General features: G+C 61.8%; 48 protein-coding genes. 27 read left to right on the forward strand and 21 right to left on the reverse strand.

Annotation, left to right across the window (positions count from 1 at the left end; translation table 11 throughout):
• Window positions 1–588 precede the first annotated feature (588 nt).
• Window positions 589–2,082: a CoA-acylating methylmalonate-semialdehyde dehydrogenase gene (locus tag HBO09_RS26635; protein ID WP_169999250.1), complete on the reverse strand. Its 1,494-nt coding sequence runs from the start codon at window positions 2,080–2,082 to the stop codon at window positions 589–591.
• Window positions 2,083–2,156: 74 nt separating this feature from the next.
• Window positions 2,157–3,506 (reverse strand): aspartate aminotransferase family protein, encoded by a 1,350-nt coding sequence (locus tag HBO09_RS26640; RefSeq protein WP_029297539.1) that lies wholly within the window; start codon window positions 3,504–3,506, stop codon window positions 2,157–2,159.
• Window positions 3,507–3,631: 125 nt separating this feature from the next.
• Here HBO09_RS26640 and HBO09_RS26645 point away from each other — a divergent pair, with 125 nt between their 5' ends.
• From HBO09_RS26645 to HBO09_RS26670, 6 genes are all read left to right on the forward strand, one after another.
• Entirely contained in the window at window positions 3,632–4,552 is a 921-nt protein-coding gene (locus HBO09_RS26645) for a LysR family transcriptional regulator (protein ID WP_169999251.1), read from the forward strand.
• Between the two features lie 86 nt (window positions 4,553–4,638).
• Window positions 4,639–6,033, forward strand: coding sequence for a nucleobase:cation symporter-2 family protein (locus HBO09_RS26650; protein WP_169999252.1), 1,395 nt, complete (start codon window positions 4,639–4,641; stop codon window positions 6,031–6,033).
• An 87-nt stretch (window positions 6,034–6,120) separates the two neighbouring features.
• Entirely contained in the window at window positions 6,121–6,780 is a 660-nt protein-coding gene (locus tag HBO09_RS26655; protein ID WP_169999253.1) for a TetR/AcrR family transcriptional regulator, read from the forward strand.
• A gap of 13 nt (window positions 6,781–6,793) precedes the next feature.
• A complete protein-coding gene (locus HBO09_RS26660; protein WP_169999254.1) occupies window positions 6,794–7,375 on the forward strand; it encodes a YigZ family protein in 582 nt (193 codons plus the stop codon).
• Window positions 7,376–7,421: 46 nt separating this feature from the next.
• Complete coding sequence (locus HBO09_RS26665; protein WP_169999255.1) at window positions 7,422–8,108, forward strand: SDR family oxidoreductase; 687 nt, start codon at window positions 7,422–7,424, stop codon at window positions 8,106–8,108.
• Between the two features lie 326 nt (window positions 8,109–8,434).
• Window positions 8,435–9,790, forward strand: a complete 1,356-nt coding sequence (locus HBO09_RS26670) for an 8-oxoguanine deaminase (protein WP_169999256.1) — start codon at window positions 8,435–8,437, stop codon at window positions 9,788–9,790.
• Here HBO09_RS26670 and HBO09_RS26675 read toward each other — a convergent pair whose 3' ends face one another.
• A complete protein-coding gene (locus HBO09_RS26675) occupies window positions 9,791–10,879 on the reverse strand; it encodes a calcium:proton antiporter (protein ID WP_169999257.1) in 1,089 nt (362 codons plus the stop codon).
• 194 nt (window positions 10,880–11,073) lie between these two features.
• Between HBO09_RS26675 and HBO09_RS26680 the strand changes: the two genes are divergently transcribed.
• Window positions 11,074–12,027, forward strand: coding sequence for an adenosine deaminase (locus HBO09_RS26680; protein WP_169999258.1), 954 nt, complete (start codon window positions 11,074–11,076; stop codon window positions 12,025–12,027).
• Between the two features lie 103 nt (window positions 12,028–12,130).
• Here HBO09_RS26680 and HBO09_RS26685 read toward each other — a convergent pair whose 3' ends face one another.
• Both HBO09_RS26685 and HBO09_RS26690 read right to left on the reverse strand, forming a co-directional pair.
• Complete coding sequence (locus HBO09_RS26685; RefSeq protein ID WP_169999259.1) at window positions 12,131–12,826, reverse strand: helix-turn-helix transcriptional regulator; 696 nt, start codon at window positions 12,824–12,826, stop codon at window positions 12,131–12,133.
• 134 nt (window positions 12,827–12,960) lie between these two features.
• Entirely contained in the window at window positions 12,961–13,890 is a 930-nt protein-coding gene (locus HBO09_RS26690; RefSeq protein WP_169999260.1) for a LysR family transcriptional regulator, read from the reverse strand.
• A gap of 122 nt (window positions 13,891–14,012) precedes the next feature.
• Between HBO09_RS26690 and HBO09_RS26695 the strand changes: the two genes are divergently transcribed.
• A complete protein-coding gene (locus HBO09_RS26695; RefSeq protein ID WP_169999261.1) occupies window positions 14,013–15,026 on the forward strand; it encodes a zinc-binding alcohol dehydrogenase family protein in 1,014 nt (337 codons plus the stop codon).
• Between the two features lie 149 nt (window positions 15,027–15,175).
• Window positions 15,176–15,355 (forward strand): hypothetical protein, encoded by a 180-nt coding sequence (locus tag HBO09_RS26700; RefSeq protein ID WP_029297561.1) that lies wholly within the window; start codon window positions 15,176–15,178, stop codon window positions 15,353–15,355.
• A gap of 7 nt (window positions 15,356–15,362) precedes the next feature.
• Here HBO09_RS26700 and HBO09_RS26705 read toward each other — a convergent pair whose 3' ends face one another.
• Together HBO09_RS26705 and HBO09_RS26710 are read right to left on the reverse strand one after the other, a co-directional pair.
• Window positions 15,363–16,556, reverse strand: coding sequence for a multidrug effflux MFS transporter (locus HBO09_RS26705; RefSeq protein WP_169999262.1), 1,194 nt, complete (start codon window positions 16,554–16,556; stop codon window positions 15,363–15,365).
• 86 nt (window positions 16,557–16,642) lie between these two features.
• Complete coding sequence (locus HBO09_RS26710; protein ID WP_169999263.1) at window positions 16,643–16,840, reverse strand: cation transporter; 198 nt, start codon at window positions 16,838–16,840, stop codon at window positions 16,643–16,645.
• A 146-nt stretch (window positions 16,841–16,986) separates the two neighbouring features.
• Between HBO09_RS26710 and HBO09_RS26715 the strand changes: the two genes are divergently transcribed.
• The 3 genes from HBO09_RS26715 (at window position 16,987) to cueR (ending at window position 20,176) form a co-directional block, all read left to right on the forward strand.
• A complete protein-coding gene (locus tag HBO09_RS26715; RefSeq protein WP_169999264.1) occupies window positions 16,987–17,367 on the forward strand; it encodes a hypothetical protein in 381 nt (126 codons plus the stop codon).
• 203 nt (window positions 17,368–17,570) lie between these two features.
• Entirely contained in the window at window positions 17,571–19,772 is a 2,202-nt protein-coding gene (locus tag HBO09_RS26720; RefSeq protein ID WP_169999265.1) for a heavy metal translocating P-type ATPase, read from the forward strand.
• A complete protein-coding gene (gene cueR, locus HBO09_RS26725) occupies window positions 19,769–20,176 on the forward strand; it encodes a Cu(I)-responsive transcriptional regulator (RefSeq protein WP_029297571.1) in 408 nt (135 codons plus the stop codon). The genes HBO09_RS26720 and cueR overlap by 4 nt, the downstream gene beginning before the upstream one ends.
• Before the next feature lie 164 nt (window positions 20,177–20,340).
• On the opposite strand, the gene HBO09_RS26730 is transcribed toward cueR, so the two are convergent.
• Window positions 20,341–21,237: a PA4780 family RIO1-like protein kinase gene (locus HBO09_RS26730; protein WP_029297573.1), complete on the reverse strand. Its 897-nt coding sequence runs from the start codon at window positions 21,235–21,237 to the stop codon at window positions 20,341–20,343.
• Between the two features lie 174 nt (window positions 21,238–21,411).
• Entirely contained in the window at window positions 21,412–22,689 is a 1,278-nt protein-coding gene (locus HBO09_RS26735) for an acetyl-CoA C-acetyltransferase (RefSeq protein ID WP_169999266.1), read from the reverse strand.
• Window positions 22,690–22,794: 105 nt separating this feature from the next.
• On the opposite strand from HBO09_RS26735, the gene HBO09_RS26740 reads away from it, so the two are divergent.
• The 4 genes from HBO09_RS26740 to HBO09_RS26755 all read left to right on the forward strand — a co-directional run bounded on the left by HBO09_RS26740 (window position 22,795) and on the right by HBO09_RS26755 (window position 28,832).
• On the forward strand, window positions 22,795–24,147 hold the full coding sequence (locus HBO09_RS26740) for a 3-oxoacyl-ACP reductase (protein ID WP_169999267.1): 1,353 nt from the start codon (window positions 22,795–22,797) through the stop codon (window positions 24,145–24,147).
• 2 nt (window positions 24,148–24,149) lie between these two features.
• Entirely contained in the window at window positions 24,150–24,998 is an 849-nt protein-coding gene (locus tag HBO09_RS26745) for a MaoC/PaaZ C-terminal domain-containing protein (RefSeq protein WP_169999268.1), read from the forward strand.
• 312 nt (window positions 24,999–25,310) lie between these two features.
• Window positions 25,311–26,981, forward strand: coding sequence for a collagen-like triple helix repeat-containing protein (locus tag HBO09_RS26750; protein ID WP_169999269.1), 1,671 nt, complete (start codon window positions 25,311–25,313; stop codon window positions 26,979–26,981).
• 168 nt (window positions 26,982–27,149) lie between these two features.
• A complete protein-coding gene (locus HBO09_RS26755) occupies window positions 27,150–28,832 on the forward strand; it encodes a ShlB/FhaC/HecB family hemolysin secretion/activation protein (RefSeq protein WP_169999270.1) in 1,683 nt (560 codons plus the stop codon).
• A 200-nt stretch (window positions 28,833–29,032) separates the two neighbouring features.
• Here the strand turns inward: HBO09_RS26755 and HBO09_RS26760 are convergent, their stop codons facing one another.
• The 3 genes from HBO09_RS26760 to HBO09_RS26770 are packed head-to-tail and all read right to left on the reverse strand — an operon-like array spanning window position 29,033 to window position 29,902.
• Window positions 29,033–29,221, reverse strand: a complete 189-nt coding sequence (locus HBO09_RS26760) for a Flp family type IVb pilin (RefSeq protein ID WP_169999271.1) — start codon at window positions 29,219–29,221, stop codon at window positions 29,033–29,035.
• Window positions 29,222–29,253: 32 nt separating this feature from the next.
• On the reverse strand, window positions 29,254–29,658 hold the full coding sequence (locus HBO09_RS26765) for a response regulator (RefSeq protein ID WP_169999272.1): 405 nt from the start codon (window positions 29,656–29,658) through the stop codon (window positions 29,254–29,256).
• A 55-nt stretch (window positions 29,659–29,713) separates the two neighbouring features.
• Window positions 29,714–29,902 (reverse strand): Flp family type IVb pilin, encoded by a 189-nt coding sequence (locus HBO09_RS26770; protein ID WP_029297589.1) that lies wholly within the window; start codon window positions 29,900–29,902, stop codon window positions 29,714–29,716.
• A gap of 327 nt (window positions 29,903–30,229) precedes the next feature.
• On the opposite strand from HBO09_RS26770, the gene cpaB reads away from it, so the two are divergent.
• From cpaB to HBO09_RS26810, 8 genes are read left to right on the forward strand one after another with little or no spacing between them, the layout of a single operon-like run.
• Complete coding sequence (cpaB, locus tag HBO09_RS26775; RefSeq protein ID WP_104911508.1) at window positions 30,230–31,177, forward strand: Flp pilus assembly protein CpaB; 948 nt, start codon at window positions 30,230–30,232, stop codon at window positions 31,175–31,177.
• 19 nt (window positions 31,178–31,196) lie between these two features.
• The gene (locus tag HBO09_RS26780) at window positions 31,197–32,399 is read left to right on the forward strand and encodes a type II and III secretion system protein family protein (RefSeq protein WP_169999273.1); all 1,203 of its coding nucleotides are present in this window, start codon (window positions 31,197–31,199) and stop codon (window positions 32,397–32,399) included.
• The gene (locus HBO09_RS26785; protein WP_169999274.1) at window positions 32,396–33,589 is read left to right on the forward strand and encodes a pilus assembly protein; all 1,194 of its coding nucleotides are present in this window, start codon (window positions 32,396–32,398) and stop codon (window positions 33,587–33,589) included. The genes HBO09_RS26780 and HBO09_RS26785 overlap by 4 nt, the downstream gene beginning before the upstream one ends.
• Window positions 33,586–34,857 carry a CpaF family protein gene (locus HBO09_RS26790; RefSeq protein ID WP_169999275.1) on the forward strand — a complete coding sequence of 424 codons (1,272 nt, stop codon included), beginning with the start codon at window positions 33,586–33,588 and terminating at the stop codon, window positions 34,855–34,857. The genes HBO09_RS26785 and HBO09_RS26790 overlap by 4 nt, the downstream gene beginning before the upstream one ends.
• Window positions 34,858–34,867: 10 nt before the next feature.
• Window positions 34,868–35,749, forward strand: a complete 882-nt coding sequence (locus HBO09_RS26795) for a type II secretion system F family protein (RefSeq protein WP_169999276.1) — start codon at window positions 34,868–34,870, stop codon at window positions 35,747–35,749.
• 1 nt (window position 35,750) lies between these two features.
• Window positions 35,751–36,638 (forward strand): type II secretion system F family protein, encoded by an 888-nt coding sequence (locus tag HBO09_RS26800; RefSeq protein WP_169999277.1) that lies wholly within the window; start codon window positions 35,751–35,753, stop codon window positions 36,636–36,638.
• Between the two features lie 10 nt (window positions 36,639–36,648).
• Window positions 36,649–37,377: a tetratricopeptide repeat protein gene (locus tag HBO09_RS26805; RefSeq protein WP_169999278.1), complete on the forward strand. Its 729-nt coding sequence runs from the start codon at window positions 36,649–36,651 to the stop codon at window positions 37,375–37,377.
• A gap of 19 nt (window positions 37,378–37,396) precedes the next feature.
• Window positions 37,397–37,663 carry a DUF3613 domain-containing protein gene (locus tag HBO09_RS26810; RefSeq protein WP_169999279.1) on the forward strand — a complete coding sequence of 89 codons (267 nt, stop codon included), beginning with the start codon at window positions 37,397–37,399 and terminating at the stop codon, window positions 37,661–37,663.
• Between the two features lie 158 nt (window positions 37,664–37,821).
• Here HBO09_RS26810 and HBO09_RS26815 read toward each other — a convergent pair whose 3' ends face one another.
• Both HBO09_RS26815 and HBO09_RS26820 read right to left on the reverse strand, forming a co-directional pair.
• On the reverse strand, window positions 37,822–38,604 hold the full coding sequence (locus HBO09_RS26815; RefSeq protein ID WP_169999280.1) for a response regulator transcription factor: 783 nt from the start codon (window positions 38,602–38,604) through the stop codon (window positions 37,822–37,824).
• 126 nt (window positions 38,605–38,730) lie between these two features.
• Window positions 38,731–39,204, reverse strand: a complete 474-nt coding sequence (locus HBO09_RS26820; RefSeq protein WP_169999281.1) for a prepilin peptidase — start codon at window positions 39,202–39,204, stop codon at window positions 38,731–38,733.
• Between the two features lie 72 nt (window positions 39,205–39,276).
• Between HBO09_RS26820 and HBO09_RS26825 the strand changes: the two genes are divergently transcribed.
• Both HBO09_RS26825 and HBO09_RS26830 read left to right on the forward strand, forming a co-directional pair.
• Window positions 39,277–39,714: a TadE/TadG family type IV pilus assembly protein gene (locus HBO09_RS26825; protein WP_169999282.1), complete on the forward strand. Its 438-nt coding sequence runs from the start codon at window positions 39,277–39,279 to the stop codon at window positions 39,712–39,714.
• Window positions 39,711–42,455: a PAS domain-containing sensor histidine kinase gene (locus HBO09_RS26830; RefSeq protein ID WP_169999283.1), complete on the forward strand. Its 2,745-nt coding sequence runs from the start codon at window positions 39,711–39,713 to the stop codon at window positions 42,453–42,455. The genes HBO09_RS26825 and HBO09_RS26830 overlap by 4 nt, the downstream gene beginning before the upstream one ends.
• Here HBO09_RS26830 and HBO09_RS26835 read toward each other — a convergent pair.
• The 6 genes from HBO09_RS26835 to pbpC form a co-directional block, all read right to left on the reverse strand.
• Window positions 42,452–44,389 carry a pilus assembly protein TadG-related protein gene (locus HBO09_RS26835; RefSeq protein ID WP_169999290.1) on the reverse strand — a complete coding sequence of 646 codons (1,938 nt, stop codon included), beginning with the start codon at window positions 44,387–44,389 and terminating at the stop codon, window positions 42,452–42,454. The genes HBO09_RS26830 and HBO09_RS26835 overlap by 4 nt on opposite strands.
• Before the next feature lie 302 nt (window positions 44,390–44,691).
• Complete coding sequence (locus HBO09_RS26840) at window positions 44,692–45,249, reverse strand: DUF4136 domain-containing protein (RefSeq protein ID WP_169999284.1); 558 nt, start codon at window positions 45,247–45,249, stop codon at window positions 44,692–44,694.
• A 45-nt stretch (window positions 45,250–45,294) separates the two neighbouring features.
• Window positions 45,295–45,897 carry a DUF4136 domain-containing protein gene (locus tag HBO09_RS26845; RefSeq protein ID WP_169999285.1) on the reverse strand — a complete coding sequence of 201 codons (603 nt, stop codon included), beginning with the start codon at window positions 45,895–45,897 and terminating at the stop codon, window positions 45,295–45,297.
• Window positions 45,898–45,921: 24 nt separating this feature from the next.
• Complete coding sequence (locus tag HBO09_RS26850) at window positions 45,922–46,671, reverse strand: methyltransferase (RefSeq protein WP_169999286.1); 750 nt, start codon at window positions 46,669–46,671, stop codon at window positions 45,922–45,924.
• Window positions 46,664–46,972: a MazG-like family protein gene (locus HBO09_RS26855; RefSeq protein ID WP_169999287.1), complete on the reverse strand. Its 309-nt coding sequence runs from the start codon at window positions 46,970–46,972 to the stop codon at window positions 46,664–46,666. The genes HBO09_RS26850 and HBO09_RS26855 overlap by 8 nt, the downstream gene beginning before the upstream one ends.
• A gap of 156 nt (window positions 46,973–47,128) precedes the next feature.
• Window positions 47,129–49,459 (reverse strand): peptidoglycan glycosyltransferase PbpC, encoded by a 2,331-nt coding sequence (gene pbpC, locus HBO09_RS26860; RefSeq protein WP_169999288.1) that lies wholly within the window; start codon window positions 49,457–49,459, stop codon window positions 47,129–47,131.
• Window positions 49,460–49,558: 99 nt separating this feature from the next.
• Here pbpC and HBO09_RS26865 point away from each other — a divergent pair, with 99 nt between their 5' ends.
• The gene (locus HBO09_RS26865; RefSeq protein WP_057437585.1) at window positions 49,559–49,852 is read left to right on the forward strand and encodes a hypothetical protein; all 294 of its coding nucleotides are present in this window, start codon (window positions 49,559–49,561) and stop codon (window positions 49,850–49,852) included.
• A 164-nt stretch (window positions 49,853–50,016) separates the two neighbouring features.
• On the opposite strand, the gene HBO09_RS26870 is transcribed toward HBO09_RS26865, so the two are convergent.
• Window positions 50,017–54,918: an alpha-2-macroglobulin gene (locus tag HBO09_RS26870; RefSeq protein ID WP_169999289.1), complete on the reverse strand. Its 4,902-nt coding sequence runs from the start codon at window positions 54,916–54,918 to the stop codon at window positions 50,017–50,019.
• Window positions 54,919–55,289 lie beyond the last annotated feature (371 nt).

Here is a 55,289-nt window from a genome sequence, read left to right on the forward strand (position 1 = left end):
ATCAAACTCTTCAGTTCAAACATCTTTGGGTTTTTAAGAAACCCTAAACTTGGCTCAGCAATCGTTGGTTACATCTTTGATTTCTCGCGGAGTAACTTGTGATGCTGATAATCTTGTTGACTATCAGCCTGACTCCACAAGCACCCACACGAATTGCTTGATTCAGTTGTTAAAGAGCGGTTGGTTAAGATCTTTCGTCTCAACCGAGGCGCGCATTCTACAGCAGCCTCATTTGCTGTCAAGTGGTTATTTTCAGAAGCTTTCGAGGTTTTCCTCAACAACTTCAACCACTTGCGCTTTCGATCTCTCGTCAGCGGGAGGCGAATTCTACAGCGTTACACGCTGCTGTCAACACCTCTTTTTCAACTTCCTTTTGGCTTCGATGAACTGAAGCAACCTGCTGCCGAAAACTTCGTAACTCATTGTTTACCAAGGAGTTTTCCGTTTCGACTGCGCCGGAAGTGGGGCGAATTATAGACAGATATAATTCGCCGTCAACCGTTACTTTCACATTTCTGTCATATCAGTCAAAAAGCCCCAGAAACACAAAGGCCGGCCCCAAGGGGCCGGCCTTCTGCTCACCCGACCTTACAGGCTAGGAAAGGCGAACTGCGACGCTTCATGGCTTGCACGCTGCGGCCAGCGCTGGGTAATCGCCTTGCGACGGGTATAAAAACGCACCCCGTCCGGCCCATAGGCATGCAAGTCGCCAAACAGCGAACGCTTCCAGCCGCCAAAGCTGTGATAAGCCACCGGCACCGGCAATGGCACGTTAACCCCCACCATGCCCACTTCAATCTCATCGCAGAACAGGCGCGCCGCTTCACCGTCACGGGTGAAGATGCAGGTACCGTTGCCATATTCATGATCGTTGATCAGTTGCATCGCCGCTTCCAGGCTGTTCACCCGGACGACGCACAGCACTGGGCCAAAGATCTCTTCTTTATAGATACGCATCTGGGGCGTCACGCGATCAAACAGGCAGCCACCCAGGAAGAACCCGTCTTCATTCCCGGCAACGCTCAGGCCACGCCCATCGACCACCAGCTCAGCGCCCGAAGACACACCATCTTCTATATAGCCGCTGACCTTGTCCCGCGCCTGCGCAGAAACCAGCGGCCCCATGTCCAGGCCACAGGAAGTACCCGCACCAATCTTCAGCGCCTTGATCTGCGGCACCAGCTTGGCAATCAATGCATCCGCCACCTGATCACCCACACAGACCGCAACCGAGATCGCCATGCAACGCTCGCCGCAGGAACCATAGGCTGCGCCCATCAAGGCACTCACGGCGTTATCCAGGTCCGCATCCGGCATCAGCACCGCGTGGTTCTTCGCCCCGCCCAGCGCCTGTACACGCTTGCCGCGCTTGGTCGCTTCAGAATAGATGTACTCGGCAATAGGCGTAGAGCCGACAAAACTCAAGGCCTTGACCTCAGGCGCTTCGATCAGCGCATCCACCGCGCCCTTGTCACCGTGCACCACACTCAACACGCCCTTAGGCAGGCCGGCTTCCTGGAGCAACTGAGCAATCAGCAGCGTCGAGCTTGGATCGCGTTCCGATGGCTTGAGAATGAAGCAGTTGCCGCAGACGATGGCCAGCGGATACATCCACAGCGGCACCATGGCCGGGAAGTTAAACGGTGTAATCCCCGCCACCACGCCCAGCGGCTGGAAATCAGACCAGGCATCAATGTTCGGGCCGACGTTACGGCTGTACTCGCCCTTGAGAATCTCCGGCGCCGAGCACGCGTACTCGACGTTCTCGATCCCGCGCTTGAGCTCACCGGCAGCATCTTCCAGGGTCTTGCCATGTTCTTCGCTGATCAACTGCGAGATACGGGCTTCGTTCTGCTCCAGCAATTGCTTGAAACGAAACATCACCTGGGCACGCTTGGCCGGCGGCGTATTGCGCCAGGCCGGGAATGCGGCCTTGGCCGAGTCGATGGCCTGTTGAATGGTTTCACGGCTGGCCAATGGCACCTGGTGAATCACCTGGCCGGTAGACGGGTTGTAAACGTCGGCACTGCGACCGCTGTCGTTGACCAGTTCGCCGTTGATCAAATGCTGGATAAGGCTCATGCAAGGCTCCTGAAAAGTTGTCCACAGGCGCGACACGCGTCGCGCCAGGCTGTTGTTCTATATAGAAGGAGAAATCAGTCGATCTTGTTCAGTACTTCGCCGACCGCATCGAACAAGCGATCCAGGTCCTGCGGCTTGCTGTTGAAGGTTGGGCCGAACTGCAAGGTATCGCCGCCAAAGCGCACGTAGAACCCGGCCTTCCACAACGCCATGCCCGCTTCGAATGGGCGCACGATGGCATCCCCATCACGCGGGGCGATCTGGATCGCACCGGCCAGGCCGTAGTTACGGATGTCGATCACGTTCTTGCTGCCCTTGAGACCATGCAGCGCATTCTCAAAGTGCGGCGCGACTTCGGCCACGCTCTGCACCAGGTTTTCTTTCTGCAACAGATCCAAGGCCGCCAGCCCGGCCGCGCAGGCTACCGGGTGAGCCGAGTAGGTGTAGCCGTGTGGGAATTCCACCGCGTACTCAGGCGTCGCCTGGTTCATGAAGGTCTGATAGATCTCGCTGCTGGCAATCACTGCGCCCATCGGAATCGCACCGTTGGTGACCTGCTTGGCGATGCACATCAGGTCCGGCGTCACACCGAAGCTATCCGCACCGAACATCGAGCCGGTACGACCAAAGCCGGTAATCACTTCATCGAACACCAGCAGGATATTGTGCTGGTCACAAATCTCGCGCAGCCGCTTGAGGTAACCCTGCGGCGGTACGAGCACCCCGGCCGAGCCTGCCATCGGCTCAACGAACACCGCCGCGATGTTCGACGCATCATGCAACTCGATCAGCTTGAGCAACTCGTCAGCCAGGGCAATGCCACCCAGCTCCGGCATACCGCGGGAGAAGGCATTGCTCGCCAGCAGCGTGTGAGGCAGGTGATCGACATCCATCATCGCCTGGCCAAAAATCTTACGGTTGCCGTTGACGCCACCCAGGCTGGTACCGGCGATGTTCACCCCGTGATAACCCCGGGCACGCCCGATCATCTTGGTCTTGGTCGCCTGGCCCTTTAGGCGCCAGTACGCACGCACCATCTTCACCGCCGTATCGGCGCACTCGGAACCGGAGTCAGTGAAGAACACATGGTTCAGATTGCCGGGAGTCAGGTCGGTGATCTTTTCTGCCAACTGGAAGGACAGCGGATGGCCGTATTGGAAGCCCGGCGAGTAATCCAGGGTGCCAAGTTGTTTGGCGACGGCTTCCTGGATTTCCTTGCGCGTGTGCCCCGCGCCGCAGGTCCACAGGCCCGATAGCGAGTCATAGACTCGACGCCCCTTGTCATCGATCAACCAACTGCCTTCGGCCCCCACGATCAGGCGCGGGTCGCGCTGGAAGTTACGGTTGGCGGTGTAAGGCATCCAGTGGGCATCCAGCTTCAGCTGGCTGGCCAGGGTGGATGGGGCGTTTTCGGGCATGTTCATCAGCAAAACCTCGCAGGGCAAAAGGCAGCGTCGGGATTGAAAAGCGTTGTTGCAGCTAAATTGCCACGGGGATAAAGTCTAGGAAATGCAACTTTTCTAACCTTCAGTCAGGCCTTTACTAAACTATGAGCAGCCGTCGACCCGACCCGCTGGCCCAAGTGAGCGACTTCGATATCCGCCTGTTGCGCATCTTCCGCAGCGTGGTGGAGTGCGGAGGCTTCTCGGCGGCGGAAACTGTGCTGGGCATTGGTCGTTCTGCCATCAGCCAGCAAATGAGCGATCTCGAACAGCGCCTGGGCCTGCGCCTGTGCCAACGCGGGCGCGCCGGTTTCTCCCTGACGGAAGAAGGCCGGGAGGTCTACCAATCGGCCCTGCAACTATTAAGTGCGCTGGAAAGTTTCCGCACAGAGGTCAACGGCCTGCACCAACACCTGCGCGGCGAACTGATCATCGGCCTGACCGATAACCTGGTGACCCTGCCCCATATGCGCATCACCCATGCATTGGCGCAGTTGAAAGAACGCGGCCCCGACGTGCAAATCCAGATCCGCATGATCGCCCCCAACGAAGTTGAGCAAGGCGTGCTCGACGGGCGCCTGCACGTTGGCGTGGTACCCCAGGCCAGCGCACTATCGGGCCTGGAATACCAACCCCTGTACAGCGAACGTTCGCTGCTCTACTGCGCGGTGGGCCATCCGCTGTTTTACGCCGACGACAAGCAGCTGAACGACCAACGCATCAATAGCCAAGACGCCATCGCGCCAACCTTCCGCCTGCCCGCCGATATCCAGGCCCATTATCAGGCGCTCAACTGCACCGCCAGCGCGTCCGACCGCGAAGGCATGGCCTTCCTGATCCTTACCGGGCGCTATATCGGCTACCTGCCCGATCACTACGCCAGTCTGTGGGTACAACAAGGCCGACTGCGCGCGCTGAAACCGCCTACACGCTTTTACGATTTAAGCCTGGCTTCGGTCACGCGCAAAGGCCGCCGCCCTCATTTGGTGCTGGAAAGCTTCCTCGAAAGCCTGGCCGCGACCCGCTGATACGGGCCCCACACAAAACCTGAGCAAGTGGACAGCTTTTTGCAAGGCACAGGGACCATGAACCGTCAGCCCTGAGTCCACATGCCATGCCACCAGAATCCTCCAGCGCCAGCGACCTGATCTACGGTCTCAACGACCGCCCCAAACCACTGCCCGCCTTGCTCGCGGCGCTGCAACATGTGCTTGCCAGCTTCGTCGGCATTATCACCCCGCCCTTAATCATCGGTTCGACCCTGGGCCTGGCCGCACACCTGCCTTACCTGATCAGCATGGCGTTGATGGTCTCCGGCGTCGGCACCTTCATCCAGGCGCGCAGGCCGTTTGGAATTGGCGCGGGGATGATCTGCCTGCAAGGCACCAGCTTTGCCTTTCTCGGCGCAGTCTTGTCCGCGGGTTTCCTGGTCAAGCAGCGCGGCGGCAGCCCGGAAGACATCCTGGCGATGATTTTCGGCGTGTGCTTTTTCGGCGCGCTGGTGCAGATTGTGCTGAGCCGTTTTATCGGCCAGTTGCGCCGGGTCATCACGCCGCTGGTGACCGGCATTGTGATTACCCTGATTGGCATCAGCCTGATCAAAGTGGGCATCACCGACCTGGGCGGCGGCTTCAATGCCCCGGACTTTGGCGCGCCGACCAACCTGGCCCTGGGCCTGTTCGTGGTGCTGACGATTATCCTGCTCAACCGTTCGGATACGCCCTGGGTACGCCTTAGCGCGATCATCATCGGCCTGCTGCTGGGCAGCCTCGCTGCATGGTTCAGCGGCAAACTGGTACCCCAGCCCCTGCCCGACCTGCCCTTGATCAGCCTGCCGACGCCGTTCCGTTTTGGTTTCAACTTCGACTGGAGCGCCTTCCTGCCGGTCGCGCTGATTTATCTGATCAGTAGCATCGAAACCGTCGGCGACCTCACCGCCAACTGCATGATCGCCCGCCAGCCCATCAGCGGCCCCTCCTATATAAGCCGGCTCAAGGGCGGCGTGCTCGGGGATGGCGTCAGCTGCATGATCGCCGCCACCTTCAGCGCCTTTCCCAACACCACCTTCGCCCAGAACAACGGGGTGATTCAGTTGACCGGCGTCGCCAGCCGCTATGTGGGGCTGTACATCGGCGTGGTACTGTTTTGTCTCGGGCTGTTTCCGCTGATTGGCGCGGTACTGCAGCAAATCCCCAAGCCGGTGCTCGGCGGCGCGACCCTGGTGATGTTCGGCAGTGTGGCCGCCGCCGGCGTGCGCATCCTGGCCCAGGCCCCGCTGGACCGACGCAGCATGCTGATCATCGCCACCTCGTTTGGGGTCGGCCTGGGCATCGCCGCGCAACCGAATTTGTTGCACCTGATGCCAACCCTGGTGCAAAACCTGTTCGACTCGGCCATCACCAGCGGCGGGCTGACCGCAATCGTGCTGTGCCTGATCCTGCCGGAATCCAAGGCCGAAACGCGCGCCGTAAATCCACTCGTGGAAAACGACACACTGGAACCGCTTTGACGCTTTTATCGTATCGGGACTTGTCTGAGGCTTGAGGGTGGGTTATCTGTGCAGCAATCGCATTCATCGATCTGCACGGAAACCTCCATGAGCCTCGAAGTTCCTGCCCACAACAGCCACGCCGGAAAACCCGCCAGCCGCATTCGACAAAAGAACGAACAAGCGATCATCCAGGCCGCCGAAGACGAATTCGCCCGGCACGGCTACAAAGGCACCAGCATGAACACCATCGCTGCGAGTGCCGGGCTGCCGAAGGCCAACCTGCATTATTACTTCACCAATAAGCTGGGGCTGTACATCGCGGTACTGAGCAACATCCTCGAATTGTGGGACAGCACCTTCAACACCCTGACCGCCGAGGATGATCCCGCCGAGGCGCTGACCCGCTATATCCGCACCAAGATGGAGTACTCGCGACGCCAACCACAGGCCTCGCGGATCTTTGCCATGGAGATCATTAGCGGCGGCGAATGCCTTACCGAATATTTCAGCCAGGACTACCGCACCTGGTTCAGCGGCCGGGCCGCGGTATTCCAGGCCTGGATCGATGCCGGCAAGATGGACCCCGTGGATCCGGTACACTTGATCTTCCTGCTGTGGGGCAGCACCCAGCATTACGCCGACTTTGCCACCCAGATCTGCCGTGTGACCGGTCGCACCAAGCTGACCAAACAGGACATGGACGACGCCGGCAGCAACCTTATCCACATTATTCTCAAGGGCTGTGGCATCAAGCCAGCCCTCTGAACGAAGCGATCCAATGCCTTTCACCCTTACGGGCTTTTGCGAATTTCGCGAAGAAATCCGCAAAAGCCGCTTCATCACCTACGCCGCGCCAATTACCAGCCCGCAAGACGCCCAGGCGTTTATCGAGCAGCACAGCGATCTCAACGCCACGCACAATTGCTGGGCCTGGAAACTGGGCGCCCAATACCGCAGCAACGACGACGGCGAACCCGGCGGCACTGCCGGGCGGCCGATCCTGGCCGCCATCGAGGCCCAGGGTTTTGACCAGGTCGTGGTGCTGGTGGTGCGCTGGTATGGCGGCATCCAACTGGGCACCGGTGGCCTGGCCCGCGCGTATGGCGGCGGCGCGAACAAATGCCTGCAAAACGCCGAGCGGGTCGAACTGATCAGCCGCGTGGCCTTGAGCTGTGCCTGTGGTTTCGCTGAGTTGCCGCTGGTAAAGCTGCGTGTCGCCGAATTGGACGGCCTGGTACTGGAAGAAACCTTCACCGCCAACGGCGTGGAACTGCAACTGGCACTCGGCGAAGCCCATATCGACACCCTGCAATCGCAGTTGGCCGACCTGAGCCGTGGGCGAATCCTGCTGCAACGTTGAACCTGATAATGTTGCTCACTGAACCTCGACGCCAAAGGAAGCCTTCATGTCTACGCCAAAAACCGCATTGATCATCGGCGCCTCGCGCGGGCTGGGCCTTGGCCTGGTCAAGCAATTGCTCCTGGACGGCTGGGATGTGACCGCCACCGTGCGCGATCCGAGCAAGGCCGATGCCCTGAAAGCCGTGGGCCCGGTCCAGATCGAGAAACTCGACATGGACGACCAGCAGGCCGTGATCACTCTGAGCCAACGCCTCAAGGACCGCACCTTCGACCTGCTGTTCGTCAACGCCGGCGTCAAGGGCCCGGCCATCCAGACCCCAGGCCACGCGACCCAGGCCGAAGTCGGCCAACTGTTTTTCACCAACGCCGTGGCGCCCATCAACCTGGCCCAACGCTTTGCCCCGCAGATTCGCCAGGGCAGCGGCGTACTGGCATTCATGAGTTCGGTACTGGGCAGCGTAACCATGCCCGATGCGCCAGACCTTGCGCTGTACAAGGCCAGCAAGGCCGCACTGAACTCCATGACCAACAGCTTCGTGACGCAACTGGGCGAGCAGAAACTGACGGTGTTGTCGCTGCACCCGGGCTGGGTCAAGACCGATATGGGCGGCGAAGGCGCCGACCTGGACGTGGAGACCAGCGTGCGCGGCCTGATTGCCCAAGTGAACGCCTACACCGGCAAGGGCGGCCATCACTTCGTCAACTACAAGGGCCAGACCATTCCCTGGTAAGACTGTATCGATGTTGTGGCGAGCGGGCTTGCCCCGCGCTGGGCTGCGTAGCAGCCCTGAAACCTGGCGCCGAGGTGTGTCTGAAAAAATACGGTGAGCTTATTGGGGCTGCTGCGCAGCCCAGCGCGGGCGATGCGGCGTTCCGACAAGCCCGCTCGCCACGACAAACTCCCTCGCCACAGCCACCACCACCGATGAGCGGTGGATAGACCCCACCGCTCACTCCACGTAGACTTCCCACCTCGCCCTTACCGGCGACCCTGGATCAGCAGACAGGGCAACACTGAGCTGGCAAACCTGAACCCATCATTCAGAGGAGCCGGCCAATGCCTGCGACCCGTATCTGGTTAAAAAACCCTCTCGCGATCTTCACCGCCAATGCCCTCGATGCCCGTGGCGGCCTGGTGCTGCAAGACGGTGTGATCGTCGAAGTGCTCGCCCTTGGCCAACAACCGAGCATGGCCTGCGAACAAACCTTCGACGCCCGCGAGCATGTGATCCTTCCCGGCCTGATCAACACCCACCATCACTTCTACCAAACCCTGACCCGCGCCTGGGGGCCGGTGGTCAACCAACCGTTGTTCCCCTGGCTGAAAACCCTGTACCCGGTGTGGGCGCGCCTGACCCCGGAAAAACTCGCGCTGGCCAGCAAGGTCGCCCTGGCAGAATTACTGCTCTCGGGCTGCACCACCGCCGCCGACCATCACTACCTGTTCCCCGACGGCCTGGAAAATGCGATCGACGTGCAAGTCGATAGCGTGCGCGAACTGGGCATGCGCGCCATGCTCACGCGCGGTTCCATGAGCCTGGGCGAAGCCGACGGCGGGCTGCCGCCGCAGCAGACCGTGCAGCAGGGTGAAGTGATCCTCGAAGACAGCCAGCGCCTGATCAAGCGCTACCACGAGCGCGGCGACGGCGCGCAAATCCAGATCGCCCTGGCGCCCTGCTCACCGTTCTCGGTCACCCCCGAAATCATGAGCGCCAGCGCCGAACTGGCCAACCAGCTCGACGTGCGCCTGCACACCCACCTGGCCGAAACCCTCGACGAAGAAGACTTCTGCCTGCAACGTTTCGGGCTGCGCACCGTGGACTACCTCGACAGCGTCGGCTGGCTCGGCCCACGTACCTGGCTGGCCCATGGCATTCACTTCAACCCCGATGAAATTGCGCGCCTGGGCGCGGCCGGCACCGGGATTTGCCACTGCCCAAGCTCCAACATGCGCCTGGCCTCCGGCATCTGCCCGACCCTGGACCTGATCGCCGCCGGCGCGCCGATTGGCCTGGGCGTGGACGGTTCGGCCTCCAACGATGCGTCCAATATGATTCTCGAAGCCCGCCAGGCCCTGTATATCCAGCGCCTGCGCTACGGTGCAGAAAAAATCACCCCTGAAGGCGTGCTGGGCTGGGCCACCAAAGGCTCTGCGCAACTGCTCGGCCGTAGCGATATCGGCGAGTTGGCCGTAGGTAAACAGGCCGACCTGGCGCTGTTCAAGCTCGATGAGCTGCGCTTCTCCGGCAGCCACGACCCGATTTCGGCGCTGCTGTTGTGCGGCGCCGACCGCGCGGATCGAGTGATGGTGGGCGGCAAGTGGCGGGTGATCGACGGGCAAATCGAGGGCATGGACCTCAAGGGCCTGATCGCCGATCACAGCCAGGCGGCGCGGCAGTTGATCGCCGGCTAACTACACACCCAGCAGCGACAACATGATAAACGTCGCAAACAGCACAAAATGGGTCATCCCTTCGATGGCGTTGGTTTCGCCATCGTTGAGGTTGATCGCGCTGACAATCAGCGTGATAAACACCATCACTGTTTGTACCGGCGTCATCGCCATCTGAAACGGCTGGCCGGTGTACAACGCCATGGCTTCCATCACCGGCACAGTCAGAATCACCGTCGACAACGAAGCCCCCAGCGCGATGTTGACCACCGACTGCATGCGGTTGGCCAACGCTGCGCGCAAGGCGGTCAGAATTTCCGGCGCAGCAGAAATCGCCGCCACCAGGATCGCCGTGATCACCGGCGGCGCACCCGTGCCCTCCAGGCCGAGGTCCAGGGTCTTGGACATCACCTCGGCCAATGCGCCAATCACCACCACGCCAAACACCAGGGTTGCGATGGAAAATGTCAGGTTGACCGGCGAAGCCTGTTCTTGCGGCAGCGTCTTGCGACGTTTTTCCGGATAGCTGTAGCTGAAGAAGTAACTGTGCGGCCCGACCTGCATACGCAGGAACAGGGCATACAGCACCACCATCGCGCCGATGGTGAAGGCCGAGTAGATTTTCCAGTCAGCCTCGGGGATAAATTCCGGTACCACCATGGAAACGCCCATGGCCGTGAGGATCATCACGCTGTAGGTCCGAGCCGAATCATCGTTGTAGGACTGCTCGCCATGCTTGATGCCGCCCATCAGCGCGGCCAGGCCGAGGATGCCGTTGATATCCAGCATCACCGCTGAGTAAATCGTGTCGCGCACCAGGGTCGGCGATGCCTCGTTGCTCATCATGATCGCCAGGATCACCACTTCCACTAGCACCGCCGCGAGGGTCAGGATCATGGTGCCGTAGGGGTCGCCAACTTTTTCGGCGAGCAGTTCGGCGTGATGGGCCACGCGCATCGAAGCCATGACAATAAAGCCGATCAGCACCAGGCCACCGAGCAGCGCCATGGCCTGCCCACTGTGCAGCAGCCAGTGTTCCAGCGGGTAGGCCGCGATGGCGGCGATCAGCGCCAGCCACATGAATTTTTCTTGCTTGAGGGATGTGAGCATTGCAGGCCTTTTCGAGCGGCGATTCAGTCGTTGATGGGGTACAGACTGCAGCGAATCGCTAACGTTTCGTTACACCTTAGTTCATTCACCCATTGCCGCAGGCACGAAGAATGCTTACCGCTCAGTCAGGTTTTACCGATTATTTGCGCCCTGGCCTGTAGAATGCCGCCATTGCACCTGATGAGAACGCACACATGTACGACTGGCTCAATGCCCTGCCCAAGGCCGAACTGCACCTGCACCTGGAGGGTTCGCTAGAGCCCGAGCTGCTGTTCAGCCTGGCCGAACGCAACAAGATCGCGCTGCCGTGGAACGACGTCGAGGCCCTGCGCAAGGCCTACGCCTTCAACAACCTGCAGGAGTTTCTCGACCTTTATTACAAGGGTGCCGATGTATTGCGCACGTCCCAGGACTTCTACGACCTGACCTGGGCCTACCTGCTGCGTTGCAAGGCGCAGAACGTGATTCATACCGAGCCGTTCTTCGACCCGCAGACCCACACCGACCGTGGTATTCCTTTTGAAGTGGTACTCAACGGCATCGCCAGCGCGCTCAAAGATGGCGAGCAGCAACTGGGTATCACCAGCGGCCTGATCCTCAGCTTCCTGCGTCACCTGAGCGAAGAACAAGCGCAAAAAACCCTCGACCAGGCGCTGCCGTTCCGTGATGCGTTTGTCGCCGTTGGCCTGGACAGCTCGGAAATGGGCCACCCACCGAGCAAGTTCCAGCGCGTGTTCGATCGCGCCCGTGACGAAGGTTTCCTGACCGTCGCCCATGCTGGCGAAGAAGGCCCACCGGAATACATCTGGGAAGCCCTCGACCTGCTGAAAATCCAGCGTATCGACCATGGCGTGCGCGCCATCGAAGACGAGCGCCTGATGCAGCGGATCATCGACGAGCAAATCCCCCTGACCGTGTGCCCGCTGTCCAATACCAAGCTGTGTGTGTTCGACGACATGGCCCAGCACAACATCCTCGAGATGCTGGAGCGTGGAGTGAAGGTCACAGTGAACTCGGATGACCCGGCTTACTTTGGCGGTTATGTCACCGAAAACTTCCACGCGCTGCACACCTCCCTGGGCATGACCCAGGACCAGGCTCGCCGCCTGGCGCAAAACAGTCTGGATGCACGCCTGGTCAAGCCCTGACCACTCCCTGTAGGAGCGAGCTTGCTCGCGAAGGACGCCAACGATAAAGCGTGCATCCTGGATGAACGCGGCGCCTTTGTGTTGTTCGTGGGCAAGCCGGCGCCTACACAGCCGCCATCCGGGCAATTTCCAGGCGCCCGGTCTCGGTGACCTGCAGTGCGCTCGACTCATGGTTGGTCTTCAACCAGCGCGACTGCATGAACAACTGCAACAAGCCCGCCCCCAACGCTCCACCCAGGTGCGGCTGCTGCTCGCTCCAGTCATGACAATCGCAAGCCATCGTCGAGTAACCCTGATGGGCCAGGGCTTGGGTAAAGATGCCATGCTCGGCCAAATGGCGTGCGCCCAAGGGTGTCACGTGGATCCGCTGTTCGACGCGTTCAATCCACTTCGCCAACACCATGCGTTGATAGAGTGCCGCCGCCATTTGCCCGCCCAGATGGTCATGGCAGAGCCGTGCCTGACGCAACAACGCCGGCGCCAGCAATGCCGCGGGCCGGCTGGGTGCACTGCGCGCCATACTGGCCATTGTGGTACTGGCCAACGCATCGACTGCCGCGCCCACATCCGCCGCTGCCATACGGAAGAAGCGCTTGCGCCCACGGGCTTCAATGCGCAGCAATCCACCCGCCGCCAACCGCGCCAAATGCGCATTGGCCGATGACGCTGACAACCCGGCCAGCATCGCCAGTTCCTCGGACGGCTTGGCCGAACCGTCCATCAACGCCCAGATCATTGCCGTGCGTTTGGGGTCTGCCAGCAAGGTGGCGATCTGGCTAATGCAAGGTGCCTGTTCCATGTACTCACTCCCTGTTGAATCGTTGGTTTGCTCCATTTCGCGCAAAAGTATAAGTGTGTGGGCAGCAGATTCCGTGGCGCCTTACCGTCAAATCAGCGACAGCAACTGCCTGAAATTTCCTGAAATCCCTGAGGTTATTGTGTAGTCCCCATGCGTTCGGGCAGTTGCGCGCTCAACTTCCCACAACGTGCCACGAGCATTTCACGCAAGAGGTTGACCGGTTTGCTCAATTGCGCGCGATGGGCGCACAGCAGATTGAGCGGTGTGCGTTCACCCTGCAGCTCGGGCAAGAGCAACTGCAGGCGGCCAGCCAGCACATCGGCGCTGACATCCAGCCAGGATTTGTAGGCAATGCCCACCCCGGCCACGGCCCAGCGCCGCACCACATCGGCATCGTCACTGAAACGGTCACCGCTGACGGTCAGGCTGATTTCCCGTTTGGCATCCTGAAAGCGCCAATGGTCGTGCACCCGGCTGCCGAGCATATACAGCAGGCAATTGTGCTGGGCCAACTCCTCCAGATGGCGCGGCTCGCCATGCCGGGCCAGGTAGCTGGGAGCTGCGCACAACACCCGGCGATTGTCCGGCGCCACCGGCAAGGCCACCAGGCTCGAATCCTCGGGTTCACCGTAGCGCAGGGCTATGTCCACCGGTTGGCGGAACAGATCGGCGATCCGGTCGCCCAGCAGCAGGCGCACGCTCAATTGCGGGTGCTCGCGCTGAAACTCGTCCAGCCACGGCAGCAACAGGTTACGTCCGAAGTCCGAAGGCGCCGACAGCTGCAGGACGCCGCTGACATGATCCTGGCCGCTAGCCAGCAGGCGCCGGCCTTCATCCAGTTGGCTCAAGGCACCCCGGGCGTACTGCAAAAAGCCTTCGCCCTCGGCGGTCAGGCGCAGGCTGCGAGTGGAACGAGCCAGCAAGCGTGCTCCCAACTGTTGCTCAATGCGTTTCAACGCAGCACTGGCCACCGCCGCCGACATATCCATGACCCGTGCGGCAGCCGACAAGCTCCCCAAATCCGCCGCACGCACGAACAACTGCAAATCATCAAAACGCAGCATGAGCACCGCCCCGCGCAATTATCAAAAATATATTGAAAGAGACTGCTCTTTTAGCGGGTTTTATCTGCAAGAGAAATAGCCAATGATCTGCCTATCTCATTCCGTACCCTCTGGAACTCGCCATGAAAGCCATCGCCTACTACGCCGCATTGCCGATCAACGACCCCAAGTCCCTGCAAGATGTGCAACTGCCTGAGCCGGTGGCCGGCCCGCGCGACCTCCTGGTGGAGGTCAAAGCTATCTCGGTCAACCCGGTCGATACCAAGATTCGCCAGAACGTCGCTCCGGAAAACGGCGCGGCCAAGGTGTTGGGCTGGGACGTGGCTGGCGTGGTCAAGGCCGTGGGCAGTGACGTCACCTTATTCAAGGCTGGCGACAAGGTGTTTTACGCAGGTTCCCTGACACGCCCGGGCGGCAACAGCGAGCTGCACACCGTGGATGAGCGCATCGTCGGCCATATGCCCAAGAGCCTGGGTTTTGCCGAAGCGGCCGCCCTGCCGTTGACCGCCATTACCGCCTGGGAGCTGCTGTTCGAGCGCCTGCAAATAGCTGAAGGCCAGACCGATCAAGGCCAGAGCCTGTTGATCGTCGGCGCGGCCGGTGGCGTAGGGTCGATCCTTACCCAACTGGCTGCGCAACTCACCGCGCTCAAGGTGATCGGCAGCGCCTCGCGCCCGCAAACCCAGGCCTGGGCCAAAGACCTGGGGGCTGATCTGGTGGTCGACCACAGCCAGCCACTGAGCGAAGAGCTCAAGCGCGTGGGCCACCCACAGGTGACCCATGTCGCCAGCCTGACCCAGACCGACCAGCATCTGGACCAGTTGGTCGAAGCCCTCGTGCCCCAAGGCAAACTGGCCTTGATCGATGATCCCAAGTCGCTGGACGTGCTCAAGCTCAAGCGCAAGAGCCTGTCGCTGCACTGGGAGTTCATGTACACCCGCTCGATGTTCGAGACCGCCGACATGATCGAGCAGCACAACCTGCTCAATCGTGTGGCCGAGCTGATCGACGCCGGCACTCTGAAAACCACGGTGGGCGAACACTTCGGCGTGATCAACGCAGAGAACCTGCGCCGGGCCCATGCCTTGCTGGAAAGCGGCAAGGCCAAGGGCAAGATCGTGCTGGAAGGCTTCTAAGCCCAAGGCTCTGTCAGTGTCGTCTGTTATCACTGTAGGTAACAGACGGCACCGCTAGTCAGAGACTTGATCCTTGTCATATTTGTGAGCGTATTCGGGTTTATATTGGCCGCCTTTGCCACGCAATCTTTTACGTGAGGAAGTCAGCAATGAAGATCCTGATAAAAGCGTTAGCAAAATCCCAAGGCAACAAATGGCAGGTCCGCCTGGACCACGACGCCTTTACCTTCCGCACTGAAGCCGAGGCCCGCGCCTTCGCCAACACTCTGCAAAACCGCATCCAGGCGCCCCACCGCTTTCCCGAAAGCCAGCAGCGCGCTACTGGCTGAAACGCCGTCAGACCTGCGCTTGCAAGGCTCGCTGTCGTTGCAGGCGCTGGGTCAACATGGCCACCACTACCGCCAACACCCCGCACAAGCTGATGACGATCGACATCGGCATGGCCGTGCCGTCATGCAATGCACCAACCAACGATGCCGCACCCGCGGCCACACCAAACTGGATGCAGCCCAGCAGTGCCGACGCGCTACCGGCCCGTGCGCCCTGGCCGTTCATGGCGCAAGCCGAGGTATTGGGCATGATGCAGCCCAGGCTGGCGATACACAGGAACAGCGGCACCAGCAGCGGCCACAACGCTTCGGTATGCAAGGCACTGACCGCCAGCAACGCCAGCGCCGCCGCGAGGTAGACCCATACCGTGCGGGTCAGCAGAAACGCCGGGCCGCGCTTGGACAGCAGCCGCGCGTTGACCTGAGCCACAAGGATAAAGCCCGCGGCATTGGTGCCGAACAGCCAACCATAGTGCTCGGCCGGCACGCCGTAGAGCTTGATAAACACGAAAGGTGAACCGGCGATGTAGGCAAACATCCCGCCAATCGCGATGCCGCCGGTCACGGCATACCCCAGGTATACCCGGTCAGCCAGCAGACGCCCGTATTGGCGCAACGCCCCGGACAATGGCTGCCGAGGCTGATGGGCCGGGAAACTCTCCGGCAACCCGACCGCCACCGCCACTGCGGCGCCGACGCTGAATACGGTCAACGCGAGGAAAATCGACTGCCAGCCCCACAGGCTGACCATCACCCCACCGAGCATCGGCGCCAGGATCGGTGCCAGCCCGACCACCAGCATCAATTGCGAAAAGACCTTGGCCGAGCCCACCGCATCGCATTTGTCGCTGACCACCGCCCGGGAAATCACCATGCCCGCACACCCGCCCAGGGCCTGGACGAAACGCGCACCGATCAGCCATTCCAGGGACGGCGCATAGGCGCACGCCAGGGAAGCCACGGTGAACAGGGTGACACCGCTCAACAGCGGGATGCGCCGGCCAAAACGATCCGCCAGCGGCCCATAGATCAACTGGCCGATCGCAAGGCCGGTGAAGTACACCGCCAGGGTCAGTTGGATATGTTTTTCGTCAGTGCCGAATGCTACGGCCATGGCCGGGAAGCCCGGCAGGTAAAAGTCGATGGCCAGCGGCGCAAATGCGCTCAAGGCCCCCAGAATAAGGATTATGCGAAGGTTCATCAGGCACCCGGAAGAGTCGGCAGCCCGACAGTCTAGCCGCGCTTGGGTGCCTTGAACATTACGTTAGCTCGCTACCTATTAAATAATCAGGCGAGCTTGGCGCTGTAGCCTTCTTCGCTGATCAGGCTGATCACTTCGTCCGGCGATAAACGACTTTCAACGCCGACTTCCTTGGCGGCCAGATTCACATTCACACTGGCCGCCGGGTCCTTGGCTTGTACCGCTTGGGTCACGGCCCGAACACAGTGGCCGCAGGTCATTCCTTCAACGCTGAATACTTGCATGACATGACTCCTTGAGTGAGGTTGTGCTCAGTCTCATCCTTGCCACGATGGCAAGGTCAAGCGCTGAAAACAAGCGCCGGGCTGGTATTCCCTGGCGACGTCCGCCAAGCTGCAAGCATTCACGATTTGAAACCGGAGACTTCACCATGCGCTGGTCGTTTTTTGGCCTTGTCAGCCTGCTGAGCCTATTCGCCGCCGTCCCCCAGGCCAGCGCCGCCGAGGACTATGCGGTGCTGATCATTTCCAGGGAGCGCCTGGAAGTACCTACCAATTGCGAGATTGGCCTGTACATCAATGACCAGTTGGCCGGGCGGCTGTTCCAGGAGCAGTCCACCTCGTTCAACTTCCCCGAAGGCCGGGTCTCGCTGCGTCTCAAGCTGCTGCCGGGCCAGGCTGCAGGCTGCCTGCCGGGGCTGCTGGCGCCCAAGGCCCAAGAGATCACGCTGAAAAACGGCGACGTGCGCAAGTTGCGCATTGCCCAGGGCGCGGACGGCATGTACCTCAAGGCCGCCAAGCTCGGCTACTGACCGTTTTTGTAGGAGCGAGCTTGCTCGCGAAGAACGTCAACGATAATGCGTGCTTCCTGGATGAACGCGGCGCTCTCCAGTTCTTCGCGAGCAAGCTCGCTCCTACAGGAAGACGGCATCAGGGCTTGCCGTGAATTAAGGGCTTGACCTTCCCATCAGGTCAAGCTTGATCCTACAGGCAACTTTTCCTGGAGGAACGCCCCATGAATGGATCTACCACCTTCGACCTGCCGATCAGCGGCATGACCTGCGCCAGTTGCGTCGGGCGGGTCGAGCGCGCCCTGAACAAGGTGCCCGGCGTACAAAGCGTCAGCGTCAACCTGGCCAATGAACGGGCCCATGTCGAGGTGGCGGGCCAGATGGACCCTGCCGTGCTGATCGCCGCTGTGGAAAAAGCCGGCTACACCGCCACCCTGCCGCAAAGCGAAACCGCCACCCAAGCCAGCCAGGAACAGCGTCTGAAAGGCGAACGCTGGTCGCTGGTGATGGCCATTGCGTTGGCGTTGCCGCTGGTCTTGCCAATGCTGGTGCAGCCCTTCGGCCTGCACTGGATGCTGCCGGCCTGGGTGCAGTTCCTCCTCGCCACACCGGTGCAGTTCATCTTCGGTGCGCGCTTCTATGTCGCCGCCTGGAAAGCCGTGCGCGCCGGCGCGGGCAATATGGACCTGCTGGTGGCCATCGGCACCAGCGCAGGCTATGGCTTGAGTCTCTACCAGTGGTTTATCGCCCCGGCCGGGGTTGAACCCCACCTGTACTTCGAAGCTTCGGCGGTGGTGATTGCCCTGGTGCTGCTCGGCAAATACCTGGAAAGCCGCGCCAAACGCCAGACCGCCAGCGCCATCCGTGCCCTGGAGGCCTTACGGCCGGAGCGGGCGATTCAGGTGATCGATGGCCGTGAGCAAGAGGTTGCCATCAGCGCCCTGCGCCTCAACGACCTGGTACTGGTCAAGCCCGGCGAGCGCTTTCCGGTGGACGGCGAAGTGGTCGAAGGCCAAAGCCACGCCGATGAAGCCTTGATCACCGGTGAAAGCCTTCCGGTGCCGAAACAGCCTGGGGATAAAGTCACTGGCGGCGCGATCAACGGTGAAGGCCGTTTGCTGGTACGCACCCTGGCCCTCGGTGCCGAAAGCGTTCTGGCGCGGATCATTCGCCTGGTCGAAGACGCCCAGGCGGCCAAGGCGCCGATCCAGAAACTGGTGGATAAAGTCAGCCAAGTGTTTGTGCCAACCGTGTTGGTGATCGCCCTCGCCACCCTGATTGGCTGGTGGTTGTACGGTGCACCGCTGGAAACGGCATTGATCAACGCGGTGGCAGTGCTGGTCATTGCCTGCCCTTGCGCATTGGGGCTCGCCACGCCGACGGCGATTATGGCCGGCACTGGCGTCGCGGCCCGCCACGGGATTCTGATCAAGGACGCCGAAGCCCTGGAACGCGCCCACGAAGTCAGCGCGGTGGTGTTCGACAAGACCGGCACCCTCACCTCCGGCGCACCGAAAATCGCCCATCTGAGCGCCGTGGATGGCAACGAAGCTTTGTTGCTGCAACAGGCCGGTGCCCTGCAACGCGGTAGCGAACACCCCTTGGCCAAGGCGGTGCTGGACGCCTGTCATGATCAAGGTCTGCCAGTTGCCGATGTCAGCGCCAGCCAATCCCTGACCGGGCGCGGCATTGCCGGCACCCTGGACGGTCGGCAACTGGCCCTGGGCAATCGGCGCATGCTCGATGAAACAGGCTTGAAGCCGGGTGACCTGGCCGCCAACGCCAGCGCCTGGGAAGCCGAAGGCCGTACCTTGTCCTGGCTGATCGAACAAAGCCCACAGCCTCGGGTGCTGGGCTTGTTCGCCTTTGGCGACACCCTCAAGGACGGTGCCCTGCAAGCCGTGCAACAGCTCAAGGCGCGGCATATCAGCAGCCACTTGCTGACCGGCGACAACCGCGGCAGTGCCCGCGTAGTGGCACAAGCGCTGGGCATCGACGATGTGCACGCCGAAGTGTTGCCAGCCGATAAAGCCGCGACCGTCGCCGAGCTGAAAAAGACCGGCGTGGTGGCCATGGTCGGCGACGGCATCAACGATGCTCCGGCCCTGGCCGCTGCGGATATCGGCATTGCCATGGGCGGCGGCACCGACGTCGCCATGCACGCGGCCGGCATCACCTTGATGCGCGGCGATCCACGCCTGGTACCCGCAGCCCTGGAAATCAGCCGCAAGACCTACGCGAAAATTCGACAGAATCTGTTCTGGGCCTTTGTGTATAACTTGATCGGCATTCCGCTGGCCGTGTTCGGCCTGCTCAACCCGGTATTGGCCGGCGCCGCCATGGCCCTGTCCAGCGTGAGCGTGGTCAGCAATGCGCTACTGTTGAAAACCTGGAAACCCAAGGATCTGGAGGATCACCGCCAATGAACATCGGCCAGGCAGCCCGGCAAAGCGGCTTGAGCGCCAAGATGATTCGCTATTACGAGTCCATCAACCTGCTCAAGCCGGCCCATCGCAGCGACAGCGGCTATCGCCTGTATAACGACGACGACCTGCACACCCTGGGGTTTATCAAGCGCTCGCGAGACCTGGGGTTTTCCCTGGAAGAAGTCGGCAAGTTGCTGGAGCTGTGGCAGGACCGGCAACGGGCCAGTGCCGACGTGAAAGCCTTGGCTCGCCAGCATATCGAGGAGCTGGATCACAAGATCCGCGAGTTGGGGCAGTTGCGCGACACCTTGCAGGACCTGGTGGAGCACTGCCAGGGCGATCACCGGCCCGATTGTCCGATTCTCAAGGAGTTGGCGTCGGGCAGCTGTTGCGGATCTAACTGACCGAACGCAAAACCTAATGTGGGAGCAGGGCTTGTGTAGGAGCTGGGCTTGCCCGCGATGCAAGCACCTCGGTACATCAGTTGCACCGAGGTGATGCTATCGCAGGCAAGCCAGCTCCCACACAAGCCCGCTCCCACATTTTTAACCCCCAGTATGCCGGGCGATCACTGCATCCAAGGCGGCGGCGGTTCTTCTGCCGGTTTGCCCGGTGGCGCATCGTCCGCTGCCCGGATCGCCTGGCGCCGCTCTTCGTCGAGCCGCGCCGCTTCGATCTCACGCATCACGCCGCCCACATCCGCCAGCTCTTCCGGCTCGTCGAACTCGCCGGTCAGCACGCTGGCCGGGTGCAAGGTGCCGGCTTCGTACAGCGCCCACATTTCCTTGGCGTACTTGGTGGTCTTCAATTCCGGGGCAAATCGCCCGAAATACGAAGCCATGTTGCCCACGTCCCGCTCCAGCATGGTGAATGCATGGTTGTTACCCGCCGCGTCCACCGCTTGCGGCAAGTCGATGATCACCGGCCCCGTCGGCGTCAACAGTACGTTGAACTCCGACAGGTCACCGTGCACCAGGCCGGTACACAGCATCAGCACGATCTGCGAGATCAGGAACGCGTGATACTCGCGGGCCTGATCCGGTTCCAGCACCACATCATTGAGCCTTGGCGCCGCATCACCGTATTCATCGGCCACCAGTTCCATCAGCAAGACGCCTTCTAGGAAGTCGTAGGGCTGGGGCACGCGCACACCGGCGCCCGCCAGACGAAACAGAGCCGCAACCTCGGCGTTCTGCCACGCGTCTTCGGTTTCTTTTTTACCGAACTTGGAACCCTTGGCCATGGCCCGGGCCTGCCGGCTGTTGCGGACCTTGCGGCCTTCCTGGTATTCGGCCGCCTGACGAAAACTTCGTTTATTCGCCTCCTTGTAGACCTTGGCGCAACGTAACTCGTTGCCGCAGCGCACCACATAAACAGCTGCTTCTTTACCACTCATGAGTGGGCGCAGCACTTCGTCGACCAGACCGTCCTCGATCAGGGGTTCAATGCGTTTAGGAGTCTTCATCAGCTTTTATTGTGGGTCCTTTATTACCAAACACGCGTATGGCACTCGTTATACGGCAATCCTCGCACAGCGGGGAGAGGGTAACGAGCTTTGATCTGCTAAAGAATGCATCCAATATGCCAGATTAATCCGACAAAGCCGCTATTGCTCAAGGCGTTCGGATAATAGCCGAGATCAGCGCTCAATGATCGCCGTCACGCCTTGCCCACCTGCCGCGCAGATCGAGATCAGCCCGCGCCCCTTGCCCGCCGCATCCAGCAGCTTGGCCAGGTTGGCGACAATACGCCCACCGGTGGCCGCAAACGGGTGCCCGGCGGCCAGGGAACTGCCCTTGACGTTCAGGCGGTTGCGGTCGATAGAGCCTAGCGGCGCGTCCAGGCCCAGGCGCGTCTTGCAGTAATCGGCATCTTCCCAGGCCTTGAGTGTGCACAGCACTTGGGCGGCGAAGGCTTCGTGAATTTCGTAGTAGTCAAAATCCTGCAAGGTCAGGCCATTTCTCGCCAGCAAGCGTGGGACGGCATACACCGGCGCCATCAACAGCCCTTCGGCACCGTTGACGAAATCCACCGCCGCCGCTTCGCCATCACGCAGGTAGGCGAGGATCGGCAGGCCACGTTCCTTGGCCCAGGCCTCGCTGCCCAACAACACCAGGGAAGCGCCATCGGTCAGTGGCGTTGAGTTGCCAGCGGTGAGGGTGCCCTTTTCGCTGCGCTCAAAAGCCGGTTTGAGGCTGGCGAGTTTCTCCAGGGTCAGGTCCGGGCGCAGGTTGTTGTCACGGGTCAGGCCCAGGAACGGCGTGAGCAAATCGTTATGCCAGCCCTCGGCGTAGGACGCGGCCATCTTCTGATGGCTTTCCAGGGCCAGTTGATCCTGCTCGGCGCGGGGGATCTGCCAGGTCTGGGCCATCAACTCGCAATGCTGACCCATGGATAGGCCGGTGCGCGGCTCGCCATTGCGCGGCAACTCCGGCTTGAGGTGCTGGGGACGAAGTTGTAACAGGACTTTTAATTTATCCGCCATGGATTTGCTGCGATTGGCTTGCAGCAGGATTTTGCGCAGCCCCTCGTTCACTCCGATGGGCGCGTCGGAGGTGGTGTCGACACCGCCAGCGATCCCGCATTCGATCTGCCCCAGGGCAATCTTGTTGGCCACCAGCAACGCCGCTTCCAGCCCGGTGCCACAGGCCTGTTGAATGTCGTAGGCAGGGGTTTGCGGCGACAGGCGCGAGCCCAGCACGCATTCGCGGGTCAGGTTGAAGTCCCGCGAATGCTTGAGCACCGCGCCTGCCGCCACTTCGCCCAAGCGCAGGCCGTGCAGGTTATAGCGCTCGATCAAACCTTCCAGGGCAGCCGTCAGCATCGCCTGGTTACTCGCCGTGGCGTAGGGGCCATTGGAACGGGCGAAGGGGATACGATTACCGCCAATGATCGCGACACGGCGCAGCTGAGTCATGTAAAGCTCCCTGAAGGTTGTAGGTGCATTCCTGAGCCTAGACTAGGAACGACTGTTACCTATTGATGGTCCACCCTTTGAACCCCAGCAGCCGGAGAGCGTTCCATGTCTGACCGTTATATCGACTTCGCCAACTCAAGCCTTGGCCACCGCGTGGTCTCGGCCATTGGCCTGCCGTCCCCGGTACGCCTGGAGCGCTGGCAAGCCGGACGCCTGCGCCCGGTGGAGGGCGCCCTGCTGTTGGGTGGCGGCCCACTGGCGGCCCAGGTGTTGGGGTTTGCCAATAAACTTACCGAGGCCATCTACAGCTACGGGCCCGAGCCGCTCAAGGCCACGCCGTGGATCCCCGGGCATGGCCCCAAGCTCAAGGCAGTGCTCTTCGATGCCAGCCATTTGCAGCACACCGACCAACTCAAGCAACTGCGCGAATTCTTCCAGCCGTTGCTGAAAAATCTCGATCACAGCGCGCACCTGGTGATTCTCGGCCGCGCCCCGGAAAGCCTCAGCGAACCGTTCGCCGCCAGCGCCCAGCGCGCCCTCGAAGGCTTCAGCCGATCGCTGGCCAAGGAGCTGCGCAACGGCGGCACCTTGCAGTTGCTGTATGTCGGTGAAGGCGCCGAGGATCAGTTGGAAGGCGCGCTGCGGTTTTTCCTCTCGCCCAAAAGCGCCTATATCTCCGGCCAGGTGCTACGCCTGAGTGCCTGTACGACGCAAGTGCATGACTGGACGCGTCCGCTGGCCGGGCTAAAGGCATTGGTGACTGGCGCTGCCCGCGGGATCGGCGCCTCGATCGCCGAAACCCTGGCCCGGGACGGTGCCGAAATTGTGTTGCTGGATGTGCCGCAGGCCAAGGCCGACCTCGATGCCCTCGCCGCACGCTTGGGCGGGCGTGGCATTGCCCTGGATATCTGCGCCGATGACGCTGCCACCCAGTTGATCGAGCAATTGCCAGACGGCATCGACATCGTGGTGCACAACGCCGGGATCACCCGCGACAAGACCCTGGCCAATATGACCCCGGAATACTGGGACGCCGTATTGGCGGTCAACCTCAACGCCCCACAAGTGTTGACCAAGGCCCTGCTCGACAGCGGCACCCTGCACGACAACGGCCGTGTGGTGTTGCTCGCCTCCATCAGCGGCATCGCCGGCAATCGTGGGCAAACCAACTACGCCGCGAGCAAGTCCGGGCTCATCGGCCTGGCCCAGGCCTGGGCGCCGCTGCTGGCGCAACGGGGTATCAGCATCAACGCGGTTGCCCCGGGCTTTATCGAGACCCAGATGACTGCGCATATTCCTTTCGCCTTGCGTGAAGCCGGACGGCGCATGAGCTCGCTGGGCCAGGGTGGCTTGCCGCAGGATGTTGCCGAAGCGGTGGCCTGGCTGGGCCAGCCGGGGTCTGGTGCGGTCAGTGGCCAGGCGTTGCGTGTATGCGGGCAAAGCCTGCTGGGAGCGTAACGATGCTGTGGCACACATTACCCAGCAGCCCGGCGCTACCACCGCTGTGTTGGCGCGCCGCGCTCAAGCGCAAGATCACCGGCACCACCTTGCCCACGTCAGGGCTGCACTGCCGGGTGCAGGTCAATCCCGAGGCGGTGGCGGCCTATGGCAAGGTCTGCGGGTTTACCCAGAGCCCGGTGCTGCCGGCGACTTATCCACATATCCTGGCATTCGGCCTGCAGTTACAGTTGCTGACGGCGCGGGAGTTCCCCTTCCCGCTGTTGGGGCTGGTGCATTTAAGCAACCGTATCCGCGTGTTTCGCCCCATGGGTGGGGTCAGCGACGTGCGGGTCAGTGTGCATACGCGCAACCTGCAACCCCACGCCAAGGGCGCAACCTTTGACCTGATCACCACTGTCGAGGATTCCCTGGGTCTGCTGTGGGAAGGTGAAAGCCGAATGCTCTGTCGCGGGGTGAAACTCGATGGTGAGGCGCCAGAGCAATCCCTGCCAGCGCCCACGACGGTCAGCGAACTGACGCGCTGGAAGGCACCGTCCGACATCGGTCGGCGGTACGCCCGGGTCTCCGGTGACTACAACCCGATCCACTTGAGCGCCCTCACCGCCAAGCTGTTCGGCTTCCCCCAGGCGATCGCCCATGGCCTGTGGAACAAGGCACGCACGGTGGCGGCCCTGCATGAACATCTACCCGCAGCGAACATCGAGATCTACGTTGAGTTCAAGAAACCGCTACGCCTGCCTGGCGAGGTCATCTTGTTGACCAGTGCGCCCGGCTCCAGCGGCGAGTTGCAACTCAAGGGTACTGGCGATATCGAACATATGCTCGGCAAGTGGCAGCCGATTGCCTGAAACCGGGTTAACTGGCTGATAAATTGTATATATACAACCTAAGTTATAGCGGGCTATCGATAGCCCGCTATTTTATTCAAGTGATTGATTTACCTAACATCACCCCAAACAAGAATTCGCCTTATATACCCTTGGTATTAATTACCAAGGCCCATAGTCACGCCTTTATATAAATCGTTAATACCAAGTTGAGCGTTGCGATAAAGAGTGCCGAGGACTGTTATAGCCACAACGGACGCACGTATTGCCTGCTGAAGAACGGGTGAACTTGCGAGACCAACAAAGGCTGTACCAGGTGCTAAGGAACTCATCATGAAAACTCAAGTCGTGTTGTGGAAAGCAAGTACTGCATTGGCCCTTATCTTGGCGATGAGCCTGGGAGGCTGCAGCAGTGGTGGTGGCGGTCATAAGAGCAGCGTTGCATCCTCGTCCCCGGATGCTGGCGCCGGTACCGGTGGTGGTACGGGTGGTGGTGACGGCGGCGGCACAGGTGGCGGTACTGGCGGTACTGGCGGTGGCACAGGTGGCGGCACCGGTGGTGGTACTGGCGGCGGTACTGGCGGTGGCACAGGTGGCGGAACCGGCGGCGGTACTGGCGGTGGCACAGGTGGCGGAACCGGCGGTGGCACAGGTGGTGGTACTGGCGGCGGTACGGGTGGCGGCACCGGCTCAACCACCAGCCCACTGGTAACCGGTCAAATCGCAGCCAACCTGGGCGACACCCTCGGCAACGTAGGCACAGCTATCGGTGGCATCGGCACAACCGTTGGCGGCGTTCCAGTCGTCGGCACTACAGCCGGTGGCCTGGTGAACAGCGTCGGCACGGCTGTAGGTAGCGTCAGCGATGGCTTGACTGATGGCCTGGGCTCCCTGGGCACCAACAACAACTCCCTGGGCATTACCGTAGCCGGTGTGGGCAACGGCGTTGCCGACCTGGGTACCGGTGTTTCGAACACCGGCAAAACACTCTCGACCACCCTGGGCGGTATCCCGGTAGTCGGCGGCCTTACTGGCGGCGTCGGTGGAGCAGCAGGTGGCCTGGTGGATAAAGCTGGCCAAGCGGTCACCATGCTCGGCGATACCTTGAGCACCGCCAGCACCACCGGCCCACTGGGATCGGTTACCAACACCTTGGGCGGCAAAGTGCTGGTGCCTGTGGTCTCGCTGGTGGAAAACACCACCGGCAACCTGGGTAAAGCCACCGGCCTGGGTGCCCCGGTCGATGGCCTGTTGAATAAAGTCGGCTCAACCGTTACCGGCCTCAGCGGTCAAGTGGCGGGCGCTGGTGGCACCGGCAACCCTGTCACCGGTGTCGTGGGCAGTGTGCTCGGCGGTGTAGGTGCAGTAGCAGGCACTTCCGGTGGCCTGGTTTCGCCTTCCGCCGGGACCGGCAGCGGCACCAGCCCAGCCTCCGGCTTGCCTGAACTGGTGGGCGGCCTGGTAGCCAATGTCGGTAGCGGCCTGAACGCCGGTAACACCAATGGCACCGTCAGTGCCGGTGGTGTGGCAGGTGGTGCACTGGGCAACACCGTGGCCTCGCTCGGCACAGTGATCGGTGGCAATGGTGTGGCCAACACGGCAGCAACCGCACCGGTGGCAGGTCTGGCGACCAATGTGGGTGCGGCGCTGAATCCTGTGACTTCGGGTGTCAGCAGCCTGACCCAAAACATCGGCACCACGACCGGCATCGGTGCACCGGTCAACGGCCTGGTGACTCAAGTGGGCAGCGCAGTCGGCGGCCTCGGCGGCAACCTCACCGCAGCCAATGCCAACCCAGTCACCAACACCTTGGGCCAAACCGTCACCGCAGTCGGTGGCGCGGTATCTTCGGTCGGTGGCCTAGTGACCGGCGGCACCGGCGGTAGTGGTGGTGGCCTGCTCGGCGGCCTGAACATCAACACCAACACCAACGCCACGGCGTCGGGATCGGCCACTGCAACCACCGGCGTAGGCGGACTGCTCAAGGGCCTGACCGGCAAATAGAAGAATTGCACCTGGCCATTAGACGGCCTCCCCTACAGCGCCTACGCTTGGTTGAGACGAGAGATTCCAATGGGTCTCTCGTCTTTTTTATTGGAACTCCCGAACCGTGCCCTAGAACCCGGCGGGAACCTGCGAAATGCCGCTGCAGTTTTGACCATGGAGTGTCCTATGCGCGTTTTGACGCCGTTGTTATTGCTCACCCTCAGCGCTTACGTCCACGCCGAGACCCTACCCAGCTTCCTCAACAGCAACGACACCATCCGCAACCTACCCGTGCCCAACCTGCCGGCCGATGCCTACCGCCCGGTGACGCCGCAGACCCAACTGCCGGAGACCCCAGCCGCACAAGCGCAACCGTTGCTGATGGACACCAAGGTCACCATCCGCAAACTGCAGATCGAAGGCGGCACGGTGTACCCGCTGCAAGAAGTCGCCCAGGTGTTCGAGCCGTTGATTGGCCATGAAACCAACCTTGCGCAACTGATCGAAGCCACCCGCAGCATCACTCGCCGCTATCAGCAGGATGGCTATCTGTTGTCCTACGCCTTCCTGCCCGACCAACGCTTCGAACAGGGCCTGGTGCGCGTGGTTTTGGTCGAGGGTTATATCAAGGACTACCAGGTGCAGGGCGACATTGGTGCAGTCTCGGCCTACGTCGACAAGCTGGCGCAAAAGCTCCAGGCCGAACGCCCGCTGACCCGTAAGACGTTTGAACGCTACACCACCTTGATGGGGCGGATTCCCGGCGTGACCCTGCAAGCGCAAGTACCGCCACCGGGCACCACCGATGGTGCCGCGCATATGAATATCCAGGCCAGCCGCAAACCGTTTACCAGCAGCATGAGCATGACCGACGACAGCCGTGGCGGCCTGCAAGCCTTGATCGCCGGCACCAGCAATTCCCACACATCAATGGGCGAACAAGTGAGCCTCAGTGGCCTGTTCCCGCCTGGGGAAGACAAAGAGCATTACTACCGGCTCGACTACAGCCAGTTCATCAACGCCGAAGGCACGCAATTGAGCCTGTATGGCGCGCGCTATCGCAGCGACCCGAGCACCCACATCCGCCTGGACGGTGGTTTTTCACTCAAGCCGCACCGGGAGAACGACCGCTTCTCCATCGGCCTGAGCCATCCCCTGATCGCCTCGCCCAGCGAGTCCCTGACCCTCGGCACCCGCTTCTACGGGGTGAACGACAGGACCCGCTATCAACTGGTGGGTTACCCGCAACGGTTCGACGTGGAAACCGACCTGCGCGCGCTGGCCTTCGAAGGGGACTGGCGCAAGGCCGACAACCGCCAATTGCGCATCCTCAGTGCCGGCCTGTACCAAGGCATCGACGGCATGGGGGCCAAGACGCGCAGCGACCTGGAAGGGATAAAGTCGGACCTGGACTTCTTCCGCCTGCGCCTGTCCGGGGTGCAGAGCGACAAGTTCTTCGACAATTGGCAAGGCGTGCTTTCGGCAGCGCTGTACTGGAGCGACGACACCTTGCCCGACAGCGAACGGGCGGTATTCGGCGGGCAGAACTTCGGGCGCGGCTATCCGGATGACCAGGGCTCGGGCGACAAGGGCTGGGGGGTGGCCTACGAGGTCAACTACAGCTACAACCGCAGTGGCGACTGGGTGAGGATCGTGCAGCCCTACATCGTGCTCGACCGTGCCAAGGCGTGGTTCAACAACTTGCCAGTGAAGGAGAGCGACATGTCCTCGGCCGCCGTAGGCCTGCGGTTTGGCGATGCCAAGTACTACAACATTGCGTTGGAGGCGGCCAAGCCGATGTCGGATATGGCGTTGGATAGCTTTAACCGACGTCCGCGGTATACGTTGAGTTTTAGCTATCAGTTGTAGGGGTGGGGTGAGCCAATAAAGGCGCGCTGACCTGTGGCGAGGGGGCTTGTCCCCCGTTGGGCTGCGCAGCAGCCCCAAAACCGGCCACTTCGGTGCGTCTGATAGAAATCAATAAGTTTTATAGGGGCTGCTACGCAGCCCAACGGGGGACAAGCCCCCTCGCCACAATAGCCGCCGTTACCGCAGCAATGGATATGCACTCAGGTCAGCGCATCCCCCACCTTGCCAAAGAACGTCTCAATCTGCGGTCCCAGCAACTTCCCGGCGGCCAGCACTACCAACGCAATCACCACAATCAAAATCACATACTCGATGGCCGTCGCACCGTCCCTGCGGCGCAAGAGCAGCATCGACCAAGCACACATCCGCATCAGCGAGGCAAGCAACATAGGAACTCTCCTGAACCGGCGCTATGGATGAGTCACGGCTTCCCCCGCGCCAGGGGAAACAGACTGTTGAGGGTATCGATCAAACGAACCAGGTAGATGGGTTTGCGAAACAGGTCCAGGACCTGCAAGCGCAACATGTCACTGACGTCATCCATTTCGGCATGGCCGGACATGACAATCACCGGCAGATGCTCGCGTGAGGTGTGCTCACGCAGGCGCTTGATCAGGGAAATGCCGCTTTCCTCAGGCATGCGCAAGTCGGTGATGACCAGCGCGATATCAGGATGCAGTGTCAGCTCCTGCAATGCGTCAGTGACGGAGTTGGCACAGAAACAAACAAAGCCCTCGTTTCCCAGCGATTCGGCCAGTTCAACGAGGGCATCTTCTTCGTCATCCACCAACAGGATCTGCTGGCGGCTCGCAACAACAGCGTTCATGAGCAATACCTTCCAAGACAATCACTGATGGGCTTGCTCATCGCACTATTGCCAATCAGGTCAAGGCGGCCCCAACTTTAGCGAACATGGCCGCGATCTGAGGCCCAAGCAATTTCCCCGCTGCCAATACGACTAACGCAATAACTGCCACGAGGATCACGTACTCGATCGCCGTAGCGCCCTCTTTGCGATGAAACAGCAGTTGGAGTTGAAGGTAGAGCTTCATCATGAAGGTAAGGAACATATGACTTCTCCTTTGCGCTTGCTTGCGCAGATCGCGGTGCTGCACGGTGATTGCTGCGTGCCACTAGAGCATTGTCAACAAAATCCACCTCAACAACTGTAAGAACGGATTAATCACAAAGTAGTAGTCGCAAGACTGGCGCCATAAACCCGGGTTTTCGGGTGGCATGTCGATAGTTCCAAAATAAATCGTGATGGCTAATGGCATTTTGTCCTAGCTCGGCTACCGTCAAATAGCGAAATCGTTAGATGTTCATAGCTGCCTGGTTGCGAAAGAAACTCGTTGGGAAAAACGGGCACGTAGTGCAACAGGATAGGGAGAGCCTTCATGAACAGTCGTGTCAGCATGATCCTGGCCGGGTTGTTATTAATCGGTGCGCTATTCGCAGGCTATTGGGGGCTGGTGCTGAGTCGCCCGCCTGAGCCGGTTGTCGAACCGTCGCCATCTGGCGTTTCCGTGGAAAAAACCGTCGCCGCCGTCGAAGACCAGACCCGCCAATCGGTAGTGGTCCTGGCCCATGATGTGCCGCCGTATATCGCCCTCACCGCCGCCGACCTGACCCTGGAAAGACTGCGCACGGCACCGGCCGGCAGCCTGACCAGCCTCGACCAGGCCATCGGCCGCACGCCCTTGAGAGCACTGCCTGCCGGTACCTGGCTGGATGATTCGAGCTTCAATGCCGGTGGCCCCCTGGCCCGCATGATCCGCCCTGACGAACGCGCCCTGGCGGTCGCCGTCGATGAGGTCATCGGCGCCGCCGGCCAGTTGAGCCCCGGGGATTTTGTGGATGTGCTGCTGTTCCTGCGTCCGGAAGGCACCAACCCTGAGGCCACGGCCCAGGTCATCGTGCCGGCCCTGCGCCTGCTCAGTGTGGGCGATAACCTCGGCCCGACCAACGATGGCAAGCCGGCCGTAGCCCCGCCCACCACCGATGAAGAAAAGGCCCGCCAGGCACAACGCCAGGCAAGCCCGCCACGGACCGTGGTGTTGGCGGTGCCACAACAGTTGATGAGCCGTTTGATGCTGGCAACCAGCGCCGGCACCTTGCGCCTGGCCGTACGCAGTGCCGATGAGCAGTTGTTGAGCCAGTACTGGGCCGGCAACAACGAGGCCCCCGCCAACCTGCAAAGCGCTAATCGCGAGCTGTACCAGTTCACTCAACTGGCGATGCTCGGGGCCCCGAAAAGAGTCGCGCAAGCCGGGGGCGCCAACGAAACCAGGCGCTCCGGCATCGAGGTCATACGTGGTAACCAAGCGACCCAACAAAACCCCTGATTGAGCAAGGATGCCCTGAATGAGCCAACGTTTCGCACCTGCGTTCACTCAAATGGCCTGGGCCTTGATGCTGGCCAGCCTGCCTGTCGGCCTGGCATTCGGCGCCTCGGACACCTGCAGCAACCTGGGTGCCCTGCCGGCAGTGGTCGAGGTCGGCGAAGGCTTGCAGCAAAACCTGCAGTCACCGGTGGCGATCACCCGGCTGGCCATTGGTGACCCCAAAATCGCCGACGTACACCTCAATGGTGACCGCGCGTTCCTGCTCACCGGCGTTGCCTCTGGCGCCACTAGCCTGATGGTCTGGACCCGTTGTTCCAGCGCCCCGCGCCAGAGCATGGTGTTCGTCAAGGGCAAGGCCAGCTCAAGCCTGACCAGCATGGCCCTGTCGCCCTCCGACGACCCGTCCCTGCCGAGCCAGGTGCAGACCGATATCCGCTTTGTGGAAGTCAGCCGCACCAAGCTCAAGGAGGCCAGTACCTCGATCTTTGGCGGCACGCGCAACTTCCTGTTCGGTAGCCCGCGCACCGCCGGGATGAGCCTGCCGCTGGATAACGAAAGTTTTAACATCGGCATTGGTGGTGGGCGTTTTTCGGCGGTGATCAATGCCCTGGAACGCAGCGGTTTTGCCTACACCCTGGCGCGTCCGAGCCTGGTCGCCATGAGCGGGCACAGTGCGACCTTTCTGGCCGGCGGCGAAGTGCCGATCCCGGTGCCCAGCGCCGGCAGCGACACGATCTCCATCGAGTACAAAGAGTTCGGTATCCGCCTGACGCTGACCCCGACCGTGATCGACCGCACGCGGATTTCCCTGAAGGTGGCGCCGGAAGTCAGCGAGCTGGATTACGCCAACGCCCTACAGGTAGAGGGCATCCAGGTGCCGGCCCTGACCGTGCGCCGCACCGACACCACGGTGTCCCTGGCCGATGGCGAAAGCTTTGTGATCAGCGGCCTGATCAGCAATAACAACCGCTCCACCATCAGCAAGTTTCCAGGCCTGGGCGATATCCCGATCCTCGGCGCGTTTTTCCGCGACAGCAACGTCAGCCGCGAGGAAAAAGAGCTGCTGATGATCGTCACCCCGCACTTGGTCCAGCCCCTGGCCGCCAACGCACGCCTGCCGTCCCTGCCCGGGGAAAAACTGCGCACCTACGACCCCAACTGGTATCGCCTGTACTTCCTGGAAAACGGCAACTTCGACCGACGCACAGGACTTTCCCAATGAGCGATAGCCTGAGCCAGACGTTCCTGGCAATCACCCGCAACACCACCGACCTGGAATGGCTGCAAGGCGCCCTGGCGCCCCTGGGCCAAGTGGTCAGTGCCGGTGGTGGCAGCCTTGATGAACTGTTGGCCCTGGTGGACGTGACCTTCGCCAACCTGGTGTTCGTGGGCCTGGACCGCGAGCATGTGGTGGCCCAGAGCGCCTTGATCGAAGGTGCCCTGGAAGCCAAGCCCATGCTGGCCATCGTCGCCCTGGGCGACGGCATGGACAATCAACTGGTGCTCAACGCAATGCGTGCCGGCGCGCGGGATTTTGTCGCCTACGGCTCACGCTCCAGCGAAGTCGCCGGCCTGGTGCGACGCCTGAGCAAGCGCCTGCCACCGGTGGCGCACAACGCACACCTGGGCGGCCTCACCGTGCTGTATGGCACCCAGGGCAATGCCGACGGCGCCCTGCTCGCCAGCCACCTGGCGATGGTGGTGCAAAAGAGTGGTCAACAGACCCTGCTGCTGGACCTGGGCCTGCCCCGTGGCGACAGCCTGGCGCTGCTGGGCCTGGAAAGTTCGTTCAACTTTGGCGATGCACTGCGCCACCTGCGCCGCCTGGACACCACCCTGATTAACAGCGCATTCACCGCCACCGAGGGTGGGCTGCGCATCCTCGCCTATACCGAAAGCGACGAGCCACTGGAAATGACCAGCGCCGCCGAGTTGTACATGCTGCTCAGCGCCCTGCGCCAGCACTTCCAGCACATCGTGGTGAACCTCACCGGCCAGCGCGACAGCGAAGCGTTGCGCACCTTCGTCAGCCATTGCGACAAGCTCTTGTGGTGCACCGACCAGAACGTCCTCGACTGCCGGCGCAACCTGGCGGTACTCAATCAGTGGCGGGAAAAAGGCATGAAGCTTGATCATGCCAAGCTGCTGGTGGACCGCTACCTCAAAGGTGCCGCGCCGGACACCGAGGCCCTGGAAAAGAGCTTCGGCCTGGAGGCCATCGCCGTGTTGCCCTTCAGCCCCGAGGTGCGCCTGAACGCCAAAAACCAGGGGCAAAGCTTATTCAGCCTTGCGCCCCGGGAGACCCTGACGCAAAGCCTCAAGACCCTCGGTGAACGCCTGGCCAAGCGCTCCGAAGGTCTGGAAAAACCCTCCACCCGCTGGTTCGATCGGCTGCTGGGGACTCCCAAATGAGCAGCGAAAAACTCTTCGGCGCACCCGCCCGCGGACTTAACAGTGCGGTGGATCACGACGGTCTGAAACTGGTGCTGCACCGCTACATCATCGACGCCATCGAAGAGTCAGGCAAAAACCTGCTGGAAGGCTCGCGCCAATCCCTGGCGCAATTTGTCATCGACAAGGTGTCGGAATACATCACGCGCATGCACCTGGCGATTTCGCGTTATGAGATGGAGCGCCTGGCCGAAGAAATCGTCGATGAACTGACTGGCTTCGGCCCGCTGGAAGTGCTGTTGCGCGACCCCTCGGTGACCGAGATCCTGGTCAACGGCCCGCACCGGGTATTTATCGAACGCGACGGCCTGTTGCATCAGAGCGACCTGCGTTTTATCGACGCCCATCATGTGGAGCGGGTCATGCAACGCATCCTCGCACCGCTAGGTCGGCGCCTGGATGAGTCATCGCCGATGGTCGATGCCCGGCTGCCCGATGGCAGCCGGGTCAACGCGATCATCCCGCCGATTGCCCTGGACGGCCCGTGCCTGTCGATTCGAAAGTTTCGCAAGGACATGCTCAAGAGCAGCGACCTGGTCGCGATGCAGACCATCGATCAGGCGATCTTCGAGTTCTTCCAGGAAGCGGTCGGCAAGCGCTGCAATATCCTGATCAGCGGCGGCACCGGCACCGGCAAGACCACCCTGCTCAATATCCTCAGCCAGTTGATCAACCCCCACGAACGCCTGGTGACCATCGAAGACGTCGCCGAACTGCAACTGGGCCACCCCCACGTGGTGCGCCTGGAAACCCGCCCGCCGAATGCCGAAGGGCATGGCGAGGTAAAGGCCAACGACCTGATCCGCAACGCCCTGCGGATGCGGCCGGACCGCATCATCCTCGGCGAGATCCGCGGCGTGGAAGTGCTGGATGTGATGACCGCGATGAACACCGGCCACGACGGTTCCATGAGTACCGTGCACGCCAACAACGCCCAGGACGCGCTGTTGCGCCTGGAAACCCTGGTGGGCCTGACCGGTCGCGTGGTCGCGGAGAAAACCCTGCGCCAGATGATCTGTGCGGCCCTGGATGTGGTGATCCAGTTGACCCGCATGCCCGATGGCCGGCGCTGCGTCAGTGAAGTGGTGGAGGTCGTGGGGGTGCGCGACGACGTGTATGTCACCAACACCCTGTTCCGCCATGACCGGCGCACTGGCTTTGGTTTCCTGCGCGAGGCGGTCAACCCGGCGGGTGACAAGCTGCGCCGCGAATCCGCCCTGCCGCTATAGGAGCGTCACCATGACCGGCGCCATCCTGATGTTCAGTTGCATGATCCTGATTGGCGTGTCGCTGCACCTGTTTGTCAGTGGCCTGCACCAGGCGGAAACCGACCGCGTCCTGGAACGACTTGCCGAAGGGCAGCCGCTGCTGGCCGAAGAGCGCGGGCGCTGGGTCGGTCTGGAGCGCATGTTCCAGCGCGCGGGCCTGGGCAAACCCACCGACAGCTTGGGCCTGTGGATGACCTGCTGGGTGTTGGGCGCGCTCCTCGGCTTTCTGGTGTGGAGCTGGGTCGGGTTGGCCGCCATGCTCGTGCTGCCGCCCCTGATCCTGCGGCTGTACATCGCCTGGCGCTATCGGCGGCGGGTGAAACGGATGATCGAACAACTGCCGCAAGTGCTCGACCATACCGTGCGCAGCCTGAAGTCCGGGCGTACCCTGGCCGACGCGTTGCTGGGGGCCATCGACAGTACCGAGGCGCCGTTGAAGCCTGCCATGGAGCGTATCCAGCGCAACGTGCAATTGGGGGTCAGCCTGCCCGAGGCCGCCAGTGATTTCGCCGAATTCTACGAGCAGGACGAGTTCCGCATGCTCGCCCTGGGACTCAAGGTCAACCACCGCTACGGCGGCAATGCCAGTGACTTGCTGGAGAACCTGATCAAGGTCATTCGCGAACGGGAACAAGGCGCCCGGCAGTTGCGCGCCATGACCGGCGAGACCCGCGTCACTGCCTTTGTGCTGGCCGGCATGCCGATTGCGATGGTGGGCTATTTCATGCTGATCAACCCCGGCTACCTGCTGACCATGTGGAACGACGACAGCGGCCGCTACATGCTGCTGGCCGCGCTGACCATGCAGGTGCTGGGCTGCCTGACGATGTGGCGCATGTTGCGGAGTATTTGAGATGGTTCTGCTGATCAGTGCCTTATTGTTTTTGGCCGCGCTCGCGCTGATCGTCGGCCAGTTGCTGAGCCAGCGCCGCCGCGAGCGCCTGGTCAACCAACGCCTGCAAGGCCAACTGGTGCGCGGTGACCGCTTCGGTACCCTGCTCAGCCAGTTTGGCAGCAGCCAGTTGGCCCAGCGCTCGGTGAGCATGGACAACGAAACCCAGATCCTGCTCAACCGTGTGGGCTGGCGCAAAGCCAACCAGCGCTCGATCTTCGCCGCCTGCCAGATTGGCGTGCCGCTGGTGCTGGCGGGCGTGATCCTGGTGGGCGAAGAACTGATCTTTCCCGACGCCGATTCTCCATGGATCGCGCCCCTGCTCGGCCTGGGCGTGGGCTACCTGCTCCCCAAGCGCATCCTCGCCAGTGCGGCCAAGGCCCGGCAACAGCAAATCTCCCGCGAGGTGTCGACCTTCATCCCGCTGCTGCGCATCTTGTTCGAGTCGGGCATGGCGGTTGAACAGTCCCTGCGCGTGTTGAGCGTTGAGGCGCAGCGCCTGCTGCCGGCGCTGACCCAGGAACTGCGGTTGATCCTGTCACGGGTCGACTCGGGCCTGGAGCTGGGCGAGGAACTGGGCAAGACCGCCCGGTTATTGGCCGTGGACGAGTTCACCGACACCTGCATCATTCTTCAACAACTGATCCAGCAGGGCGGCGGCGCCATGAAGTCGCTGCTGGCCCTCAAGCAACTGCTCGACGACCGCCGCTTGACCCGCTTGCAGGAATTCATCTCGAAGATGTCGGCCAAGATGTCGGTGGTGATGATGGTCTTCCTGTTTCCCGCTTTATTGATTGTGCTGGGGGGGCCGGCATTCATTGCGATCTCCCGGGCCCTGAGCAGTTTTTGAGGAGCGCTCGATGAAAGCACTGATTGCAGGCCTGAGCCTGCTGATGCTCGGCGGCTGTGCCAGCAACGGCCAGATGCCCTGGTCGGCGCTGATGACCCCGGGCAGTTGCGCCAAGCCCAGCGCCGAACAAGAGTTGTCGCTGAACCTGGCCGACGACATGGCCAAGGAAGGGAAGATGCACGCCAGCCTGGCCAACCTGCAAAGCCTGCCGGAGTCGTTGCCGCAAGTGCGCCAGCGCAAAGCCAAGGTCTACCGCCTGCTCGGACGCAGCGAAGCGCAACCGCTGTACCGCAGCCTGCTGGGCACCTGCATGGCCGCCGAAGGTGAACATGGCCTGGGGCAACTGGCGGCGGCCCAGGGCGATAACGTGCAAGCCCTGGCCCATATGCAACGGGCAGCGCAACTGGCGCCCACCGATGAAAAAATCCGCAACGACCTGGGGGTGGTCTACCTCAACCAACGGCGCCTGGAAGAGGCGCGCTTTGAATTCATGACGGCCATGGAGCTCAAGCAAAGCGATCAACTGGCGGCCGTCAACCTGGTGACCCTGTTGATCTATCAGGACAACTGGGGCCAGGCCGCACAACTGGCCAGCCAGGTGGGCCTGAGCCCCGAGCAGGTCACCGAGGCCCAGGCCCGGGCCGAGAAGCTCAAGGCCGCCGGCACGCCAGTCGCCAAGGCCAAGGGCCAGGGCCAGGTCGCGGCGACCAGTGATGCACCGCCCGCACTAATCAAGTAAGCGCTTGAAGGAGTCGATGATGAAATTCCATTACCTTGCCAGCCTGACGCTGCTGGTTTTGCCGCTGACCGCATTGGCCATCGAACCTGGGCCCTCGTCCAAGGCCCAGCAGGAGACGGAGAACTGGCTTGGGCTGCAAGTCAGCGGGCAAGCGGCCTCACCCACGGTGCAGAGGGCAACGCCCACCGAGCGCGAACTGGCGATGCAGCGTTGGCTGGAAAGCAAAAGGTACGCGATCCCCGAAAAGTTCGGCGAGGACAGCGCAAGCTCGGGCGGTAGCAAATAATCTAGGCGACCTCACGGCCACTGGAGAACCATGGGATGTACCCCACTCAAAATGTGGGAGCGGGCTTGCTCGCGAATGCGGCATGTCAGTCAGCATATCTGGCTCTGACGCACCGCATTCGCGAGCAAGCCCGCTCCCACATGGCTATATGCAAACCATCAGTGCGCCGTCACCCGCTGGCGCAATGCCGAGTTGCTCGGCGATAGCGCCAAAGCCAGTTGGGTGCGGTTATGCATATGGGTCAAGCGCAACACCTGGGACACGTACAGCTTGACCGTGTTCTCGGTGATACCCAGCTCACAGGCAATCTGGTAGTTGGTCTGGCCCTTGCCCACCAACCTGGCAACGTCCAGTTGACGGGGTGACAACTGATTGAAGATCGCCGGCACCTCCAGGCGCTCGGCCTCCTCGCTTGCCCCTTCGCCATCGGTTTGCGGCGCCGGGCCGCGACGGACCTTGTCCAGGTCCTGGTAAAAGTCGTCGATGGATTCAGAAAGGTATTGCAGCTTCTGGTTCAAGTTTCCCAGGTGCAGACTCTTGTGGCGCTCCTCCAGCACGGCCTCCTGGCGTTGCAACCCTTCGAGCAACTCGTTGAGGTTGATGGGCTTTTGGTAATAATCGGAGATCCCCACGCGCAACGCCTTGATCACGTCCTGCTTGTCGGCTCGGCCGGTCAACATGATGGCTTCGAAGGCACGCTGCTTGCCGGCGATTTTCTGCAGGGCCTGCACCAATTCAATACCGTCCATATCCGGCATATGCAGGTCACACAGCACCAGGCCGATCTGCGGGTCCTCATCGAAACGTTGCACGGCCTGCTGGCTGGAGCCGCAAGGGACACAGCGATAACCGCTGCTTTCAAGAAATTCGCAAAGCTCCTCCACGATCAGCGGCTGATCATCGACCACGAGCACTTTTACTGCAGATGTAAGCTTGTTCACGCGCTACTCCATGCCTGGCAAGCCAAAAATTGACCTATCCGTTCCGAAGAACCTTCCTACTCACTTGTATGAATAAACGTAGACGTACTTTCCGACTATGTACATAGCAATATAAAGCACCCGCGACTAGTGGAGCCCCAGCCAGGCCAGGGTGAACCCCACTAAAAGAAACGGCGCAAAGGGCAGCTTTTTTGACGGGTCCACTACCAGATAACCCAGGCGCGCCCTAACGCCTTGACTGGCAAGTGGTAACAGCCGCGGCCCGCACACCAGCCAAGCGACATTGGCCACGCCGGCACCTATCAGCGACCACAACAGGTAGGTCGAATTCGACGCCAGCGCCAACGCCGCAAGCAACTTCACATCACCGGCCCCCAGGCGCCCAAGGGCGTAGCCCGGCAGCGTCAACAGCAGCGCCAGGACAAATGCCCACACCCCTTCAGACCTGGACATGCCGAGCCAAGTGCTGCCGCTCCACAGCAGATAGAGCAGCGCCAGCAGCACTGCGCCCAGGGTCAGCCGATTGGCGATCTGCCGCTGACGAATATCCTGCACCGCACACAACATCAACCAGACAAACACCACGAGGCCTTGGATCACGTAAAAACCGTCCCTTTTTGCTGATTGATTCTATGCTGATATCAGGTAGTAGCAGTCAGGGTAGTCGCAGTGATGAAAACCAGCCTCCCTAGAAAGCAAAAAGGCGCCGTCGCCATCGAATTTGCGGCGGTGTTCGTGATCTTTTTTGCGGTGTTCTATGCCACGGTCAGCTACAGCCTGCCGCTGTTGCTGCTGCAGTCGTTCAACCAAGCCACGGCCGAAGCAGTGCGCCGCAGTGTGGCACTGGATCCCAGCACCCCCAACTACAATGCGGCGCTCATCTTGCGGGCGACCCAGACCGTGCAAAGCCAATTGCAGTGGATTCCCGCGACCTTCCAGTTCCAGACGGCCCATATCAATCCGACCTACACCGCAGGGGTGCTGACCGTCGAGATCAACTATCCCTCGGCCAACCTGAAGAACGTCCTGCCGTTTATTGTCCTGCCGGGCATTGGCACGGTCCCCAGGCTGCCAACCACCCTGCACGCCCAGTCGAGCCTGCAATTTTGAACTCCGGTGAAAAAATCTTCGGCAGGCTGCTCGGCCGCAGCAGCGCCCAGGCCCTGGAAACGCCCGCCAGCCCACCCGCTCCAGGCTTGCACCTACGCCTGGATCAGCAAGGTCATGTGCTGGACATCAGCCGTGCATTGCAACAACAACTGGCCCGTCACCTTGGCACCCAGCCTCAACTGCTCCTGCGTGACCTGCTCTGCCTGCCAGGCGCTTTAAGCATCGAAGGCACACCTGCCGACTGGCAGCGCCATAGCATGGACCTGGACTTTCAAGGCGCCGGCGACAGCATCTTGCACACCCGTGGCTGGATCGAGCCGGACGCCGATGGCTGGCTCCTGCGCCTGACGGATATCAGCGACCTGCTGACCGGCCGGCAATTGGCCCAGCAGCGCGAGCAGAACCATCAACTCGCCAGCCAGATGAGCGAGCAACTGCGGGTGTGCAGCCTGACGCGCCTGCCCCAGGTCTTCAGCGAGCACCTGCGCAGCCTCGCCCAGCGTTGGCGTATCCCTTGCGTGGCGATGACCCTGCTCGACCAACAGGACCAGGACTGGCTGGTCTATTGCAGCTACAACGCCCATGACGCGCCACAGCTTTGGGAACCGGGCCAACGCCTCGGCACCTGCCTGGACAGCCTCAACGGCAACACCCCACTGAGCCTGAAAACCCTCCAGGGCCGCAGCGAACACCCGCGCCTGCACAGCGTGTTTGGCAACGCCGAAGGCCTGCTGGTGCCATACCGCGATAGCCAGGGCGTCGCCGCCTGGTTGCTGTGCGGGTTCTACAGTGGCCACCCCGACGTCAGCGAACGTGACTGGCTCAACCTCGCCGCCGCCCTCGCCGCCCCTTTGCTCGGCCGCCTGCGCGAGCAGCGTCATCACCAGCAACTGGAGCGGGTGGAAGCCTTGCAAGGCCTGCTCGGCACTGGCTGGTGGGAACTGCTGGCCAGCGGTGAAGAGATCCTGCTGGCGCCGCAACTGATGCGCAGCCTGAGCCCGGAAGATGCACCGACCAAACAAGTGCTGAGCAACTGGCTGGAGTTGATTCACCCTGCCGACCGCCAGGAACTCAACAGCCGCCTGCAAGACCTGCAAACCCTGGGCAAACCGTTGCTGACCAGCGTGCGCCTACAGCGCACTGACGCCAAGCAGAACCCCATCTGGTACCGCGTACAAGGCCAGGTGCTGGGCGTTGGCGACCAGCGGCGCTGGATCGGTTTCATGCTCGACATCAGCGATATCAAGAACCAGCAACTGCAGGCCGCCGCCGCCCATGCACGCCTGGATAACCTGATCGCCAGCTCCCCGGCGGTGATCTACGTGCAGCGCTACGTCAACGGCGCGCTGCACCCGGCGTTCTTTAGCGACAGCCTGTTGCCGCTGCTCGGCTGGACCCTGGCCGAATGCACCCACGACACCTCCGTGGAATGGGTACACCCCGAAGACCGTGACCTGTACTTCGAACGCACCCGGCAATTACTGCGCGAAGGCAGCGTGCGCAGTCGCTACCGTGTGCGCGATCGCCAGGGCAATTACCACTGGCTGCTGGACGAAGCCAAGCTGCTGCGCGACGACCTCGGCTTACCGGTGGAAGCCGTCGGCCTGTGGCTGGACGTCACGGAAGCGACCCTGGCGGCGCAGCAAATCAAGGACAGCGAAGAGCGCTATCGCATCCTCGTCGAAGACTCGCCGGCCATGATCTGCCGCTACCGCCCGGACCTGACCCTGACCTTCGGCAACACGCCCCTGGCCAACTACCTGGAATGTACGCCGGCACAGTTACCGGGGATCAACCTGGGCGAATGGCTGTCGCCCGAGCAACGCAATGCCTTCGTAAAACGTATCGGCCAACTGAGCCCGGAATTCCCGGTCAGCACCGCCGAAATCAGCCTGCAACTGCCGGGGCGCGAACATGCGTGGTGGGTGTGGTCCGACCGGGGTGTCTTCGACGAGCACGGCCAGTTGCAGGAAATCCAGGCCGTGGGCCGCGACAACACCGAAGTGCGCCGCTCCCAGCAGCAACTGACCCAAAGCGCAAAAATGGCCACCCTCGGCGAAATGGCTACCGGCTTGGCCCATGAGATCAACCAACCGCTGAACGTGATGCGCATGGCCATCGCCAATGTGCTCAAGCGCCTGGGCAACGGCGACGTACAGATCGACTACCTGACCGAAAAACTCCAGCGTATCGACGCCCAAGTCCAGCGTGCGGCCAGGGTGGTGGACCATATGCGCGTATTCGGCCGCCGCTCGGAGGTCGAGCAACAGCCCTTCGACCCGGCCCAGGCGGTGGAAGGAACCCAGTCGCTGCTTGGCGAAGGCCTGCGCGGCAAGGGCGTGGACCTGCGCATCACCCCCATGGACTTCAGCGCGCAGGTCAACGGCCATGTGGACCAACTGGAACAGGTACTGATCAACCTGGTGGTCAACGCCCGCGATGCGCTGATGGCCCGGCAGGAAAAAAATCACGACTTCAAACCATGGATCGCGTTGTACAACGAACACGACAGCCGCCATGTGCGCCTCTTTGTCGAAGACAACGGCGGCGGAATCGATGCGCGGTTATTGGAGCGGATCTTCGAACCGTTCTTTACCACCAAGCCGATTGGCGTCGGCACCGGGCTGGGATTGTCGGTGAGCTACGGCATTGTGGAAAACATGGGCGGACGCCTGAGCGTCGCCAACAGTGAACATGGGGCGCGGTTCTGTGTGGAGTTGCCGGTGGTGGGTGGGGGTTAGATTACGAGGTAGGCGCGGCCCATATGGCAGGTAAGGTTGGCGCCGACTTCGGCATTGCCAAGGTTGATGCCCAAGGCAGCCAACAGCGTATTGACGATAGGGTCCAGCAGCGGAGACAAAAGCCCTTGAACGAGACCTACAAGGGTCGTGGTGATCGTTGCCATTAGCGTCGCGACACCCGCCAGTGCGCCATTCGGAACAGCTGGGGCAGGGGGCGGGGCATAGGTCACCTGAAGGCCATTCAACGTGTTACCCAAGCTGTTGACGATGTTGATACTGGAGATACTTTTATAGGTCGGCGGGAGGTTCATTTCTGCCACCGGTGAATAAAACAGGCTTTCTGTTCTCTGCCCCACGGCTGACTGAGCCATCAGCAAGAATCCGCCGCCGACATTGGGTTTACGTGCAGCGCAGCCGCCCAGCAGGGTGCAATGCTGAGTGCCAATATCAATCAGGCGTATCGGCTGGACATCCACCGGTGTCGATGAGGAGAACGCCTTGGTAGGGTCAATGTTGCCGACTGCCAGGGTGGCCAATGAACTGGTGGCCTGGGCGGTTAATGTCTTGGTTGCGGATGTTGCACAGGTGAAGTCAGTGACATGGCTTTCGCCACTGGCGGCCTCGATATAAACATCCAACTGACTGGCAATATCAACGCTGGTGTACTCACAGCTCAAGGCACATAACAGCCCATTCACGATAGCTGCCAGATCCAGATTCAAAAGCCCCTTCACCACTTTGGTCACCGGGTCAGTCAAGGCTGCCAGCCCCGATAGCACAGAGGAAACCGTCCGCAAAATCGGCGCATCCACCGAGATCAACGTGCGTACTTGTGCAGTGCGCACGGAAATCTGATTGGTCCCCGTAGCCAAGCCAGCCTTGGCCAGGGCCGGGTTGCCGATGGCGGAAAGCTGTGGCGGCTCCATGACTTTGGTTTTGACTGAGAAGGTGGCGATCAGCGGCACGCTCAACTGAAAGTCGGCCCTCACCAGACTATTGCCATTGGAAAGCTGGGCCACGCCCTGCAGCAATTGGAACAACTGCACATCCGTATTCAAGGCCGCTGTGGGCGTGCCCGTCGCGACATTTAACAGATCACCTAGCTTCAGCACTTTTGTATTGGGTGCGATTGCCTCGATGGCAAGCACGTTAGTGATCGTCGCAGCAACCGCCGAACCATTGGTTTGCAGAACCTTGACCGCCGCATCGATCAATTGGGTCGCCGAAACGGCGGTGTTGAGCAGCGTCGCGTAGTCACCCGCCGCCACGTTCGCTTGAATGGCCAACTGGTCCAGGTAACTAAGCAGGTTCACATTGGTATTGATCAAGCCCTGCCAACCCACGGCGGTCAGGGAAAGGCCACCACCGAGAAGACCACCGATGGTTTTGTTCAAGATGTCTGACTGAGCCGAATTGACCGTCAGCAGCGAACTGCGAATCGTCAACTGCGCCACCGGTGGCGCCAGCGCCGCCACCGCTGTCGCGGTCAATGTGGTATTGGGGTTGTACGTGCCACTGAACAGGCGCCACACCCCGTTGGCGATACCCGTGGTGACGGTGCGGCTCGCCACTACACGAATGGCATCGTTCTTGGTGGCATCGGCAGTAAAGACACGGGTGTTAAGAGCATTGGTCAACAACGTCCCACACGTCACCGCCAGTGCCCGGCTGCTGTCGTTGGCGACGACGGTGAAGCCATTGCGGGTGGCGTTCTGCTTGGCGTAATCGACGGCGGTGGTGCTGCCTGCACACTGCCCGCCGCGGTTGGCGGCTTCCAGGGCGGCGGTGTCGGCAACGGCCTGGAGCTTGCGTTTTTCCAGGTACAGGCGGCCGCTATCGACCACCAGCAATAGAAACACCAAGGCCAAGGCCAAGGTCCCGGCGAACACCAGACCGATTGCGCCACGTTGGCCAGAACGAAGTCGGGGAGACATCGAGCACTCCTTTGCCGGCAAACTGCCGAGCGCTTACTCTCCTGTAATGAAAAGCAGTGTAGACAAGGCTTGGAAGGTGCGCTGGCAAGTTGCCACTTGGGCGACTGACGGAACGCTCAATACCACCCCCACCCTTTGTGGCGAGCGGGCTTGCCCCGCGCTGGGCTGCGCAGCAGCCCCAAAACCAGGCGCCACGGAGAACCTGATACACCGCATTCGGCTCACTGGGGCTGCTTCGCAGCCCAGCGCGGGGCAAGCCCGCTCGCCACAGAAAGCCAGCGCCTGTTCGGACCGAGTCCGGCTTAGCGTGGCGGGTAGTTGGACAGCACCTTGGTCACCGTCGCCCGAATCGCCGCGCTGCGGTCTTGTGGGCTGGGCGAGTTGCTCATTATCTGTTCGTCGCTACCGCGCCACACCAGCTTGCCGTCCTTGCCGTCGAGCAGGTCGATCTGGAGGGTGGCGACCTTATAGGTGATGTTGCGGGTTTCGTTGTACATCGGCGCGCCCCAATAGCCATTCCACGGGCCACCCCAGGCGCCGCCGTAGTTGGTGGTGACTTGTTGCTGGCGGTCTTCGACGATCAGGTAGGCCTGCACATTCAGGTCCGCCTTGGTCCCGGCAGCGGCAGGGCGCAGGCCACGCTGGTCGAGTTGGTCAGCCACTGCCTGGCGGATGCGCTGTTCGGTGAGGTCGCTCTTGATTCGCGGATCGTCAGGGCGGTACTGCAACGCCGGGTCTTTCCAAGCCCAACTACGGTAGCCGGCAAAGTCGCGGCTGGCGTCAAAGTCGTGGTTGACCTGATTGGTCTGGCAACCGCCCAGCAGCACAGCAAAAGCGAGCAAAGCGATACGACGCAACATGGTAGCTCTCCAAAGGGCAAACCGATCCTGAGATGAGAATAACTGTTAGCTAGGAGGATACGCCGTCATCGCCTTTTGCACAGCCTGGCGCAAGGCATCGCCGCGTTCACTCAGGCTGCCCTGGCTGCCCGTTTCGGCGCTGGCGCTCCATACCGGCTGGCCCGTGCGGGCGTCGAACAGATTGACGCGCACCACCACGACCTGCACTTCATAGGTGCGCACAATCGGCACCGAGTTGTACATGCCGTAGCCGTTGCCATAGCGATTGTAGCCACCGTAGCCATAGCCATAATCGTCCTGCACCTGGCGCAGGCGCTTCTCCAGATGCACATCGGCGCTGACCAGCAAGTCTGGCGCACGCTGGTCATGCACTGGGCGCAGGCCGCGTTGGTCGAGGGCGCCACTGACGGCTTCGGCGATCTGCGCAGGATCTGCCCAGGCCGAGCCCGCCGGCAATTGGCCGTTGCGCCAGGCCCAGTTGCGGTAGGCGCCATAGTCGCGCACCGGCGCCGGGTAAGCGCTGGCATCAAAGGTATTGGCCGCCTGGGCAGGTGCCGGCGGCATGGGCTTGGAAGCCGCAACATAAGGGTTGTGGCTGGAGCAGGCACCCAGCCCCAGGCACAGCAGGATCAATGCACAACGCTTCATTTCGATCTCCGCAGACTGGGCCGCTTAAACCGGACGGCAGATCCAGTGCAAATAACGCCCAAGTCCGGCAAAGCTTGGGTGACGACGGTGAGCGAGCTCCATCTCCAACAAGTCCTGCAAGTCGGCGCGGGCCTGGAATTCCACCGGCATGTAGTCGTGGAATACCCGTACCCCGCTCTGGCTTTCGACCTGCCACAGGCCTTCAAGTTGCGCCGCCAGTTCACGCGGGTCCAGGGGCTGTTGCGGGGTCAGGCTCTGTTTTTCGCCGGCCATGTCGTTCTTGCGCATCTTGCGAAAGTGGCCCTTGAGCAAGTTGCGATAAATCAGCGCATCGCGGTTATAGAACGCCAGGGACAACCAGCCGCCCGGCGCCGTCAATTGGTGCAGCACCGGCAGGATCGCGTGGGGCTCGGCCAGCCATTCCAGCACGGCGTGGCACAGCACCAGGTCGTAGGGCTCGGTGAGCTGACCCAACAGGTCCTGCCACGGCGCCTGGATGAAGGTTGCAGTTTGCCCCGCCTCAGCGAAACGCTGGCGGGCGCCTTCGAGCATCGGCTCGGCGGGTTCGGCCAAGGTCACGTGGTGCCCGCGCTCGGCCAGCCACAACGACATATGGCCAAGGCCTGCGCCGATATCCAGCACGCGCAAGGGGCGATCCGGCAAAGCCTCGATCAAGTCGGCCTGCAACACGGCCAGGCGAATCGCGCCCTTGGCACCGCCGTAGATCTTCTCCGCAAAGCGCGTCGCCAACTGGTCGAAATGACGATCACTCATGGGCGAACCGCCGTTCGTTGTCGGCCAGCTTGGCGCTGACCACTTGATCCATATCCAGGCCCAGTTCACCGCACAACAGCAGCAGATAGAGCACGATGTCCCCCACTTCCTGGCCGGCATGGGCGAGTTTGTCGGCGGGCAACTGACGGGACTGGTCTTCGCTCAGCCACTGGAAGATTTCCACCAGTTCAGCCATCTCGACACTGGCGGCCATGGCCAGGTTTTTCGGGCTGTGGAACTGTTTCCAGTCGTTGTTATCGCGGATGCGATGCATGCGTTCGGTAAGGTGTTCGAGATTCATGGGGTGCTCCTGAAGGGGTATAGCTTCGGGCTCAAGGGCGGGGATGGCAAATAAATTTGCGGCGCGCTCAAGGCCGCCATCGCTGGCAAGCCAGCGCCTACATTTGACGGCGTGCACAAATCAAACTGTGGGAGCTGGCTTGCCTGCGATAGCGCTCTAATCAACCACGCTGAACTCAACCCTGGCCGTCTGCCCCGCCTCATCGAGCACACTCAGTTGATAGCGGCCCAACTGCTCCAGGCTGGCATTGATGCTGTCCTGGTTGGCACTGTCGCCCAGGGGTGCGCCATTGAGGAACCACCAGCGCCGCCCGCTGCCGCCCAACGCCGACAGCTTCAAGCGCAACTGTTGCTGGCTGCCCGCCGGCAATCGCAGTTGATCCCCCTCACGCACGCCCACCACCGATAACGGCGAAGACGCCGCCAGCGCCGGTGGCGGGCAATCCGGGTCTGGCGCGGGGATGCGTGCGTCACGCCGCTCAATCCTCGGCAACCACGGCTCCAGCGGTGCAGGCCACAAGGCGATGTCCCGCGATACCGCGCCCGGGCAATTGGCGGCCACGCGCAAGCCCTTGGCGTTGACCCATACGGTTTCCATCAAGCCGACACCCAAGGGCTGATCCAGAGCCTGCAATGTCGGCGGCGTGGTGTTGTCCAGCGTCCAGGCAAAGCGCTGGCGCCGGCAATTGGGGTCGCTGCGGCCCATGGGCTGGCCCAGCGGCCAACAGATCGCCGCCACGCCGACATTCATCGGCACGGGTTTGACGGGCGCGGTAATGCCGCGCTGGCTGTCGCGGTTGGTCAGCACGTCGTGTACTTGCAGCATCAACGGCGCCGCCGAGGCCAGGCCAAACTGGCCGGGCACCGGGGTGCCGTCCGGGCGGCCGATCCATACGCCGATCAAATAGCGCGGCCCGACCCCGATGGCCCAGGCATCGCGAAAGCCGTAGCTGGTGCCGGTCTTCCAGGCCAGCACCGGGCGCTGTACCAACTCGGCCCGGGGATCACGATCCGGCCGTGCCTGGCCACTGAGGATGCGTCGCACAATCCACGCCGAGCCCGGCGACAACAGCGGGCGCTCCTTGAGTACATCCCCCGGCTGCAAACGGATAGCGGCGCTCTTGCCGTCACGGGCCAACGCGCTGTAGCCACCGACCAAGTCCTCCAGACGGCTACCAGCACCGCCCAGGATCAATGCCAGGTTCGGCTCGGCCAGCGCCGGCAGCGCCAGGGGCATGCCGGCGATGCGCATTTCCCCGGCAAAACGCTTGGGCCCGTAGGCTTCCAGCAGTTGCACCGCCGGCAGATTCAGCGAGCTGGAGAGCGCCGTACTGGCCGGCACCGCGCCGGTAAAGCCCATGGAGAAATTACCCGGCCGGTAGTCGCCATAGCGCCGTGGCACATCCTGCAACAGCGATTCGGAGTGAATCAGCCCAGCGTCCAGGGCCATGCCATACAGGAAGGGTTTGAGGGTCGAACCCGGCGAGCGCAGGGCGCTGATCATATCCACATGGCCAAAGCGCCGTGCATCGTTGATGTCCACTGAGCCCAGGTAGGCGCGCACGGCCATGCTTTCTTCCTCGACCACGAGGATGGCGGCTGAGGTGTGCTCCGGCAGGCGTGCGCGCCAGCCCAGCAGTAGGTCTTCTAGACGGCGTTGCAGGGTGGCGTCGACAGTGGTGCGAATCAGCGGCGGGCTGTCGGGGCGGTTCAGGCGCCGCGCCAACAACGGTGCCAGACTGGGCTCCAGGCGCGGCGCCAGTAACAACGGTTCCTCCAGGGCCTCGTCGACCGCCGATTGCGGCCAGACCTGGAACTCGGCCAGGCGCCGCAGCACTTTGTCCCGCGCCTCTTGGGCACGTTGCGGGTGGCGATCCGGACGCAGACGGCTCGGTGCCTGGGGCAGCACCGCGAGCAAGGCCGCTTCGGCATGGGTCAAGTGCTGTGGAGACTTGCCCAGATACGCCCAACTGGCTGCCGCCACACCCTGCAAGGTGCCGCCGAAGGGCGCGCGATTGAGGTACAGGTTGAGGATCTGGTCCTTGGACAGGTGCCACTCCAATTGCGCCGTGCGCCACAACTGGCGCAACTTGCCCGACAAGGTGCGCGAATGGGGGTCGAGCAGACGTGCCACTTGCATCGACAAGGTGCTGCCGCCGGACACTACCCGCGCACCGCTCAGGTTCTGCCAGGTCGCCCGCACCAGGGCCAACGGGTTGACGCCGGGGTGTTGGTAGAACCAACGGTCTTCGTAGGTCAACAGCGCATCGAGGTAATACGGCGAGACTTCATCGGTGGCCACCGGGTAACGCCAAACGCCATTGGCATCGGCAAAGCGCCACAAGGGCGTGCCGTCTTCAGCCAGCACCACACGGGCCAGGTCGTCCTTGGGCAGCGGCAGGGGCCAGAGGCGGTCCGCCAGCCACAGCAGGGCTATCACCACCAGCAGGCTACCCAGGGTAACGCGTGCAACTATTCGCAAATTCAAACGGGCAAACCTCTATGCTTCAAGGGAACTCGCCCAAGGGATTGGCGACCAAAGGCTCAGGTCCGGCAGATACGCCCACCCTTTCATCAGGAAACTCATATGCAGGTAGAAAGCTTTTTCGAATGGCTGGGCCAGGCGCTCGGTTCGGTCATCCGCTTTATCGTCGACGGGCTCAGCGGCCTGTTCGGCGCCCTGACCAATGCAGGCGGCAATTTTATCGATGGTTTGTCGCGCACCCTGGGCATGGACACCTCGATCATCAGCATCATCACCCTGATCATTGGCCTGATGCTGCTGTACTCGGCAGTCCGGGCGTTTATGCGGGCCTCGATCATCATGGGGATTATCTGGTTGATGCTGGGGTTGTGGCTGCTCAGTTGGGTTGTGCATTAAATACACCCCCTGTGGGAGCGGGCTTGGTGGGAGCGGGCTTGCTCGCGAAGGCGGTGTATCAGTCAAGTATTCATCAACTGATCCACCGCTTTCGCGAGCAAGCCCGCTCCCACACAAGCCCGCTCCCACATTAAAGATTAAGCCCACTCCCACAGCTGGGGCGCTTAACGCCCCTTGATCACCATATCCACCGGGGTTTCCCCCACTGCCTGCCAGTTCGGCCGGTACATCGACTCCACTTGCGGCGGCGGTACGCGATAGGTCCCAGGCGTGACCGCACGAGCCAGGTACAGCAGGTGCGTGGTGCCATAGCCGTCTAGGTTCAGCGCGGCAACATAACGATCATCGCGATATTCCTGATGCTTGATCGACGCGTTCTGCATCGATTCACGCCACTCCTTGACCTGACTGCTGGCGTTTTCCAGGCTGGCGGCGCTCTGCCCAAGGTTCTGGTTCTCCAGCTCCAGGCCCGCCGGCAACAGGTCCACCACCAGTGCATCCGGCACCCGTTGCTTGTTGGCGCTGACCGCAATGTGTACCAGCACCAGGTCGCCACTGCGCAGGTTTTGCAGGTTCAGCGGCTGGCCATTCATCCCCAGGTACTCGCGACGGATGCTCAGGTTTTCACCCCCTGCCGCTGGCGCCTGCTGTGGATAACCGGAGATGCTCAGTTGTTGGTAAATCGGCTCACTGCCTTGATTGCGCAGGATCAGCGGTGATGCCAGCAGCGGCCCTTCCAGCTTCAGGCCGGACTGGCCGTTGTTCAGCTCGCGGGTTTCGCCGCCACTAGTGAACTGCGCAGTCCAGTTGGTTTCCGGCTTGCCCAGCAGGCCACGACCGGCGAGGAACAGCGAGTTGCGCTCCTGGGTCGACAGCCATGGGCTGGCCGCCATTTGGTCCGAAAGCTCGAACAGGCGCTCTTCACGCTTGCCCTTGGCCAAGTCGTTTTCTTCCAGCAAGGCCAGGATCATCGCCTGGTCACGCAGCGGGCTGCCGTAGTCGGCCAGCCATTCATTGGCCTTGCGGCGCACCGCCAGACCGGCCAGCAATGCCTGGTCGGCACGCGGCTGGTCGCCCATCTTCTGCAAGGCAATCGCCAACTGCACCAATGGCAGGCCGGAACGCGCATCGCTGCGGCGCTCGAACAAGCTGCGCAATGCCCCCAAAGGAGCCTGCTGACTGCGCGCCAGCACCAGCCCGGCATAGGCCTGCACGGCGAAGCGCGTGTGGTCGGCGTTATCGCTGTAGTCGACTTCAATCAGGTTGCGCTCCTGCACATACCGCAGCAGGCGTTCGCTGGCCTTTTTCAGCGCCTCAGGCGGTACGGCAAACCCCTGATCGCGGGCGCGCAGCAGGAAGTCGGTGACGTACGCCGTCAGCCAGTACTCTTCCTCGCCATCGGCGCCCCACAAACCAAAGCTGCCGTTGTAGCGCTGCATGCCGAGCAAGCGCTCGATACCCAGTTCGATCTTGCGTTTGCGCTCGGCATCCGGCTCGCCGGTCAAACCCAGGCGCGTCAAAACGGCAGCATCGGCATACAGCGACGGATACAGGCCGCTAGCGGTTTGCTCCAGGCAGCCATATGGGTAGGCCTTGAGCGCACGAATCTGCTCGCCCAGGTTCAACGGCGGACGGCTCGACAGGCTCAACAGCGCCTCACGCCCGGCCGGTTCAAACAGTGCCAGTTCGCTGTCCGGCAGGCTCCAGGCTTCGTCCTTGAGCACCGCGCGGTACTGCTTGAGCAGCGCCGGATAAGCCGGACGCACGCCCAGTGTCCATTCACGGGTAAACGCCGGCAGGTTCTCGCCGGGCAGGTCCAGGCCATTGACCGTGACCTTGATCTTGCCCTGGCCAAAGCCGCCCAGCGCACGCACCGGAATCTGCAAGGTGGTGCGCTGGCCCTGGGTCAGTTGCACGCTTTGCGAAGGCTCGCCCAACAGGGTCAGTTGACCCTCGGCGGTCAGTTGCACATCGAGCTTCTGTGCCTTGCCCGACAGGTTGGACAGGTCCAGCGCCAGGCGCGTCTGGTCGCCGCCAGCGAGGAAGCGCGGGGCCGACAGCTCGGCAATCAAGGGCGCGGCGATGACGGTCTTGGCTTCGGCCATGCCGTAGCGGTCATCGCTCCAGGCCTGGGCCATCAGGCGCAATTCGCCGTTGAAGTCGGGGATATTGACGCTGACTTCGCCCTCGCCTTTGTCGTTCAAGGTCACCGGTGCGCTTTGCAGGGCAACGATTGTGACGCTGGTGTCCGGGCGCTTGCCGCCCTTGGCCAGCGCCGCGTCACCACCAAAGGCCAGGCTGGCCAGGCGGCCCTGGCCGGCTTCGATCAACTGCCCGTAGATATCGAACTGGTCCACGCCATATGCCTTGCGGCCAAACAGACTGGAGTACGGATCCGGGGTCGGGTATTCGGTGATATTGAGGATGCCCACGTCCACCGCTGCCACCAGCACATGCACCTGTTTCGGCACGCTGCCATCGGCATTTTTTGCCGCGACCTTGACCGTCAGTGGCTGTTTGGGGCGCATTTTTTCCGGTGCCGTCAGGGTCAGGCCCAGTTTGCGCTGGGTGCGATCCAGCGGCAGGTGCAGCAAGCCCACGGCGCGTTTGGGGGTGATGTTGGCCTTGCGCTCGCCGGGACGGATCACCAGCGCACTTACATACAGGTCATGGCGCGACCATTTCGGGTCGAGCTTCACCGCAAAGCTCTTGCCTTCGGCCGGCACGTCGATCTCTTGCCACCACAGCGGGCCTTCGCTGGACTCCACCAACAGGTAGCCTTTACCGGCGGCCGGTGGGGTGACGGTGACGTTGGCCGTATCGCCATCGCCATACGCCGGCTTGTCCAGCGCCAGCTTGACCTGGTCGGGGCGCACGGCGCCGCCTTCGGTGTTGTCCTGGGCCTGGTAGCCGGCCCAGAAACGTTTGCTGCTGATCAGGCCGGTCTGCGGGTCTTCGACTTCGACGCGGTACGGGCCCCACTCCACCTGGAAGCTGACCTTGGCCGTGTCGCCCGCCTTGATGTTGACGGTCTGTTCATCGAGGTTGAGGAATTTCTCGTTGTAGTGATAGCTCCAGCCGTCGTTGTCCGAGTAGTTCCAGTAGTAGTCGCGGCGCTCACGGATCAGGCGGACCTTGAGGTTGTCGACGGCAAGTTTCTGGCCGTCCTGGTTGGCCAGCAGCACTTCGAACTCGGCCGGGCCATCGCCATCGGTTTCCTTGCCATCGAACAGGCCACGCAGGCCGGGCAGTTGCTCGGCCGGCCATACCGGCTGCACCAGGCGCCGGGTGATCGGGCGCCCGCCCGATTCTTGCAGGCTGGCCTGGACGATCAGTTGCAACGGTGACTTGGCCTCACTCCATTTGCTTTCCAGGGTGAGTTTTTCCTCGCCCTTGGCGTCGAGCACGCTTTCATCGAGTTCAAAATCCTGGCTCAGCTCTTCTTCGGTTACCGAACCAAACTCATAACCGGGCAGCGACTTGATCGCCTCACGCAACGGGCGCACATACACTTGCCCGCTCAGGCGATTGCCCGCCGCCGGGGCGCCGTAGAGGTAGCGACCGTTGACCTCGATGACGGCGTTGTCTGCCGGGCTCAACGGCGTGTCACTGCCCTTGAGTTCCAGGGCCAGACGCTCAGGCAGGAAGTCTTCGACGAGAAATTCATACAGCTGCGGCTTGCCGTCACCCAGGTCAAACACCAGTTGCCAGCGCCCGGTCGGCGCTTCGCCGGCCAGTTGCAGTTGGTATTGATAGAGGCCCGAAGCATCGGCATCCCACACGAACTTGCGGCTGACCTGTTCATCCGGGCGGCGTACTTCGACACTCACCGGTTGCGGCTTGACGGCATTGCCGTCCTTGTCGCGCAGCAGCGCATTGAGCAGCACGGTTTCGCCAGGGCGGTACAGATCGCGCGGGCCGAATACGAAGAATTGCAGCGGGTGGGCCGGCTGGCCGCCGATATCGAACTCGGCCAGGTCCAGGGCCGCGCTGTCCAGGCGCAGCAGGCTGGTTTGCTCACCCTGCTTGGCCAGCAGCACCTGGGCCTTTTTCGGCAGCGGCAACTCGGCGTGGCCGCCCTTCTCCGTCTTGCCTTGGCCCAGCACGCGGCCTTCGGCATCGAGGATTTCCAACTCGACGCCATCCAGCGCCTTGCCGCCTTCCAGTGCCTGGGTAAATACATCCAGGCGGTTGGCGTAACGGTGCACCGACAGGCCGATATCACTGAGGGTGAACAGCGTGGCCGGTTGCGAATAGTTGTAGGTGCCCGAGGCACGCATCACCGCCAGGTACACGCCCGGCTGTTGCAGTTGCTTGAGGCCGGCGATGGGCAGCAGCAGGGTTTCGCGGGTGTTGCGCGCAGGATTGAGGTCGAAACGGCCACCGTACACCAGGTCGGCCATGGGCAGCAGTTCGCGGGATTCATAGCTTTGCAGGCTGGTATTGCGACCCCATTGGGCGAGGAAGGCCGGCAGCGATTCGGGTTTGATGCGGAAGAATTCGACGTCGATCTTGTCGACATTCAGTGCGATCACCGGCAAACCTTCGGCCAAGCGAGTCGGCAACAACGTGCCACGGCTGGCGAAGCCGACGGTGGCTTGCAGGTCGCGGGTTTCCAGGCGGCTGACGTACTCGGCGGCGAGCTTGGCGTCATTGACCCCGCGCACCCCTGCATCCACGGTCAACACCAGTTTGCGCTGGGGCTCCAGGTGGCGCAGGCGCAGCTCCATCAGGTTGTCGGAAAGCTCCCAGGCACCGTCGACCTTGCCGGACTTGCTGTCCACCAGGTGCAGCTTGTCGGCGAACTTCTGGTCCGGGTCCAGCGGGATCGAAAAACTCACCGACAAGGTGCTGGCACCATCGAGTTGCACCTCGGACACGTCCACCACGCTTAACTCACGGCCGGCATAACGCTGCTTGAGTGCCGCCACGTCTACCGCGGCCTTGGCCTGCTTAGGCGCAGTCACCGCCGCCGCTGGAGCCGTAGGTGCAGCCGGTTTGTCGGAAGAATCGCAGGCGCTCAGCAGGGCCAGCGCGCAGGCCAGGAACAATCCTTTGTTAAGCATGGGGCACTCGTTGTGAGGGTGTCTGAGGGGTGAACTATATATCAGCGCCAGCCAAGTGGCTGCGGCACTGGTCACATTGACCGACGGAGGGAGGTTTGGTTCTGTGTGCAACCTAAAGGCAACGCTGGATCAAATGCAGGAGCTGGCTTGCCTGCGATGGCCATAGGTATCTACACAACTTTCAGAAACTGACGAACTCTCCTGTGGCGAGCGGGCTTGTCGGAACGCCGCATCGCCCGCGCTGGGCTGCGAAGCAGCCCCAAAACCAGCCGCTGCGGTGTATCTGGTACAACGCATTCGGCTTATTGGGGCTGCTTCGCAGCCCAGCGCGGGGCAAGCCCGCTCGCCACAACTGCGCTATCTGCCTGGGT

It is taken from the genome of Pseudomonas sp. WS 5027 (assembly GCF_012985695.1).
In the GTDB taxonomy this organism is placed as follows: Bacteria; Pseudomonadota; Gammaproteobacteria; order Pseudomonadales; family Pseudomonadaceae; genus Aquipseudomonas; species Aquipseudomonas hygromyciniae.

Excerpts from the sequence above, each read along its gene's own strand:
- HBO09_RS26665 (WP_169999255.1), top strand. The coding sequence starts at position 7,422 with ATGTCTACGCCAAAAACCGCATTGATCATCGGCGCCTCGCGCGGGCTG.
- HBO09_RS26750 (WP_169999269.1), top strand. The coding sequence starts at position 25,311 with ATGAAAACTCAAGTCGTGTTGTGGAAAGCAAGTACTGCATTGGCCCTT.
- cpaB (WP_104911508.1), top strand. The coding sequence starts at position 30,230 with ATGAACAGTCGTGTCAGCATGATCCTGGCCGGGTTGTTATTAATCGGT.
- HBO09_RS26715 (WP_169999264.1), top strand. The coding sequence starts at position 16,987 with ATGCGCTGGTCGTTTTTTGGCCTTGTCAGCCTGCTGAGCCTATTCGCC.
- HBO09_RS26865 (WP_057437585.1), top strand. The coding sequence starts at position 49,559 with ATGCAGGTAGAAAGCTTTTTCGAATGGCTGGGCCAGGCGCTCGGTTCG.
- HBO09_RS26650 (WP_169999252.1), top strand. The coding sequence starts at position 4,639 with ATGCCACCAGAATCCTCCAGCGCCAGCGACCTGATCTACGGTCTCAAC.
- HBO09_RS26695 (WP_169999261.1), top strand. The coding sequence starts at position 14,013 with ATGAAAGCCATCGCCTACTACGCCGCATTGCCGATCAACGACCCCAAG.
- HBO09_RS26735 (WP_169999266.1), bottom strand. The coding sequence starts at position 22,689 with ATGACTCAGCTGCGCCGTGTCGCGATCATTGGCGGTAATCGTATCCCC.
- HBO09_RS26700 (WP_029297561.1), top strand. The coding sequence starts at position 15,176 with ATGAAGATCCTGATAAAAGCGTTAGCAAAATCCCAAGGCAACAAATGG.
- HBO09_RS26705 (WP_169999262.1), bottom strand. The coding sequence starts at position 16,556 with ATGAACCTTCGCATAATCCTTATTCTGGGGGCCTTGAGCGCATTTGCG.
- HBO09_RS26810 (WP_169999279.1), top strand. The coding sequence starts at position 37,397 with ATGAAATTCCATTACCTTGCCAGCCTGACGCTGCTGGTTTTGCCGCTG.
- HBO09_RS26840 (WP_169999284.1), bottom strand. The coding sequence starts at position 45,249 with ATGTTGCGTCGTATCGCTTTGCTCGCTTTTGCTGTGCTGCTGGGCGGT.
- HBO09_RS26745 (WP_169999268.1), top strand. The coding sequence starts at position 24,150 with ATGCTGTGGCACACATTACCCAGCAGCCCGGCGCTACCACCGCTGTGT.
- HBO09_RS26790 (WP_169999275.1), top strand. The coding sequence starts at position 33,586 with ATGAGCAGCGAAAAACTCTTCGGCGCACCCGCCCGCGGACTTAACAGT.
- HBO09_RS26660 (WP_169999254.1), top strand. The coding sequence starts at position 6,794 with ATGCCTTTCACCCTTACGGGCTTTTGCGAATTTCGCGAAGAAATCCGC.
- HBO09_RS26640 (WP_029297539.1), bottom strand. The coding sequence starts at position 3,506 with ATGAACATGCCCGAAAACGCCCCATCCACCCTGGCCAGCCAGCTGAAG.
- HBO09_RS26710 (WP_169999263.1), bottom strand. The coding sequence starts at position 16,840 with ATGCAAGTATTCAGCGTTGAAGGAATGACCTGCGGCCACTGTGTTCGG.
- HBO09_RS26720 (WP_169999265.1), top strand. The coding sequence starts at position 17,571 with ATGAATGGATCTACCACCTTCGACCTGCCGATCAGCGGCATGACCTGC.
- HBO09_RS26850 (WP_169999286.1), bottom strand. The coding sequence starts at position 46,671 with ATGAGTGATCGTCATTTCGACCAGTTGGCGACGCGCTTTGCGGAGAAG.
- HBO09_RS26805 (WP_169999278.1), top strand. The coding sequence starts at position 36,649 with ATGAAAGCACTGATTGCAGGCCTGAGCCTGCTGATGCTCGGCGGCTGT.
- HBO09_RS26785 (WP_169999274.1), top strand. The coding sequence starts at position 32,396 with ATGAGCGATAGCCTGAGCCAGACGTTCCTGGCAATCACCCGCAACACC.
- HBO09_RS26855 (WP_169999287.1), bottom strand. The coding sequence starts at position 46,972 with ATGAATCTCGAACACCTTACCGAACGCATGCATCGCATCCGCGATAAC.
- HBO09_RS26760 (WP_169999271.1), bottom strand. The coding sequence starts at position 29,221 with ATGTTGCTTGCCTCGCTGATGCGGATGTGTGCTTGGTCGATGCTGCTC.
- HBO09_RS26685 (WP_169999259.1), bottom strand. The coding sequence starts at position 12,826 with ATGGAACAGGCACCTTGCATTAGCCAGATCGCCACCTTGCTGGCAGAC.
- HBO09_RS26740 (WP_169999267.1), top strand. The coding sequence starts at position 22,795 with ATGTCTGACCGTTATATCGACTTCGCCAACTCAAGCCTTGGCCACCGC.
- HBO09_RS26680 (WP_169999258.1), top strand. The coding sequence starts at position 11,074 with ATGTACGACTGGCTCAATGCCCTGCCCAAGGCCGAACTGCACCTGCAC.
- HBO09_RS26845 (WP_169999285.1), bottom strand. The coding sequence starts at position 45,897 with ATGAAGCGTTGTGCATTGATCCTGCTGTGCCTGGGGCTGGGTGCCTGC.
- HBO09_RS26655 (WP_169999253.1), top strand. The coding sequence starts at position 6,121 with ATGAGCCTCGAAGTTCCTGCCCACAACAGCCACGCCGGAAAACCCGCC.
- HBO09_RS26800 (WP_169999277.1), top strand. The coding sequence starts at position 35,751 with ATGGTTCTGCTGATCAGTGCCTTATTGTTTTTGGCCGCGCTCGCGCTG.
- HBO09_RS26730 (WP_029297573.1), bottom strand. The coding sequence starts at position 21,237 with ATGAAGACTCCTAAACGCATTGAACCCCTGATCGAGGACGGTCTGGTC.
- HBO09_RS26765 (WP_169999272.1), bottom strand. The coding sequence starts at position 29,658 with ATGAACGCTGTTGTTGCGAGCCGCCAGCAGATCCTGTTGGTGGATGAC.
- HBO09_RS26755 (WP_169999270.1), top strand. The coding sequence starts at position 27,150 with ATGCGCGTTTTGACGCCGTTGTTATTGCTCACCCTCAGCGCTTACGTC.
- HBO09_RS26635 (WP_169999250.1), bottom strand. The coding sequence starts at position 2,082 with ATGAGCCTTATCCAGCATTTGATCAACGGCGAACTGGTCAACGACAGC.
- HBO09_RS26675 (WP_169999257.1), bottom strand. The coding sequence starts at position 10,879 with ATGCTCACATCCCTCAAGCAAGAAAAATTCATGTGGCTGGCGCTGATC.
- cueR (WP_029297571.1), top strand. The coding sequence starts at position 19,769 with ATGAACATCGGCCAGGCAGCCCGGCAAAGCGGCTTGAGCGCCAAGATG.
- HBO09_RS26870 (WP_169999289.1), bottom strand. The coding sequence starts at position 54,918 with ATGCTTAACAAAGGATTGTTCCTGGCCTGCGCGCTGGCCCTGCTGAGC.
- HBO09_RS26670 (WP_169999256.1), top strand. The coding sequence starts at position 8,435 with ATGCCTGCGACCCGTATCTGGTTAAAAAACCCTCTCGCGATCTTCACC.
- HBO09_RS26795 (WP_169999276.1), top strand. The coding sequence starts at position 34,868 with ATGACCGGCGCCATCCTGATGTTCAGTTGCATGATCCTGATTGGCGTG.
- HBO09_RS26645 (WP_169999251.1), top strand. The coding sequence starts at position 3,632 with ATGAGCAGCCGTCGACCCGACCCGCTGGCCCAAGTGAGCGACTTCGAT.
- HBO09_RS26690 (WP_169999260.1), bottom strand. The coding sequence starts at position 13,890 with ATGCTGCGTTTTGATGATTTGCAGTTGTTCGTGCGTGCGGCGGATTTG.
- HBO09_RS26780 (WP_169999273.1), top strand. The coding sequence starts at position 31,197 with ATGAGCCAACGTTTCGCACCTGCGTTCACTCAAATGGCCTGGGCCTTG.
- HBO09_RS26770 (WP_029297589.1), bottom strand. The coding sequence starts at position 29,902 with ATGTTCCTTACCTTCATGATGAAGCTCTACCTTCAACTCCAACTGCTG.
- HBO09_RS26825 (WP_169999282.1), top strand. The coding sequence starts at position 39,277 with ATGAAAACCAGCCTCCCTAGAAAGCAAAAAGGCGCCGTCGCCATCGAA.
- HBO09_RS26835 (WP_169999290.1), bottom strand. The coding sequence starts at position 44,389 with ATGTCTCCCCGACTTCGTTCTGGCCAACGTGGCGCAATCGGTCTGGTG.